Below are 53,314 nucleotides of genomic sequence, written 5' to 3'. Positions count from 1 at the left end.
CCGGTGGAGATTTCTTCCGCGCTCGCGCCGCGCAGCTTCAGCGAAAATCCCATATTGTCGGCGACCGTCATATGCGGATAGAGCGCATAATTCTGGAACACCATCGCGATGTCGCGCTCTTTGGGCTGCACATTGTTGACGACCTTGTCGCCGATCGAAATCGTGCCGGAGGTGATATTTTCGAGTCCGGCAAGCATCCGCAGCAAGGTCGACTTGCCGCAGCCGGAGGGACCGACCAGCACCACGAAGGCGCCGTCCTCGATCGGAATCGATACGCCGTGCAGGACCTCAAAGCCCCCAAACGACTTGCGCACGTCGCGAATCTGCACCGACGACATATACTTCCCTCCACGTTTCACGGCACCGTACGGCGAAGCCGTCGCTGCTCTGTTTCTCAACCCCGTCGTTCCGAAGTTGAACTTGTCTGGGCATTGTCCGCAATTCGACGATCATTAGCAATCCGGTGGTAGCGCTGTCAATGTTTGTTCAACTGCCGGAATTGTTGTGATATGACCGCCTCATGGAACGGAAGCGAGCGAAGTCTGGCGAAATCCGGCTCACGGAAGTCGCCAAATTGGCGGGGGTGAGCCCCATCACCGCATCGCGTTTTTTTCGAAATCCGGAAGCGCTGTCGCCAAGCAAACGGGAACGGGTGGCGAGTGCGGCGAAAGAACTGGGCTATGTTCCGAACCTGGCGGCGCGCGCGCTGGCCTCGCAGCGCACCGAGGTGATCGGCGTCCTCATTCCCTCGCTGACCAACAACGTGTTCTCCGACGTGCTGCGCGGGATCTACGATGCCTCGGAGGGCAGCCGCTACAGCATCCAGCTCGCCAACACGCGCTACTCGATCCTGCAGGAAGAGCAGCTGCTGCGCCTGTTCCAGGCCCAGAAGCCGGCCGGACTGATCGTGACCGGCATCGATCAGACCGCGGAATCCCGCGCGGTGATGGAGGCGATGAATTGCCCGATCGCCCAGATCATGGAAGTCGGCCCCGACCCGGTCGACATGATGGTGGGGTTTTCGCACTATGACGCTGCATTTGCAGCAGTTTCCCACCTGATCCCACAAGGTTATCAGCGCATCGGGTTTGTCGGCGCGCAAATGGATCCGCGGGTGCAGCGACGGTTCGGGGGCTACCGCGATGCCATGAAGGCCGCCTCGCTATTCGATCCGCGCCTGATCGTGACGACCCCGGTACCGACCTCCATCACGCTCGGCGGATCGCTGCTGGCCGACCTGTTGTCGAAAGCCCCCGATACCGACGCGGTGTTCTGCGGCAACGACGACCTTGCCCTCGGCGTGCTGTTCGAATGCCAGCGCCGGCATTTGTCCGTGCCTGAGGATATGGCGATCGTCGGCTTCAATGATCTGGAGTTCATGGCTTCCGCCGTCCCTCCTTTGACCAGCGTGCGGACCAACCGCTACGAAATGGGCCGCAGTGCCGTCACCATGGTGTTGGCGGCGATCGACGGTAATCGCCCACCGGAACCGGTCGTCGACCTCGGTTTCCAGCTCATGGTCCGCGAAAGCTCCTTGCCGCGGCGCGCCTGATCGCCTGACGGCATCGATCAAATCATCGTAGTAAAAAATGGTAGCGCTACCTTTTGCGCGGGGCTAATACTGGATCACCAGACCAGCGACCCGGGACCAGCCCGGGTTTGCAGAACACGCATTTCGCGCGTTAGGCTCACGCGACAAGAAGTGCCAAAGAAGTTGAATGCGGGGAAACAACAATGAACAAGCCGCTTACCGGCGTCACCAGGCGCAAGCTTCGCTCCAGCGAATGGTTCAACAACCCGCATAATCCGGGGATGACCGCGCTCTATCTCGAGCGCTATCTCAATTACGGCCTGACCCGGCACGAGCTGCAATCCGGCAAGCCGATCATCGGCATCGCCCAGACCGGCAACGATTTGTCGCCGTGCAACCGCCATCATCTGGAACTGGCGCACCGGGTCCGCGAGGGCATCCGCGCCGCCGGCGGCATCGCGATGGAATTCCCGGTGCATCCGATCCAGGAAACCGGCAAGCGCCCGACCGCCGCACTGGACCGCAACCTCGCCTATCTCGGGCTGGTCGAACTCTTGTTCGGCTATCCGCTCGACGGCGTGGTGCTGACCACCGGCTGCGACAAGACCACCCCCGCCTGCCTGATGGCGGCGGCCACCGTCAACATGCCGGCGATCGTGCTGTCGGGCGGCCCGATGCTGAACGGCTGGCACAAGGGCCTGCGCACCGGCTCCGGCACCGTGGTCTGGAAGGCCCGCGAGGAGCTGGCCGCAGGCGATATCGACTACGGGGAGTTCATGAACATCGTGGCCTCGTCGGCGCCGTCGGTCGGCCATTGCAACACCATGGGCACCGCCTCGACCATGAATTCGCTGGCGGAAGCGCTCGGCATGTCGCTGCCGGGTTGTGCCGCGATCCCCGCCCCCTACCGCGAGCGCGGCCAGATCGCCTACGAGACCGGCGTGCGCATCGTCGGCATGGTCTGGGAAGATCTGAAGCCGTCCGACATCTTGACCCGCAAGGCGTTCGAAAACTGCATCGTGGTCAATTCGGCGATCGGCGGTTCGACCAACGCGCCGATCCATATCAATGCGCTGGCCCGCCATATCGGCGTCGACCTGTCGATCGACGACTGGCAGAAATACGGCCATGACGTACCGCTGCTGGTGAACATGCAGCCGGCCGGCTTCTATCTCGGCGAGGAATATCACCGCGCCGGCGGCGTGCCCTCGGTGGTGCGCGAATTGATGGCGCACAAGCGCATCCACGAAGACGCGCTCACCGTCAACGGCCACACCATGGGCGACAATTGCCGCGAGGCGCCGAAGCCCGATGGCGACGTGATCTGGACCTACGACAAGCCGCTGGTGAAGGACGCCGGATTCCTGGTCTTGCGCGGCAATCTGTTTGATTCCGCGATCATGAAGACCAGCGTCATCTCGAAGGAGTTCCGCGACCGCTATCTGATCAACCCGAAAGACCTCAACGCCTTCGAGGGCCGCGCCATCGTGTTCGAGGGCCCGGAGGATTATCATCACCGCATCGACGACGCCTCGCTCAACATCGACGAGCACTGCATCCTGTTCGTGCGCGGCACCGGGCCGATCGGCTATCCCGGCGGCGCCGAGGTGGTGAACATGCAGCCACCGGCGGCCTTGATCAAACGCGGCATCCTGTCCCTGCCCTGCATCGGCGACGGCCGGCAGTCCGGCACCTCGGGCTCGCCGTCGATCCTCAACGCCACGCCGGAAGCCGCCGCCAATGGCGGGCTTGCGATCCTCAAGACCGGCGACAGGGTGCGCATCGACCTCAACAAGGGCAGCGCCAATATCCTGATCTCCGATGAGGAAGTGAAAGCGCGCCACGCCAAGCTGAAAGCCGATGGCGGTTTCAAATATCCCGCCAACCAGACGCCGTGGCAGGAACTTTATCGCAGCACGGTCGGCCAGCAATCCACCGGCGCCTGCATGGAGCTCGCGACCCGCTACCACGACATCGCCGGCACCATCGGCACGGCGCGGGATAATCATTAGAAATCGTCGTCCCTGCCTAGTGCGCAATTGCGCACGGGCGCAGGGACCCATAGCCACCGGCCTCGCAGATGAAAAAGGCCTCTAACAACACTGCCCAAACGAGACGCCGCGGCGTATGGGTCCCCGCGTTCGCGGGGACGACTCGTTGAAGGCGCAGAGAAAACCGCCACAGGAGAAAAGATGTCAGACCGCCTGAAGGGAAAGCGCGCCGTTGTCACCGCAGCGGCCGCGGGCATCGGACGCGCCTGCGCCATCGCATTCGCGCGCGAGGGCGCCACGGTGATCGCCACCGATATCGACGAGAAAGGCCTCGCCACGCTGGCCCGGGAAGGCATCGCCGAAACCACGCGGCTCGACGTTCGCAACACCGCCGATGTCAACGCATTTGCCAAACGGATCGGCAAGATCGACGTCCTGCTCAATGCCGCCGGCTTCGTGCACCACGGCACCATCCTCGACTGCTCGGACGAAGACTGGGACTTTTCGTTCGACCTCAACGTCAAGTCGATGCACCGGACCATCAAGGCGTTCCTGCCGGCGATGATCGCGGGTGGCGGCGGCAGCATCGTCAACATCTCGTCCTGCGCGGCGCTGCGGCCGCCGGCCAACCGCTATGTCTACAGTGCATCCAAGGCCGCGGTCTCGCTGCTGACGCGCGCGGTGGCGTCCGACTTCATCACCCAGGGCATCCGCTGCAACAGCATCTGCCCCGGTACCGTCGAAACGCCCTCGATGCTGCAACGCGCCGCCGCGGCCGGCCCGGACGGCCGGGAAAAATTCGTTGCCCGCCAGAAGATGGGCCGGCTCGGCACCGCGGAAGAAATCGCCGCCACCGCCGTGTATCTGGCCAGCGACGAAAGCGCCTTCACCACCGGCGTCGACCTCGTCGTCGACGGCGGCTACATGCTTTGAACCTCATCCCCGGACAAGCGCATTCGCGCTTGCTCGGGAGGAGCGGCCTCTTCGGCCGCGTCTCGAAGGATGAGAGAGCCGGGCTTTCATGGTTCGAGACGCGCGCAAGCAAGGGCGCGCTCCTCACCATGAGGATCAACAGTGAAAGGACACTTCCATGAACAAGATCGATCTCAACGGCCGCACCGCCGTCGTCACCGGCGGCGCGCAGGGTTTTGGCCGCGCCATCACCGAACGGTTTGTCGCCTCCGGCGCCAGGGTCGCGATCTGGGACCATGACCTGCCGTTTGCCGAGAAGACCGCAAAGGAAATCGGCCCGGCCGTCATTGCGATCAAGGTCGACGTCTCCGATCTCGCCGCGGTCGAAACGGCGCGCGACGCCACGCTGGCGGCGCTCGGCAAGATCGACATCCTCGTCAACAATGCCGGCATCGCCGGCATCAACAAGACGGTATGGGACACCGACCTCGAGGAATGGCGCAAGGTGCTGCGCATCAATCTCGACGGCCCGTTCATCTGCTGCAAGGCGATCGCGCCTGTCATGATCAAGCAAGGCTATGGCCGCATCGTCAACATCGCCTCGATCGCCGGCAAGGAAGGCAACCCCAACGCCGCGCACTACTCGGCTTCCAAGGCCGGCCTGATCGCATTGACAAAATCGCTCGGCAAGGAACTGGCGCAGCATGACATCCTGGTCAACGCGGTGACCCCGGCGGCGGCCAGGACCGCGATCTTTGACCAGATGACGCAGCAGCACATCGACTTCATGCTGTCGAAGATTCCGAAGGGACGCTTTGTGCTGGTGGAAGAACTCGCGGCAATGGTGGCGTGGCTGGCCTCGGAAGATTGCGCATTCTCGACGGGCGCAGTGTTCGATATTTCCGGCGGCCGCGCGACGTATTAGTTTGATGGGTCCTCATGGTGAGGAGCCGCGCATCTTCGCGCGGCGTCTCGAACCATGAGAGCCCGTATGTCTCATCCTTCGAGACGCGGCGAAGACGCCGCTCCTCAGGATGAGGTCGGTGAGGATGCGATGACACACGAAGGCGGCTGCCTGTGCGGCGCGGTCAGGTTCCGGTGCGAGGGCGAGCCGCTCAACGTCCGGATCTGCCACTGCCGCAACTGCCAGAAGGCGATGGGCTCGCCGTTCTATGCCCGCGCGCTGTTTCCGCAAGGCGCGCTGTCGGTGACAGGCGAGACCGCGCGCTATGCCTCGTCGGAAGCGATCGACCGGGTGTTCTGCGGGGTCTGCGGCACGAGGCTGTTTACCCGGCGCCGCAACGGAACGGCGGACGGCGTCGCGCTCGCGACGTTCGACAACCCCGACGCCTTTGCACCGACCGAACACATCTGGGTTTCGGAAAAAATCGGCTGGGTGAAACTTGACGACGGGCTGCCGCAACATCAGCGGACCGTGCCGCCATAAACGGGTGCTCCGTTCTAAGGTTGCTGCGTTGCGGGTCGCGGCCATCGGCCTGACGTGGTCGCGATCCAGATGCCGGCGAAGACCGTCACGATGCCGCCGACCAGGTTCCAGCTCAGCGGTTCGTCCAGCAATAGCGCGCCGACCAGAGACGCGGCGACCGGATTGACGGTGACGGATATCGCGACGCGGGTCGGCGTCGTGCGCGCCAGCGCGAACGCCCATAGATAGAAGGTGAGCGCGCTGCCGAAGGCGCCGAGATAGCCCGCCGCCAGCCATTGCGGCATTCCGAAATCGGCAACCGGCGCGAAACTGCCGCGCCAGCATGCCAACACGATCAGGCAAACCGCGCCCACGCCCATCGCCATCGTGGTGAAGCGAATCGGACCGGAGCGGGCGATAAATGGCTTGGACCAGATGCTGTAGAACGCCATGCAGAGGGCGGCGCCGACCATCAAGAGATCGCCGCGCCACGCGCCCGCTGGCGCCGAGGTCAGCCCCGACAGCAGCGCGAGCGCGACGCCGAGCATCGCGATCACGACGCCGAGGGTCTTGCGCGCCGTCAGCGCTTCGCTGCCGAGCGCAGCACCAACCACCATCGTCAGCAGCGGAAGGGTCGACAGAGCGAGCGCCCCGCGCGCTGCCGTGGTGAAGATCAGGGAGGCGTTGAAAAGCAACGGGAACACGGTGAAGAACAGCACACCCAGACCGGCCACCGCGGGCCACTCCCGGCGCGCGGGCCAGCGGCCTGCCTGCAGAACGGCCACCGGGAACAACAAGACGAAACCGATGCCGAACCGGAAGGAGCCGATGGCAAGCGAATCCATCGCATTGACCAGATAGCGGGTGGCCCCGATCGAGGTCCCGCCAAGCGCGCTCGACAGCACCGCCGCCAGCACACCCCACCCCTCGCCCATACGATCCTCACTTTTCCGGCTTGCGCGCGAGGATACCGCAGGTCTACATATCAACATATGGAATTTATATGATGCTAAATATAACGGATCGTGATGAACGAAATTGACCTCGATCCCGACCTGTTGCGGGCGTTCGTCGCGGTGGCGGACCACCGTTCCTTCACCCGTGCGGCCGCCATGCTGAACCGGACCCAATCGGCCGTGAGCATGCAGATCAGGCGCCTGGAAGATCGCCTCGGCGCCGAGTTGTTCAACCGCAGCAAGGCGAGTGTTGATTTGAGCGCGGCGGGAGAAGGTCTGCTGGGATATGCGCGGCGGATTCTCGCCCTCAACGAAGAAGCCGTTGGCAAGCTCGCCGAGCGCAAGGTCGAAGGCGTGGTGCGACTGGGCGTGATGGACGATTACGGCACCTGCGTCGTCCCGCCGTTGCTGGCAAGTTTCCTCGCAGCCTATCCGCACATCCATGTCGAGATGGAAACCGGCCTCACCTCCTCCATGCCGGCGAGGCTCGGTGAGGCTTACGACCTCGTCATCGCCATGCATCCTGAAGGACGCGGCGATGGCGAATTCCTGCGCCGCGAACAGGCGGTATGGGCGACCGGCGCGTCGCACGCGGTCGAACGGCAGGAGCCGCTGCCGGTGGCGCTTTATCCGCAGGGCTGTCTATTCCGGAAATGGGCGATCGACGCGCTCGACGCCGCCAGGCGTCCCTGGCGGCTGGCTTTCGTCAGCCACAGCCTTGCCGCCGTGGAGGCGGTCGCGGCGCAGGGGCTGGCGGTGACTGTGGTGAAGGCCGGTACCTTTCCGGCGAAATTGCGCCTGCTGTCGGATCATGAGGGCATGCCGCAACTGCCGGCCGCCGACATTTGCCTGCATCGCGCCACTCACCTATCACCCGCAGGCGCGCTCCTCGCCGATCATTTGCGCACCGGCATCTCGAAGCGTCGCGACGAGGTGTCGTTGAGACGAACAACTGGTAGCGTCGCTGGCGTTGCTTGAACCGGGTGGACAGATCATTGTTTTCAAACATCTCGCTTTACGACATCTCGGTCTGGGTCCTGCCGCTGATCATCGCCATCACCTTTCACGAGGCCGCGCACGCCTTTGCCGCGCGCCGGCTCGGCGACAATACCGCGTATGACCTCGGCCGCGTCAGCTTCAATCCCTTCAGGCACATCGATCCCTTCGGCACCGTGCTGCTGCCGGGGATCCTGCTGTTGTCCCACGCCCCGTTCCTGTTCGGCTATGCCAGGCCGGTGCCGGTGAATTTCCGCAATCTGAACAACCCCCGGCTCGGCATGGTCTGGGTGGCGCTGGCAGGCCCCGCCGTCAATATCGCTCTGGCCCTGCTGGCGGCGCTGGCGTTCCATGCCCTGCCTTTGGCCCCCGCCGACGCCGCCAAATGGCTGGCCGACAACCTCAAAAACGCGCTGATCATCAATGTGCTGCTGGCGGTCTTCAATATGCTGCCGATTCCGCCGCTGGACGGCGGCCGGGTCGCGGTCGGGCTGCTGCCGAACGTGCTGGCCTACCCGCTGTCCCGGCTGGAACCCTGGGGCATGCTGATTTTGATCGGGATTCTGATCGTTCTGCCGCTCGCCGGTTCCCAGTTCGGTCTAAATCTTGATGTTATTTCGGCGCTAGTGCGGACATCGACCGGGTATGTGATCCGTTTACTTCTCGTATTGACCGGCAATATGTAGTCTAAGCCCGATAGATGCCGACGAGGCCTGAGGCCAATTTGATTAAAGCTGCCGATATGCTGATTGCGCGACGTGCCGACACCAGGGCGCGCGCGGACTTTGCGACCTGGAAGATGCTGGCCAAGTTGAACGGCACCTCTTCCCTGCCCGCGGAAGCCCAGAACTTCCTGGCCGGCTATAAAACCCTGCTCGAGAAGATGGCGGAACCCGAAGCCTCGGAGGCTACCATCCACCTGATTTACCGCAGCTACTATGGCGAAATGGGCGGGGCTGGTGCTGCGCCCGACGTCAAGGCCCAATTGAACGGATCGGGCCCGGTGGCGGACAACGTCACCGCCTTCAAGCGGCCGGCGCCGAAGCCGGCCAAAACCGCCGGCGGTCCACCTTCCAAGCCCCGGCTTCCCGTGGCGCTGATTTTCATCTGCCTCGTCATCGTCTATGTCGGCGTCCGCTATTTCTGGCGCTGAGGCGGCAGGTTGACGGCGCCAATTCTCCGCGACACGAAATATTCGCAAGGCGCGCGGCGCTGTTTTCGCACGCCGCTATGCGGCCGGCGAAATGCGCGCCATAATGCGCGCTCGCGCTGATCATCTCGCGTGAATTTCAAAACATCTTTTGGAGGAATAATGAAGAAACGATCGATGGCCGCCCTGGTGCTGACCACGAGCCTGGTGTTGTCAGGCAGTGCGTTCGCGCAAGCCAAGCTCGATAAGGTCGTCAAGGTCGGCAGCCTCGGCGACCAGTCCGGCCTCTACGCCGATATCGGCGGTCCCGGCTCCTCGGCCGCAGCCCAGATGGCGATCGAGGATTCCGGGCTGCTGGCCAAGGGCTGGAAGATCGACCTGATCTCGGCCGACCATCAGAACAAGCCCGACGTCGGCGTCAACATCGGCAAGCAGTGGATCGATGTCGACAAGGTCGACGTGTTCGTCGATCTCGCCAGTTCCGGCGTCGGCCTTGCGATCTCCAACCTCGCCAAGGACAAGAACGTCGTCAACCTGAACTCCGGTTCGGCCTCGTCGGACCTCACCGGCGCGCAGTGTTCGCCGAACACGGTGCACTGGGTCTACGACACCTGGATGCTCGCCAACGGCACCGGCAAGGCGCTGGTGAAATCCGGCGGCGACAGCTGGTTCTTCCTGACCGCGGATTACGCCTTCGGTCACGCGCTGGAGCGCGATACCGCGGCGGTGGTCACCGCCAATGGAGGCAAGGTGCTCGGCACCGTCCGGCATCCGCTCAACAACGCCGACTTCTCCTCCTTCCTGCTGCAGGCGCAAAGCACCAAGGCCAAGATCATCGGTCTCGCCAATGCCGGCGGCGACACCACCAACTCGATCAAGCAGGCGGCGGAATTCGGCATCGTCGCCGGCGGCCAGAAGCTCGCGGGCATGCTGCTGTTCATCACCGACGTTCACGCGCTCGGCCTCAAGGTGGCGCAGGGCCTGAACTTCACCGAGACGTTCTACTGGGACGCCAACGACAAGACCCGCGCGTTTACAAAACGCTTCAACGAGAAGCACAAGAAGGGTCCGCCGACCATGGTGCAGGCCGGCGTCTATTCCTCGCTGATCCATTACTTCAAGGCGCTGGAAGCGCTCGGCGGCAACCCGCATGACGGCCGCGCCGTGGTCGCCAAGATGAAGGAAATGCCGACCGACGACGATCTGTTCGGCAAGGGCTCGATCCGCGCCGACGGCCGCAAGATCCACCCGGCCTATCTGTTCGAGGTCAAGAAGCCCTCGGAATCGAAGGCGCCCTGGGACTACTACAAGCTGGTCGCCACCATCCCGGCGGAAGAAGCGTTCATTCCGCTCGACAAGAGCGTCTGTCCGCTGGTGAAGAAGTAAACGACTGACGCTGCGGCGTTAAGCGCACAGGATGCCCGGCGAGCAATCGCCGGGCATCTTTGTTTTGGGGTTGCGCAGACCGTAGGGCGGATTAGCGTAGCGTAATCCGCCATCTTGCCGCCATCGGCGGGTTACGCTGCGCTAACCCGCCCTACGGGCTCGATGGGTTTCGCTCGCACGTTCGCCGGATTGGGCTTCGGCGGATGCGGTCGCTCAACCCATCCTACGAGTCGTCGAGTCGATTCCGGAGCCTCCATCCACGTCCTTCCCAAAACATTTTTTGATGAACAAGCCTGCGCTAAAAGACGAATTTGTTGAACCAATTCAACAAATCCACCCGACGGGCAAATCACTTCTGCTTATCGGAAATACAAAGTCAAGCCCCTCGCGTAAAAATATTTCTGTTTTCCAGAAGTGGAAGCCGGTCTATAAGCTTAGCCATCCCGCCCCATCAAGAGGGGCGTTTCGCGAACGTCACGAACGCGGGGCGGGGATGCGGTGGACGCAGAGGGTGCTCCTGACGAGGGCGCCTGATGCGGATGGCGAAGTCGTGTGGTCCCGACACCTCGGTGCTGGTGTCAAGCCTGCGGTCAGTCCCGCAGGTGACGGTGGCAAGAAAGCCGATCGCCGGGGAGATCACGTATAAGCCGTAAACCATTGCGCAGGGAAAGCCGGATGCCTCCGCTGGACCTGTATGCTCGTGTGCGTTTTTTACTCGTGCATTTGCACACGAGACCGCGGGTGCAGCGCGCACCCGGCTTTCCCTGCGCCCTCTTTGTTTCGGAGGGTGGCAATCGACGCAAAGCTCGGACGCATCGCGCCGCGAGATCGCGAACACGTATCTTTAGTTTGAAAACGAAATCCCTCATCCGTCGTCCCTGCGAACGCAGGGTCCCATACGCCGCGGCGTATCGGTGAGGCGCCGTTGTTAGATACCTTCTGCAATAACAGACGACCGGGCTTATGGGTCCCTGCGTTCGCAGGGACGACGCTCGGAGAGCCCGTCCCCCATCCCTCACGGCCCGCCAGTCGTAAATCCAGTCCTGCCGCGCCGGCATGCGCTGTGGGCCGATGGTGCGTATTGCCACCCTGCCCGTCAGCTCTTGCCCTTGACCCGGAAAATCACCGGCAGGGTGAAATTCAGGCCCTCGTCGGCGACCAGCGGTGGCGGCTGCGGCACCGGGTCGGAGCGCTTCAGCATCGCCAGCGCCGCTTCGTCGAAGGCGGCATCGCCCGATCCCTTGACGATGCTGGCCGAGAGCACACGGCCCATGCGGTCGAGCGCGAACGAGACCATGATCTCCGCGCTCTTCTGCGCGCGCTGCGCCGGATAGCGCTTGTGCTTGTCGAGATGGGCGACCAGCTGCTTCTGCCAGGTCGCGCGCATCCGCCGCGCGGTCTCGCCGCTGCCGAGCGCGGGCGCGACCGAGCGCGGTCCTTCCGGGATCGCTTCGGAACTCGGCGTCGCCGTGGCCTCCGAGGCCACCGACTCGGTGGAGGCCTGGGTCTGCACCGCGGCGATCTTGGTGTCCTCTTCCTTCGGCTTGTTCGACTCGTTCGGCGTCACCAGCCGGTCGGCCTCCTCCGGCTCGGTCGGGATGTCCTTCGGCAGCTCGGTCTCCTTGACCTCGGCTTGCTGCTCGGCCAGCGCCGGCGATGCCACCGACGCATCGGCGTCCGGCCCCGGCGGCAGGTCGGTGACCTCGCGGCGCACCGACGCGAATTCGATGCCGACCTCGATCGCATTGGCGCCGAGCGCATCGTCGGATTCCGCTTCCCGCAAATGCGCGATCGCCAGCGCGCCGCAGCCGAGATGCAGCGCGAGCGCCGCCGCTGCGGCGAAGGCCCACAGCCGTCTCGAGGGTTTCGGTTCGGTTTCGAGGTCGGACATCTCGACGTCGTCCCCGCGTCAGGGTTTCGGGTTGCCGGGAGCAGCGTTGTCGGGAGCAGCGGCGTTGCCGGGAACGCCCTCCAGCGCCACCAGCTTGATCCTGGAATAGCCGCCGGCGCGCAGCAGTTCCAGCACATCCATCAGCTCGCCATAGGGCACCGCGCGATCGGCGCGCAAAAAGATGAAACGATCCTTGCTCGCATCCGCCATCGCATCGAGCGAGCGCACCAGATCTACCCGCTTGACCAGGGTCTCGCCGATCGCCACCGCGAGGTCGGGCTTGATGCTGACATAGGTCGGCTTGTCCGGCTTCTTCTGCGGCGTCGCGGTCGAGGTCGGCAGATCGATCGGCAGGTCGACGGTCGACAGCGGCGCCGCCACCATGAAGATGATCAGCAGAACCAGGATGACGTCGATGAAGGGCGTGACGTTGATCTCGTGGCTTTCCGCGAAATCATTGTCGTCGTCGAGGTCGGTGTCGGAGAGCGAGACCGCCATTGGCTACTCCGCCGCGCGGGAGTGGCTGGTGCCGTGGGTGCGGTCGAGATCGCGCGACAACAAGCGCGCCGAGGCGCCCGAGGCACGGCTGACCAGTTCGAGGTAGCCCTTGGTCACGCGCGCGAAGTGATTGTAGATGATCACCGCGGGGATCGCCGCGACCAGGCCGAGCGCGGTGGCGAGCAGCGCCTCGGCGATCCCTGGGGCGACCACCGCGAGATTGGTGGTCTGCGATTTCGAGATGCCGATAAAACTGTTCATGATTCCCCAGACGGTGCCGAACAGCCCGACGAACGGCGAGGTGGCGCCGATGGTGGCGAGCAGTCCCATGCCGAGCCGGATCCGGCGGGCTTCAGCGCGCACGATCTCGGCGAAACTGGATGCCGCCCGCTCCTTGATGCCGGCGTCGCTGGAAATTCCCGCCGACAACCGCGCCTCGCGCATGGCGGCTCCCAGCAGCGACGGCAACACGCCGTCCTTGGCGCCGAGCGCAAACTGCGCCTCGGCCAGCGACCGCGCTTCGCCGATCTTGCCGAGCGCCCTGCGCAGCCTGCGCCGGGCCAGCGACATCTCGATCATCTTGGCGATGAAGATGGTCCAGGTGACAAGCGAGGCGAAAGCCAGCCCGATCATGACGGCCTTGACCAGCACATCCGCCGACTGGAACATCGACCACGGCGACATATCGGGCGCCGCGGCAATCGGCTTCAGCAATTTGCTCTCGGCGGGAATGGCGTCGGCCACAGCGGGCGCGGATGGAGCGGCCGCGGCGGGCGTGGGCGCTTGCGCTGGAGGCGTGGCCTGCGCCGGAGCAACCGGCGGCTGCGACAGCGCGGGCGCCTGTGGAGCCGAAGGCGCCGCCTTCTGCTGCGCCTGACAGAGCGACGGCAGCGACGCCATCGCCAGTGCGAAGGTCACGACCCATGCCGTTCGAGAGGGGAACATCTTCATACTTCAGCCCAGTGGCGAATAAGGTTGTGATAGATACCGGTCAATTTGACCGTTTCAGGGTCGTCTCGCCCAAGTCGCTCGCAAAGGCTCTGAATTGCGCAGTCGAGGTCGAAGATCAGGCTGCGGGCATGGGCATCTCGTACCATGCTCTGCAGCCAGAAAAAAGACGCAACCCGCCTACCCCGTGTGACCGGCGTGACCATGTGCAGGCTGGAAGCCGGATAGAGCACGAGATCGCCGGCCGGCAGCTTGACCTCGTGGGAACCGTAGAGGTCTTCCACCACCAGTTCGCCACCGTCATACTCGTCCGGTTCGGCGAGAAACAGCGTCACCGACAGATCGGTCCGGATCCGCAGGCCGGTCAGGCGATCGCCGCGCACGGCGTTGTCGACGTGAATGCCGAAATGATGCCCGTCGGCGGCGGCGTAGCGGTTGAACAGCGGCGGAAAGATCTGCAGCGGAATCGCGGCCGAGATGAAGCGCGGGTTGGCGGTCAGGACCGAGAGGATGCGGTTGCCGAGTTTTCGGGAAACCTCGCCGTCGGGCGGCAGCTGCTCGTTGCTCTTCACCAGCGCCGATTGCGCGCCGGCGGTGGAGCGGCCGTCTTCCCATGCGCAGCCGTCCATGATGCGGCGAAACTCCGCCACATCATCCTTGCTCAGCACTCCGGGAACGCAAATCAGCATCTCGACTCACAGCGTGCCGGTGAGAGTCATCCATACCGACCGGCCGGGCGCGATGAAGACGAAGGGCGTGTTGCTGCGATAGAACGCGTCGTAATAGACGGTGTCGAAGATGTTGTTGACGGAAAGCTTGGCCTTGATGTTGCTGTTGAGCTTGTATTCGGTGAAGGCATCGAAACGCCAGTGCGACGGCAGCACATTGCCGTTGATGGCGCCGAAGGTCCCGCCATAGATCTTCGATGCATAGGTCGCCTGGCCGCCGATTTCCCAGGGGTCGGTGACCTTGTACTTGGTGAGCAGGTTGAACGACTGATGCGCGATGTTGGCCAGTTGCGCCCCGATCTGGGCCGCCTCGATCGATTGCAGGACCCGCGACTCCATCAGGACCAGGCCGCCGAAGATGCTCCATTTGTCGGTGATCTTGCCGGCGACCTCGAGGTCGATGCCGCGGACGCGATACGATGCGCCGGCGATGATATTGGCGCCCTGGGTCTCCCGGGCATTGGTCTTGACCGTCTCGAACAACGCGCCGGTCACCAACAGATGACGGTCGAACAGTTCCCACTTGGTCCCGACCTCGCTGGCCTTGTTCTGCTCCGGAGACAACGCCTGGAACGGCAGCGAGTTGAAGACCGACCCGCCATAGGCGGCGCTGCCGGCGTCGAGCTCCGCACCGGCGGGGTTCGAGGAAGTCGCATAGGCGGCATAGAGGCTCGCATAGGGCAGCGGCTTCACGACGCCGCCGACATTGTAGTTGAACATGCCCGAGTGATTGGCCGTGGTGCCGCCGGTCGCGTTGGAGCCGCCGATGTTGTAATCGTCGAAACGCGCGCCGCCGTTCAGGATGACGATGTCCTGAAAATTCGCGGTCTCGATCAGATAAACCGCCTTGGTGTCCACCGTGATGTTGGTCGCATTGTTGGCGCGTTGCGGCTTGACCGCGAACGGCTGAAAATTGGGCGGCGCAAGCAGCGGCACCACGATGCTGTTGCCCTGCTGGAAGCCGAAAAGTTCGGCGGTCAGGCCCGCATAGGTATCGCGCATGACCTTTTCCTGGGAGAACTCGGCGCCGGCAACCAGCGTGTGCTTGACCGGTCCGGTGTCGAATTTGAAGGTCGCGTCGCTGACATTGGCCAGCACGTCGGTGACCTGGTAGCGGCTTTGCGATGCGAGGTTGACGGTCGTCGCGGTCGGATTGCTCGGCAGCGTGCCTATATAGTCGAGAACCGAGCGTTCCGCGCGCGACCTGTTGGTCAGCGTCAGGAACGGAGCGATCTGGACTTCGGTGGTGATCGTGCCGAAATCCTGCTTCGCCTTCTGGAAGTCGCGGTTGAGAAACCCGTAATAGGTTTCCCTGGGGACGTTGACGTCGGTCGACGGCGCGCGCAGCGCGCGGTTATAGGGCACGCCGAAATCCGGCAGCCCGTTGAGATCGGTGTGCACGTAATTGGCCGTGACCTTGATGGCGTCGATGGGCGTCCACTTGACGGCGGCGAGTCCTCCCCAGCGATCGTCGGTCACATAATTGCGCCCGGCAACGTTGGCGTCCTGATAGAGGCCGCCAAAGCGCATCGCCAGGGTCGGGCTGATGACCTGGTTGACATCGAGCGTCACCCGCTTGGTCGCATCGGTCCCGAAAGTGGTCTCGGCCTTGCTGAAATTCCGGTCGGTGGCCTGCTTGGTGACGATGTTGATGGCGCCGCCCGCGGTGCCGCGTCCGGCGAAGGACGATGCTGGCCCACGCAGGATTTCGATCTGTTCGGTGAAGAAATTTTCGCGAATGCTGACGGCGGGATCCCGGATGCCGTCGATGAACACGTCGTTACGGGCGTCGAAACCGCGGATGAAGAACCGGTCCCCGAACGCATTGCCGCCCTCGCCAGTACCCAGCTTGATGCCAGCCGTCGAGCGCGCGACGTCCCGCAGCGAGGTCGCATTCTTGTCGTCGAGAATCTCCTTGCTGAGAACCGTGATGGTCTTGGGCGTGTTCAACAGCGGTTCGGTGAACCGTGTGCCCGACAGCCGGTCGACCTTGTACGGCGCCGCCGCGTCGGCATAGGGATTGCGGTCGGCCGCCAGACCGCCGGCGTTGGGAAAGGGCACCGCCGTCACCTGCGCCGGCTGCGCGCGCCGCGCGGCGCGGCGCAGCGCGGTACGGGCGCGCAGCGCATCGGGCGACGGCCTCGTCGCCGCCGGACGCGGGCGAGCAACCGGGGCATCGACCGTCACCGGCGGGAGGTTGGACTGCTGCGCTTCGGCGCCGGAGAACGAGGCCACCGCCATCAGGCCGGCGACCGCGGAAACCTTCCTCGCGGAATTGTTGTCGTTTCGATCACCGACCGAGTTGACTGCTGCGATCGAACGCAACGATCTCGGTGCTTTTGCTCTGTTCATCCCACGCCCCTGACTGAATTTCAGTTCGTTCGCATCGCCCCTGATGCGACGAACTGTCCCGGATGTGTGGTATCGATCGAAAAATTTGGGGTCAATGCGATTACGGCAGCCGGATGGTTGAATGCTTCCAGATCAAAACGATTCTAAATCACGGGTTTCAAACGGTTCTAAACTGTAGTTCGAAGCGTTCTAAAGTGAATGACGAAAATGCCTGCAAATAAAGCATTTCTGCGCTCATTAACTGGCGCGCTCAATCGACGCTCGGCGGCTTCATCAGCGAAAACAATTCGTCGACGGTCTGCTGCGCGACGAGCCGCACGCGATCGCTGTTGTCCATTCCTGCAATATTGACGCCCCGCACCACCGCTCTGATTTCGTCGCGAAAGTCGGTGAGAAACCGCAACGGATCGGGCGTGGTGTTGGCGACGCGTGCGATCAAGCCCGTGATCAGGATCTGGCAAGCCATCATGCGTCCGTTCAATTCGTCCATCATGAAACTCCGGTTGGCTGCGCTGCTCGCGACCCGAAGTCACGACGATGGTGCATATGAACGATCTGCCACGCGGTGACAACGTCTCGGGACGACCAGGAACCGCATGAGCTGTGTTGCAGATTGACCGCGAACAGAACGATGGGCCCCGAGCGCTCCATTGCCGGGGTCGCGCTACCGGCCGGGAAGGCCGCCGAGTGACTTGACTTTGGGCGTCCGAGGGCACATCGGATGGGTATTCCTCCTGGAGCCGGTTCAGTGAAAATTTTCATTAAGACTGCAATCTGCATCGCCATCATGGCTCTCGGATCGATCGAGATCGGCCACGCGCAGCAGGCCCAAAAGTCAAAGGCTGCACCGCCAGCACCAGCGGCGACACCGACGGCGCCCCAGGCGGAGCCTGCCCCTGCTGCACAGCCGGGCTGGAACGCGCGATGCACCAGCGCCAGCCGCACCGCGCCGCTCGAATGTGCGATGGAGCAGACCGCGGTCCTCAGCAAGACCGGGCAATTGATCGTCCTCGTCAACATCCGCGTGCCCGCCGACACCAAGGCGCCGGTCGCGCTGGTGCAACTGCCGCTCGGGCTTCATTTGCCGGGCGGCGCGAAACTTCAGGTCGATGACGGCAAGGCGACCGACCTGCAGATCCAGACCTGCGAGAACCGGGGCTGCTACGCCGGCTCCGCGATCGCGCCCGACCTGCTGGCCGCGCTCAGATCGGGCAAGCAGCTGAAGGTCTCGTTCCAGAACCTCGGCAAGGAAAACATCACCATCCCGATCCCGCTGACCGATTTCGCCGCGGCTTACGACAGGATCAAGTAGCGGCGTCTGACGCCCGCTTCACTGCCGCGCCATTTCGGCGGCGCCGATGCCATCGCCGTCGAGCTTCTGGTCGTTGTGCATGGCGACCGTCACCCGCAGCAGCTGGCCGCTGAATTCGAACGGCGCCTCGTAATGCGACACCGGGCTGGAACGGTCGCGGCCGATGTCGAGGCCGGACCACGAGATGAAGTTATGGAATCCCTGCTGCGTCTGCAGCGAGCCCACGGGCTCGCCATCGATCAACAGCGTATAGGCGCTGACCCCGGTACGCGAACCCTTGGCCGGCGGAGCTTCCCGCACCAGGCGCTCGACATGAACGCCGAGCCGGTGCGCGCCCGATGGCACCTGGCGGTTCGAACGGACGATCTCGTGCCCTCCCCCGATATTGAGGTCATGAACCAGAAAGCCGTCCTTGATGTAGAGGCTGTAGCCGGAGGTGGCGTCGCCATGCGCGATCAGCACGCCCTCGGTGCCGGCGGCGCCGATCTCGACATGCGCCTCGATGGTGTAGCTGCGGCTGCGCACGTCGGGGGCGACGTCGGTCGGCACGTGCCCCATGCCGGCGTGAAACACGAAATTGTTGCGCGCCCCCTGGAAGCGCGCGGCGTTCTCGGCAAAGCGCGCGGCGAAGCGGTCGTCAAGCGGCAGCACATTGTGCTTCTCCGCCTCGCTCCACCACAGCTTGATCATCTCAGCCAGCCGCTCCGGCTGCTTCGCCGCGAGGTCCTCCACCTCGGAAAAATCGCCATCGAGGTGAAACAGCTCCCATTTGTCGTTCTCGAACGGCGTGCCCGGCGGATGAAAGGAGACCGCCTTCCAGCCGCCGTGCCAGAGGCCGCGATGCCCGAACATCTCGAAATATTGCGATGATGATTTCGACGGCGCCGATGCGTCTGCAATCGAGCGCGCAAAACTTTCACCCTCGATCGGCATTTGCGCAACTCCGCCGATGACCGGCGGCGCAGCGATCCCGACCAGGTCGAGCAAGGTCGGCACCAGATCGCTGGCGTGCACGAACTGATGACGCAGCTCGCCCCTGGCCGCGATGCGCCCGGGCCATGACATGATGAAGGGGTCGCGGATGCCGCCGCCATGGGTGTTCTGCTTGTAGCGGCGCAGCGGCGTGTTGGACGCCATCGCCCAGCCGTGCGGAAAATTGTTGTGCGAATCCGGGCCGCCGATGTCGTCGATCCGCCGCACTTTCTCGGCGATCGGCTCGGGACGGAAATTGTACGGTCCCATCGCGTTGACAAAACCGAACGGCCCGCCCTCCTGGCTCGCGCCATTGTCGGACAGTACGACGATCAGCGTGTTGTCGCGAATTCCGGCGGTGTCGAGAAACCCGATCAGTCGCGCCAGATGCCGGTCGGCATGATCGAGCATGCCGGCAAATGCCGATTGCAGCCGCGTGAACAGGCGTCGCTCGTCCACGCTGTGATCATCCCACGCCTTCACGCCGTCATTGCGCGCCGGCATTCGCGTTCCCTGCGGCACGATCCCCATCGCCATCTGCCGCGCCATGCGCTGCTCGCGCTCGGTGTCCCAGCCGTGCGCGAAGGTCGCGTCATAGCCCTTTATGATATCGATGGGCGCCTGATGCGGCGCGTGACAGGCGCCGAGCGCGACCCAGGTCAGCCACGGCAGATCGGGCCGGTCGGCGATATGATCGGCGATGAAGCGGATCGACTGGTCGACCAGATCCGAGGTCAGGTGATAGCCGTCGGCGTAGCTGCCGGGCGGATCGATGTGGGTGTTGTCGGAGACCAGCTCCGGCGCGAACTGATCGGTCTCGGCGTCGAGGAAGCCGTAGAAGCGGTCGAAGCCGCGGCCCAGCGGCCAGCCGTCGAACGGCCCGGTGGCGCCGCTTTCGGTCAGCGGCGTGACATGCCATTTGCCCACCATGTAGTTGCGATAGGCGTGCGTCCTCAGCATTTCCGCCAGCGTCCCCGCCTCACGCGCGATCTTGCCGCGATAGCCAGGGTAGCCGGAGTCGAAATTGGCGAGGCAGCCGACGCCGACGGAATGGTGGTTGCGTCCGGTCAGCAGGGCTGCGCGCGTGGTCGAGCACATCGCGGTGGTGTGGAAGCCGGAGTAACGCAGGCCTTCGGCCGCGAGGTTGTCGATGGTCGGCGTCCTGATCGGCGAGCCGTAGCAGCCGAAATCGGAAAAGCCGACGTCGTCGAACAGCACCACCAGGATGTTGGGTGCGCCGGCCGGCGGTTTTGGTGCTGCCGGCCACCAGGGTTTCGAGCCCGCGATGGTCTTGCCGATGGTGCCGCCAAAGGACTTGTCGCTGCCTGCGCTCATGCGTCTCTCCCTGTCGCCGCGACGGCGGTTGATCCGCCGTTCGCCCCTTGCGGCCACCGCCGCTGGCCATCCGAAGATTGCCAAAAACCATAATCCGAATTATCATTATGGATAATCCGGACGGAGATGCAATATCCGATGCAGCCTGAATCGGCAGATTTCGACCTTCCCGGCGTCACGCCGTCACGGCAGAAGCGCAGCCGCGAGACGACGGCGGCGCTGCTCGAGACGGGCGCGGAGATGCTGCGCACGCGCAGCCTGGCCGAACTGTCGATCGAGGCGCTGTGCACGAAAGTCGGCGCCACCGTCGGCGCCTTCTACAGCCGGTTCGAGAGCAAGGAAGCCTATTTCAATGCCCTGATCGAACTCGCCGCGCGCGACGGCGCGCGCGGGCTGTCGCGGCTGATCGAGAACGAACCGACGGCCGGCGGCTCGCTGGCCGGGCTTTGCCGCCTCTTGATCCACGGGCTGATCGGCTGGATGAGAAACCATGAAGGCGTGTTGCGCGCAGCCCTCCAGCACGACGATACACGGCCGAGCCGGTGGACCCCGTTCAAGGGCCTGGCGCGCGCGGCCACTGGACATGCCACACCGCCCCTGCTCCGCATCATGGGCAAAGGACGCGAGGCCGCCAAGACGCGGGCGATCGCCTTTGGTTTTCAGGTGGTGCTGGGAACGCTGGTCAACGCCATCCTCAACAATCCCGGACCGCTATCCATTCACGACGACGAGATGGAGGCGCGCCTCAGCGGCTGCCTGCTGCTGCTGCTCGAGGCCGAGATGAAGGCGCCGCCGCGTAAGGCACGCGGCTCACGGGGCCGCACGAAGTAGACCCGCCTTGATGCCGATATAGACGGTGTTGCTGGCGTCGTGGTCTCCGAACGAATTGTCAAAACTCACGACATGCGCGTCCGACGTTGCAAAGACGTCCGCGAGCGCCGCGCTGAACGCCGCATCCGGAGGGTCGTTCGACCACAGCGCGAACACGCCGCCCGGATTGAGATGGTTGGCCAGGCTAGCAAGCCCCTCGCGCTCATATAGCGCCGCGTGCCGCGGATGCAGCAGGTTTCGCGGCGAGTGATCGATGTCCACCAGCACCGCGTCGAAGCGGCGGCGCGGCCTCTCGGGGTCGAAGCCCTCGGCCGACCCCGACATCGCAAAGAAGTCGCCATTGACCAGGCGGCAGCGCGGATCGCTGGTCAACTGCCTGCCGAGCGGCAGCAGCCCCTGTTCGTGCCATTCGATCACCTCGGCCAACGCGTCGACCACGAGCAGCGATCGCACCGCCGGGTTTTCCAGCACGGCTTGCGCGGCGTAGCCGAGCCCGAGGCCGCCGACGACGACGTCGAGATTTCCGCGCGGCAGCGCCGCCAGGCCGAGCCGCGCCAGTTCGATCTCGGCGACGGTGAACCGGCTCGACATCAAATACTCGTCGCCGAGCTTGATTTCGTAGATGTCAGTTTCCGTGCCGGGCAGCCGGCGGCGGCGCAGGCTGAGCACCCCCATCGGCGTCGGGCGGAAATCCAGCTCTTCGAAATTGACGCTCATGGGCTGACCGACCTGACTGCGGCGCGGGCCGCGCCTGAAAATGGCCGGATGAGCCCGGCCGCCCCCCCGCAACAAGCGCATCGCCGCGCGCTTGCCAAGGCCGGGACCTAGCGGGTAGAAGGACGCACGCTTCGGACGGTTCGCCCTGATCCGTCGCCGGAACTGCAGGACTTCGCGCTAAGTATCTGAAGTTATTGGGGAATGGTGTAACGGTAGCACAACAGACTCTGACTCTGTTTGTCTAGGTTCGAATCCTAGTTCCCCAGCCAGACCGTTAATCCGTATCAATGCCTTGATCTAGTTCGTCTTTTCACCTGCTGCGGCGGTCCAATCATCGCAATGTGGACCACACTTGTGGACCACGCAAGCGCACGATTCAGGGTACGACACTAGGACGCTCCAGTTTCGACAAACTGGCCGCGAAGCGTCACCTCCCTCGCCGCGCATTCACCCCCGTCAGGCGAGCCCCGGGCGCCTCCACAGGGCCAAGTCCGGATCGGATTGAGTCCGCCCCCGCACGTGACCGGCGTATAACCTGTAACTAGGAGTTGAATTAACTGGTGACGACATGGATACTTTGACAAAGGCGCAGCGCAGCGAGCGCATGTCACGCATCCGGAGCAAGAACACCCGCCCGGAACTGGCCGTGCGGCGAATATTATTTGGCCTCGGCTATAGGTACCAACTCCACCGCAGCGACTTGCCTGGCAAGCCCGACCTAGTTTTTCCCTCCAGGAAGAAGGCATTGTTCGTACACGGCTGTTTCTGGCATGCGCATCAAGGCTGCAAAGTTGCGAATATACCAAAAAGCCGTACTGAATTTTGGCAGGCCAAGTTCCAAAGGAACATAGAGCGTGACAAACTCAACAAGCGCGCGTTGCGCCGACTGGGTTGGAGCACGCTGACGGTCTGGAAGTGCCAGATCAAGCGCGAAGACCGCCTCTTGCGGAGGATAATCAGCTACTTGGGGCCCGCCCAACCCAAGGTGAAAAAGGAAAGATCGTCTTAATGGCGAGCGACACGTCCACCGCCAGGCCAAAAAAAGCTTCTGCCAAGGAAACACTCACGTTCGACGTGAGCACCGGTCTTAAGCGCGTGCTTGGCAGCGAACTCATCACGGATGACGAGGTCGCGATCTTCGAATTGGTCAAGAATTCGTTCGATGCGGGCGCCACCAAGGTCCACATCTTCTTTGGGGCGAGCAGCGTCATCGTTGCCGATAATGGTCGCGGCATGTCCACGCGTCATGCTGTGAAAATTCAGCACAGACCGGAAAGAGTCCAGCGGCCTCCGTCGCCGGCTATCACTTCTTTGCCGGCGGGGGCGTCTTCTTCCTAGAAGCCTTTTTCCTCATCTCCCGCTCTGCGAGCGCGACATAGCGCGCGATCTCACGGTCGCGCCCCGGCGCGGGCTCGTCGCGGGGGCCGGCGTATCTGAGATGGCTGAGGTCGGCGTTGATGCGGATCGTGTTGACACAGCGCTGAAGGATCGGGAGCAGGATGGCTTTCGTGTAGCGCGAACCTTCGCTCCGCCGGATGGGCGATTCATGGCCGATCAATTCGTCGATCCAGTTTTCGTTAATGCCGGCGGTGTTCTTGAGCGTGGTCTCGACGTTTCCTCTGAACGAATGGTAATCAACCTTGGGAAGATAACACCCAGAATTCATACGCAGGGTAGTGAATTTCCCACTGAAGGCCGCCGATCTACGGGACCCTGGACCTTGCTCGATCAATTCCGGGAACAGCGGTTCGTCGGGATTTCGACCCAGAACCCTATACTCAAGAAATCCCGCTTCGAGAAGAAAATCCGGGATAGGGACGTTGCGCTCAGAGCCGGAATCCTTGCCGTCGATGATTTCGAGGTAGGGAATTCGGGCGCCGTCGGTCTCTTCAAATTTGATGGCTCCAACGAGAGCATCGGCGATTTCATTCTCCCGAACACCGGTCAGCCGTCCCCAGAGCGTCACCCAGAACATGCCGTCGCGGTGAATCTCGTTGCCCGGAATTGCACGCCGATAAATCGACTTGCAGCCGCATGCCCAAGGGGCTGAGAAAAACTTGTTCTCCAGCGCCAAAGGCCAATTGTTTCGCTCGTTGCGCGCACCACGGCCTTTTTTCTTCGCAGTGTGGAAACCCTCGAATGGATTGGTGATTTCTGCCGCAACGAGCTTCTTTTCGACGAGATAATCCCAGTATTCGCCGAGGTTCGCGAAGTGCTTATTGACCGTTCCGATAGCCATCGTCGGAATCAGCTTCTTCGGATGCTTCGGACTCGCAGTGGCCAGCCGCTTCGCTTTCGCGATCATCTCGGGAATCGACATGACGGCCCAGCCGCCGCGCGAATAGTCCTTGGGCATCGAAAGGAGCGTAGTCTTTAAGTCCGAGGCGAGCGCCGTGACGCAAATCAGGCGGATCGTGGCGTCCGGGAACAAGCGGTTAAAGACGTTGTGAGAGCCCCGCGCGTTGGCCGCCGTGTCCGTTTTCCAAGCGAGATTAGCCACTTTGTGGGCTTCGAAGGCATCCCAATGCATCAGAAATTTGAAGCTCGGGTACACGGGCTCGTCGTTCGGAGCGACGTACTTCGGAATTGCTGCGACGGTTTCTCGTATTTCGTCGAGGAATGTGGCGAAGCCGCGCAGGATCGTTCGCGCCCAGACCTTTCCCTCGACGGTTGAGCGATCAACCGACTTTTCCATCGATTTCGATGCCGCCTGGATGATCGGCTCAAATCGCGCTCCGTCGCGCTCTCCGCGCAATACCGATGCGATTTCGCCTTTCTGCTGTCCCGCGAAACGGAGATCGGCGAACCTGAGTAAACCCTCCAGTTCGCGCGCCGCATCCTTATCGACCTCGTTCAGAGTTTCGATCTCATCCGGCTCAAGAAAATCGAAGCCATTGGTCTCGGCGCGGCGTATTTCGTGTGCCCAAACGCGATCATCGATCCAAGCTCTGACGCTGCTCTCGACCTGGCTTCTCGACGGGAGTGGCTGCTGCATCAACAGGGTTTCTATTTTGACGGCCAAGATACGGGCCCGCCAAAGGGCGATCCGCCGGTCGGTGGTCCGAAGTGACCTGATAAGCTCACCCGAACCCCCGCGGCCCGCAAGCCGGACCGGCCAGCGGTAGCGAAAAAACCATGTATAGCCGCGCTGGCGGAGATGGTGGCCGAGTCTCAACGGTCACTCCTGTGGACCATATCTGTGGACCACCGCGCGGAACCAGGGACGAAAAGGCGCGTAAGCATCTGGAATACATCAGATATTGTGCCGACTGCGGAGAGCTCCTAGTTCCCCAGCCAAATCTCACTTTTCGACGATGCGGCTCCATTGCCCGCACCAACAAGGCCGCCGGTATTTGCGGTTTCCGCAAGCATGTCAAATGGTTGGCGAAAGGTGGCGACCACCTCGCCATCCTCCCAGGTGCAGTTCGATAGCAGAAAGTTGAGAAGGCGGCGTTTTTCACGCGGCTCCTGCTTTGCGAACAGCCGCTGGGCATTGCGGGCCAGTTCGAGAAGCTGCACGCCCTCTTCCAGATAGGATTCGTCGGCTTTCTGGTGCCGGTCGATCTCGCGCTGGCAGCGAGTCTGTTCCTCGCGCCACTGGTTCGACATTTTCTCGAAAAAGGCCGTCTCGACCAGTCCATCGAGCTTGTCGACATACATGGCGTGAATGCGATCGGTCAGTCGCTTGTATTCGGCCTGATGGCGCCTGATGGCGCCTGATTGCTTCTTCGTGCTCTCGGCGCTCGTCGGCATGGCTGGCGTGGAGGGCCTCCCGCACCCATTCAAGCACCTCGTCGTCGAACTTCAGTAGCCCGAGCAATTCCGCGAACTGCGCTTCGAGCGCTTCCTCCCGCACGTACTTGCGACGGCAGGAGGCCGGGTTGCCCTGGCACTTATCGGCGTAGCCAGTGCAATGGTAATAAACGTAGCGTTCCTTCTTTACCTCGCCGACCACGGCGCAACCGCAAGCATGGCAGCCTATCAAACCGGAAAAGGCAAAGTCGTGCTTGCCGCGTTTGGCCCTCTTGGCGGAGCGGCCATCGAGCACGCCCTGCACGCGCTCCCATAGCTCAACTGGCACCAGCGCCTCGTGCTTGCCCTGGATGAGCTTGCCGTTCCATTCGAACCAGCCGGTATAGAGTCGGTTGTGCAGGATGGTGTGAACCGTGCTCACGGGCACCTTCGCGCCACTCTTAGGGTACAGCAGGCCCGCCGCATGTGCCTTTCGCGCCGCTTCTTTCAGCGAAATGTCGCCGCGTCCATACCAATCGAACAGCTTCGCAATTAGCGGCGCAATCGCCGGATCGGTGACAATGATCTTTTTGCCATCCAGGCCGGTGATGTTGCGATAGCCGAGCGGCGCCTTGGTCGGCCAGATGCCCTGCTCGGCTTTCTCCTGCATGCCCTTGCGGGCTTCCTCCGACAGGTTGTCGATGTAGTTTTTCGCCATCAGCACCTTGATGCCGTGCATAAACTTTTCCGACGAACGCGACTCGCGCGACAGCACCACACCTTCCTTCGGGAAGTGCATCTCCACGTTCAGTTCATCGATCGTCACCCAATCCTTGAGGTTGCGATAGAGACGGTCAGTCTTCTCGACCAGCATCGCGCGGATAGACGGATGGGCTTTCAGGTACGCCACCATCTCGCCGAAGGCGGTGCGGCCGGTCTGTTTGGCGGTTTCGACGTCGATGTATTCCTCGGCCACCGCGAAACCGTTTGCTGAAGCATATTCTTTCAGCAGCTTCAATTGCGCCGGGATCGAGAAGCCCTCCTTCTCCTGCTCCTTGGAGGAAACGCGGGCGTAGATCACCGCCTGCTTGCGGACAGGATCGGAGGCGGGTGTGGACTTCGAGGCCTTGACCATGTTGTTTAGTGTAAACTGGACATGGGCGAATTGCAAGCGGCGGATGCCGGATCCTCGTCCTACCCGCCGGCTCGGATCGAGCCCGGCGGAGTCCGCTTTGCCATTCATAGCGACCAAATTTCGCAATGCAGCGAAATGACGCTAAGTGCCATGTGTGGACGGCTCCGTGTTGGCAAGTGCTTTTTTCACGTTTTGCAGCATTGGTCGGTGCAGCCATGTGTTCGGCCTTTAGATGCGGTTCACATGACCGCTGGCCATAATGCCCTCCGCGGATCAGGTCCCGGTCAACAAGACGCATTCGATAGTAATGCGATGGCACAAGTGGGTTGTCCTGATCGCCGGATCGACCGGCTCTGCATTACGTGCTGTTCGCCCTCCCAACCTACACATCACGCCGGTTGTCCGGCGCGATCTCGTTCACCGCGCAAGCACGATGGGTTCCCTGTATCGTTCGCCTCTGGCCATCATGGCCCAGGCCATTCGCGCAATCTTGCTGGCAAGCGCGATGGCCGCAACCTTGGTCGGCTTTCGCGCCAACAGCGCTGTGAGCCAGGGCCGATGCCCTGTGCCATGGATCTTGGCATAGCGGATGACAGCCAGTGCTCCGGCCACGAACAGGCTGCGTAAATAGCGATCACCCTGTTTGCTAATACTGCCGAGCCGCTCCTTGCCTCCGCTTGAGTACTGCTTCGGAACCAGCCCGATCCAGGCCGAGAAGTTACGCGCTGACCGGAAGGTACTGGGGTCAGCAACACTGGCGACCAGAGCGGTCGCCAGCATCGGGCCTACCCCGGGAATGTAATGGAGGCGTTTACTCGTCTGGTTAGACCTATGCCAAGCCAGGATCATGCGATCGAACTCCACAATCCGTTGCTTGAGGCTGAGTAGCTGACCGCCGAGCGCAGCAAGACACGCGCGGGCTACCTCTGACACCCGCTTGTCGTTCGGGTCGGCAACAATATGTAGCTGCTCGGTCACACCTTTGCGACCGACCGGCGCAACGATCCCAAATTCGGCAAGATGCGCCCGGATCGAATTGATTACCGCGGTCTGCTGGCGGATGAAGAGATGACGGGTGCGGTGAAGCATCAAGCAGCTCTGCTGCTCAGGTGTCTTGGTCGGCACGAACCGCAGGTTGGCTCCGGCGACCGCCTCGCCGATAGCCTCTGCGTCAGCCCTGTCGTTCTTCTGACGCTTTACCTTGGGCGTCACGTAGGCTGGCGGCATCAGCCGCACAGTATGCCCAAGCGCCTGAAGTTCGCGCGACCAATGGTGAGACGATGCGCAAGCCTCTATGCCAACCAGGCATGATGGCAGCTTCTGAAAGAACGCCAGCACAGACCGCCGCTTCAACTGGCGGCGGATGACCACTTGGCCCGCGGCATCAACGCCGTGAACCTGAAAAACCGACTTGGCGATATCTAAACCGATTGTCGTTATCGTCTGCATGGCCCGCTCCTCTGAATCGTGGGAGCCCTAACAGCGCCCACATTCGTGGCACTCTCGTGCCAGTGGAGGAGCCGTCCACAGCATCATGAAGAGACTCATGCACCGCAGTATTTCAAGACTTCATTCGTCGTTGCTCAGCGTCGGCGTGGCGGATTCCGGCCGGGCCTGAAGCGCGAGCATCCCGTAACTCAGGCAATCAAATCGCCGGGCTCTTCGGGCGTGAGTGAAACCAGGTGCAAGACGCCGCTCGCGGCCAGTTTACTCTCGTCGGTGACACCATCTCTCGCCATTCTTACGAGGTGGTTCGCGAGCGCCGGCCGGGCGATGTCAGGGGAAATCGTTAGTCGCCCCGGTAGATAGTAGCGAGCCCAAGCCCGGTCAAAGGCTCTCGCTAGCAGAAACTTTAGTTCATCGGATTGCGCCATGTCCGAGATGTGCCATTAAACGTTATTATCGATCTTTGGTTTGGCAAGCGTAGCCAGCACCTCCCTCGTTTCGCTTTGCGTCGCGGAAAATAAGATTGCCGTATCCGACAACCGTCGCCACGCTTCAGCAGATGCTAAATGCTTTTCACGATTGGCGGGTTCAATATCGGCTTGCTTCCGATATCGTGCTTCCATGTCAATGTAATGCTGCAATTTACCCATAGCGCAGCCACAACCCATTAAGCTTCTCTGAGTACGTCGTCATCATTTGGACCGAAGTCGCTTGTGAGTTTCCCGCCAACTCTCATAAGACTAAGCGACAACCGACGATATGACATGGATCAATTCTGAGCGGCGGTGAGCCGCAGGCTTCGATACCGACCAGACATGGCGGCAGCTTCTGGAAAAACGTCAGGACATAGCGACGCTTCAATTGCCGGCGAACAATCACCTGGCCGCCAGCGTCAACGCCGTGAACCTGGAAAACTGACTTGGCAATGTCTAAACCGATTATCGTTACCGTCTGCATGGCTCGCTCCTCTGAATCGTGGGAGCCTTAACAGCGCCCACATCCATGGCACCGATGTGCCGGTGGAGGAGCCGTCCACAGCATCAAATTCGGAAGTCACCGCACTCACCACTGGCATCTTGCGACGCCCTTGCCGGCATGGCTGCGCCTGACGTTCGAGAATTCACCCTCGAAGGGACCGGCGAGCGAGAAGCCGTTGCGCCATTTCACCTCGGCGGACACCGTCGTCAGCGCGGCGTCGCGGGCGGCGGATGCGCCATTCGCAACGAAGGACGTGCCCGGCAGGATCTGGAAGGTCGCGGCCACGCTGGCGGTAGGACTGTAGTCATCCGCCCAGGCAAACGACTGCTCGGCGTCAGGATCGAGCCGCTGTTGCAACAATATCTGCAAATAATAGAGGTCGCCAGGCTTCAAGCTCTTGTATAAAATAGAAAAATAGGACCTGTTAGTGGGCTGATTTGGTTAGTTGATTTTGTTGGAGTTCGCAGTGAACAGTGATTTGAATCGCCGGGAAGTCGTGAAGAATATCGCGATCGTCGTCGGTGGCGTCGTCACGGTGATGGCATTGCCGTCCCGGTGGACAAAACCTGTCGTGGAGTCGATTGTCGCACCGGCGCACGCTGCGCTTTCCGGACCAACGGCCACAACGGCCGCACCGACCACAACGGCTGCGCCCACCACAACGGCTGCGCCGACCACAACGGCCGCACCGACCACAACGACCACAACGACCACAACGCCCGCGCCCAGATAAAGTCTGCTGGTTGACGTCGTTGACGATTGAACGGCGCCGGTTCGTGAATGAGAGGGCCGGCAGCTTGCTGTTGTAGCACCACGACGAAACATGAAGATCATTATTGTTTCGCTCAAGGATAAATCGGTCGAGCTGCGGCTGCCAACGGACTGGGAACAGGATGTTCGGTTGCTGTTCGGGTCGTGCGTTCCGTCAACAATTCCTCCCTGCACGATCCTGACCGTCATCGCTGAGGCGAGCGACCGCTACACCCTCCAAGAAAATGGTACGCTGCTCCCGCCGATGAGCGGTCTCAGTCGCCCCGATGCGCTTATCCAATTGTCTGAAATAGTCGCCAGCAGGCTCGCGGCTCATATCAGGACCGGTACCGCATTACATGCTGGAGCGGTCGGATGGAACGGGCGCTCGATACTGATTCCTGGCCTGTCCGGCGCTGGCAAATCGTCGCTAACGGCCTGGCTTGTCGACAAGGGCTTTAGCTATCTAACCGACGAGCTTGTCATTCTGACCGCTCACGGTGCACTCGTCGGCCTTCCACGCGCACTCATGCTCAAGCCTGATGCAGACATTATCATCTCCAGGCTGCCGCGATTCGCGGACTCGCCGAGCCTTCGCGTCGGCCAAAACTTCGTTCTGCGGCCGGATGCGCCAGCCGACGCCGATCTGCTATGCGGGTTGATTATCTTTCCGGCATTCATCACGGATGCCGGGCTGACAATTGAACCGCTGACCGCCGCCAAGGCCTGCTTTCGGTTGATGGGCTGCAATGTCAACGCGCGCAACCTCGCGGACGGAGGGTTCGCCGCCATCAGCGAGCTTGCCCGCAGGGTGCCTGCCATCGAACTCCGCTACGGAGCGTTCGAACAACTTGACGGTGTTGTCGACACGCTTGCCAGCTTGATGCTCGATGCCGGTATCTCTGGAGATAGCGGCCGACGGTTCATGACGGCCTTCGCCGGCGTATCCGTGCCATCAACGATCGCACCGGCGCAAACCACCACCGCACCGGCGGTCCGCCATCCGATTCCCGCGCCCACGCCGCGTCGCGGTTCGGCGAAACTGACTATCGGCATGGCGACCTATGACGACTATGACGGTGTCTATTTTTCGCTGCAGGCAATCAGGATGTACCATCCGGAGATTGTCGCCGAAGCGGAGTTCATTGTTGTCGACAATCATCCGGATGGCGCGTGCGCTGGACCGCTGAAGGCCCTCGAACTTCAAATCCCCAACTATCGCTACATCCCGGAAGCGACACGCTCCGGAACTGCAGTGAAAGGCCGGGTCTTCGACGAGGCTTCGGGTGAGTTGGTGTTATGCATGGATTGTCATGTCTTCGTGCTGCCGGGAGCACTTAAGAAGCTGCTTGGCTATTTCGCCGACAACGCGGCCACGTCAGACCTGCTGCAGGGGCCGCTGCTGTATGACGACCTCAAGAGCCTCGCGACGCATTTCCGACCGGAGTGGCGCGGCGGAATGTACGGCGTTTGGGACAATAACGGTCTGGCTGCCGATCCGAACGCAGCGCCATTCGACATCCCGATGCAAGGCATGGGGTTGTTTGCCTGCCGCCGGGCCGCATGGCCTGGCTTCAACGGTGCTTTTCGCGGCTTTGGCGGCGAAGAGGGTTACATCCATGAGAAATTCCGGCAGGCCGGCGGTCGTACACTCTGCCTGCCATTCCTGCGCTGGATCCACCGCTTCCACCGCCCCATGGGCGTGCCTTACCGAAACGTCTGGGAAGATCGAATCTGGAACTACTTGGTCGGATTCCGCGAACTTGGTTTGCCAACAGTCGAGATGGAAGCGCATTTTTGCGATTTGTTGGGGCAGGCCAATGCCAGCCAGATCATCGAGCGCCTGAAGCAGGAACCCGATGAGGCCTGAGCGCTGGCAAGGTCAGGCCTTGGCGGAACTGCCGTTCTGCCCCGATTGCGTCTGACCCGGATGGTCTGTCATCCGCAATGCGCCCTCTCGAACCAGATTGTCGAGCGCCTCGTGGACGTCGGCCGCAACAATGTCGGCGGCCTCCGGATAGGCGCCGACAAGAATCTCTATGATTTCTTGCACGGTCCGTTGTCCGTCACACAGACCCCAAACGGCATCGGCACTCTGGTTGAGATAGATCAGCTTCTTGACCGAGTGGCGGTAAAGCAATGTTTCTCCGTCCAGCTTTTCCAACTGGAATCCACGGCGCTGGATCGGGGTCTGGTCGGAACGAGGCATGGCAACACTCGCCGCTGAAACAAACACTTGAATGACAAAACAACTTGGCAAATCGCACTGGACGGTAGATGCCGCACCTCAATTCAGTCAAGCCGCAAGTGCGGCGCCCTGCTTGATCAGCCATCGAAATGCCTGTCGGCGCCAACCGTGGCTCGCTCGCCGAGCATCCATAGTTGACATAACGACGGTTTGGTCAAGCAATAGGCCGGCTAGGCGTTGGTGAGGCACCGGCCCAAGCGCACGGGCGATCTCCCGACAACGCGGCTCGCGGAAAATACGATGCGCGAGCGCAAGGCCTGCGACAGCGACAAACCGGGCATTTGCAGCCTGTACCAGATCTTCGAAGCGTCGCTCCTCGGCGTCTCCCTGCAGGGCGCGCGCCGCCTGACAAATGTCAACCACATGCTGTAACCGCTCATACTGATGTCCGCCGCCATGCACGAGCGCAACCAATAGCGAGGCCGCCGGTCCGTCCGGACCATCGGCGATGACGCTGAAGGGCAACGACATTACGTTGTGCAAACTGTCGGCGTGGATCAGATCCGTTTGCACCTCCACCATTACCCTGTCGTTGTCGCGGTGCAGCCATTTCCATTCCCGCGGGCCGGAAGCAGGATTGCTCTCTGCCATCCGAAATCCCCGATCGGCAAGCGCTTCATCCATGCGCGGGAGCGCTTCTGGCGCGATCAGGATGTCAATATCCGTAAAGCAACGGAGTGAGGCTTTTGGATAGATCGTCCGGGCAAACACCGGACCCTTGACGATCGCCGCAGCCAGATCTCGGACGCACGCCATCAAGACGTCGGCCTCACGGGTAAGCATCAAGGAGAAAGCCGCATTTGCTCGGTGTCGATGCTGCGCCGCATTGCGGCCAGGCGCGAAGGCAGCGTCAGTCGCAAATAATGGAAAGTTTTGCAGCAGCGCCCCCAGAACGCCATGGGCATCTGCTTGTTCGATCAACTCATCGACACGTTCCGGGAGCAAGCGTCGGCGCGGCTGCCGGGCGGGTGACCCAAACGGATCAGCACAGTGAACAACCCAATCGACGAGACAGGACAATGCAAACCCCGAACCGTAAGCCAGACTTGATCCGTAGCATCTCTTTGGCAGAAGGCCTAACCGACTGCGATGCACGACTATTCAGGATCGCAGCGGTAACTTCGACCGTCATCATGTTGCCTTTTGATCGATGCTGTCGATAGGTTGAAAAATGAGCGGCAGTTGTCGACCAACCTGGAACCCGCCTTCTGAAGTGGGTCATTAGCGTCGATACCGCGATGCACCCAAAGAGTCCGATGCACCCCCGATAGCAGACATTGCGCAACGCGGTCGGGATGTCGGTTAAGTGCCAATAGCGACCATCACCTATTGCGGCTGTTTCAGCGGTGGCGCGGTCCACTTGCCGTCAAGTGCTTCTTCTTTCGGCCAGTAGAGGCGCAAGGCCATCACAAACGGTCCCTTCGGCGCTGGCAGCCAGTTGGCCTCCTTATCCTTGCCCGGTGATTCGTTTTGGATAAGTAACGTAAGCCCGCCGTCGGCATCTCGCTGTAACTGCGGTAGCATCGGCGAGTTGATCAGGTAGCGGTTGATGGGATTGGCCACAAGCAGGCTCTGCGGCATTTCGTACATCGTCACCGACCAGAAGGCGTTGACGGGCGGTAGCTTGCCCGGTGCAAAGCGCAAAGTGTAGCGGTTGGTCCCAACCAGCGGCCGTTTGTCGGAATCGATGGAATAGAACGGATACATCGCTTCCCGCTTCGAATTGCCATAGATGCCGATCACGGCACCGGCCATGCGGTAGAGGTAGTTATTCTTCAAATACTTCCGCGTACCGAAAGCATCGCCTGAGGTCACTTGTCCCGTATCAAATCGTTTTTTCTTGAAGTCCGCAAATTCAGCCCATGCGTCCGCGATGCCCTGTTCAACAGCCGTCTTCATTTCAGGCGAGAGTTTGCTCGCGCCAAAGGTTTTTCCCGCGCCGACGCCAATCTTGGCGAAACGCTCCATGAGGTTTTTCTCTGACGGATTCGTTGGGCAGAATTGCAGAACGAAGTTCAGGATGTTGAAAAACTCGGGCGACGTCTTCTGTGTATCGGGCGTAAGCGGCTTGATGAAATCAATCGCTGGCGCAGCCTTAGGTGCAGGTTGGCCGAGATATTCCGACAATGGCTGCGCTTTGTAACCGGCTTGGATTTTCTTCACATTGTCTAGGTCGCCTGGGTTGAAAAGCTGCGTGCGATAGATGGCGAACGTCAACTCGGTCTCAGACCGGATCACCTTCTTCACGCCCTTGGGCGTCGCGCCTTTCCAGCCCGGCCCAGCGATGAGAAAATTGCCCCCATCGTTGCCGGTGGTGCGGCTCCCGATGTAGTCGTAGTTGAAGGTGTAGAGGTCAACGAGTTGGATACTGAAATAGCGCCCCTTCTCGATTGTCGGCACGGTCAGCACTATGGGTTCGGCGCGTACATCCATGCCGATCATGGAGTAGGGTGTGTCCGAGTTGGGCGTCTGCACCGCCTTGTCGTCGGGCGTGTAGACGCGGGGGATGTTGCGGAGCTGGTTCCATGGCGCTTTGAATTCAGGATTCCCGCGATCCACGAAGTAGGCGTATTGGATGCGGTAGCCGTCCACAATCGGGAAGCCGTAGATATAGGCTTCCTTAGCGATGGCGCGGGCCTCTGCGGGTGCAATGCTGGTTTGGGCGCACGCCGATGAAAAGGATGACACTGTGAGCAACGCCATCGCACAAGCGAGGGCTTTCAAGGTTGCGGTTTTCATGAGACGTGGCTCCTCACTTAGGACTGCGCACAAAGCACAAACCGAATAAGCCACCTGTGCTGCGCGACATTGAGATGGATCAACTAAAAGCTGCTCACCGGAAACAGCCCGACTACTTCCGCTCTGGGTCATTCGCGTCGTTTTGGCCCCCAGCCGGCCACTTCCGGTCTTATCCCGAAAGCCGACATAGATTTGTAACCGGGGCAACCGAACCTGGGACCCATAAACTGATGAGCAGGCCCGCCGCCGCCCTCGCCCTCCCGCCCACGATACCGGCAAGGATTGCCCCCGTGCACCCGGCCTGCTTTTTGCCAAACGGATCAACCCTCGACGACAGAACGCCGGAGGTCCTTGAGCCGCAGCAGCATGGTAAGCATCCGTTCGAGCTTGCGGTCGAGGTGTACCTCGTAGCGTCCAAGCCGCTCCAGCTTGTTAGGATCGAGCGCGTCGCCGAACGCCTGCTCGCGGATCAACGGCCGGTTGGCCAATTCCTTTTGCCGGTTTTCGAACCACGGCAGCACCTCGGCTTCGAGGAAGCGGCGCAGGCCCTCGACATCGGCGGTGGCTGGCTCTTTGCCTGCGCCAAGTTCCTCTGGATCGTTGGCGAGCGTATCCGCCCACCAAACTTGTGTATCCTCGCGCAACGCCGCCAAGGCGGCCTCGTAGGCGTCGTTTCGCTTGGAACCAAGCAGCTGGAGAGCATCGCGGGTCATGGCCTCGTCCGCTGCCATGTCCGTCATATCCTCCTGGGTATCCGCCACCGTGGCCCGTATGGCGTCCACCACGCGCTCGGACTGGCCAGAGGTATCGAGATGGACCAGTGCCATCTTTACCGTCTCGCGGTAGGACGCCAGGGTGCCCTCCAACCCGCGCCGATGGGCAGCGGCCTCAGCAAGGCGAAGCCTCCGCTTGCGCCAGAGGATGCCGGCGATCTCCTCGACCAGGTGCTCCTCTGTCGGGCCCTGCGGACGATGTTCGGCCACCAGCGCCTCCACAACGGCCTGGTATTCGTCGGCACTCTCCCAGGGCAGGATCGTATAGCGCGACAGCACCCCGTGACGCAGTGCGTTGAACCGCGTGATGTCAGTGCCGCCGGCCTCGGCCGGCAATGTCTGTACCGTTTTTGTCATCGTCAATTTCCTCGTTCAATTTTAGGCGCGCCCGGATGTCCGGCGGCCCAGCCGTTCTACGAAGCCCATCAGGCCCCTGTTCGATCGCTCTTCGGCTACGTCATGGACGCGACGCCAACGCTCGTAGGTCCGCCAGTGCATGCCCTTTGGCTTGTCGGGAAACTCCTCAAGCATGCTCGCGCTGCCGTCCAGCCGCATCCGGATCTTTTGGGATTTCCCTAGCCCGCGCTGATGGGCCGATTCCTGCTGGCTTGCATAGGCAAGCCGATAGCAGTGACGGCAGGCAAACAGGCGTCCGGCTCCGTACAGCTTCGTGACCCGGCGACCGCAATACACTCCGTTTGCAGCGACCGAACACGCAAACCAAGGCCGTTCGCCACCGAACCGGCACGGCGTCCACGCGATGGTGATCCGCTGCTCGACGTCGTTCCAACCCTCGCCATACGAACGGCTTCGGTATTTCAGCGAAACGGAATGGCGTTGGGTTTCGACGTTAATGGACGCCACCCGCTCGCCGTCCCTGGTCCAGGCCCATGAGAACCACCGGGGCGTTCGGAGATAGCCACGCCGATGCCATTCCAGCACGTCGATCGATCGGCAACCCTCGACGGTGTTCTTGCCGCCGCCCGCGTAACGCGCCATCTATTGCTCCATTTTTTCGTCGAGGAATAATCGAAATCGCTTGGGAAATCTGACACTGTCGCCTGAAGGCAAATAACTTTCTCATGCAGTCGCCCTATCAGTTCCGGTTTCGAATTACCCTCCCGGTGATGATGTTCGACATGGATCAGCCTCCGTTGATTTGCCGCTGCGAGGCAAATTGGTTTTTCGAGGTGCGTGTCTCTCTGGTCGCATCCGACGGCAGATGTTTAAACTGCTCCTCCCGCTTAATACGGCGAACGACTGGCACACTGATTCCCATTGCCTTCAGCGCGGATACAGCCTTGGCTTGCCGGGCCTCGTACCAGGCGGACCAGCAGCGGGAGTGCAGCCAGGCGTGGCCGCTGGGTTCGGCGCCGTAAGGTAGCAGCGGATTGTGGGCGTGTTCACGATCGCCGCATGCGAGACAGCGCCCGGCCGGCGAGCGTTCAGGATTCCGGTTCAGCCAATCGACAATGCAACAGGCAAAGGCCTGGACATCGGCCTGCGGACGCGACTGCCCGCCATCGAACTCGACGATGCCCGCCCGTTCGTCAAAGAGAACCTGCCAGTCTTCGGCCGACCATCCGTCCGGGCCGTGCCGGAGCAGCGTGACGATCTCGGCCTTGTACCGGGAGAGCGCATCGAGCACCGCCGCCGCCGGCGGTACAGGCGCCTCCAGCACCAGGTCATTGTCGTCGACGCCTAGCTGGATGCCAGCGGCGCGGGCCTCCTTGACGACGTTGGCCGCGCTCATATCCTCCCACTCCAGACCGTGACAGTTTCCTCAACCAGGGGAGCGGAAGGCGGCGAAGGCGTTAAAGGCGGTGTTTTGACTGCCACAACACGCCATGCCGTGCGCCCGTCGGCTTCTGCCTGCTGGAACTCAAAGCCACCGACGATCCGGTTAACGTTCTTCTTCAGGAGCCAGCCGAGTTTCGAGCGATTGATTTCCCCACGCTCGTCAACCGGGAATTCGCGCATCGCATCGAGCAGATTTGAATGGTTATAAAGCGCTGCCTCGACCGCCTTGCGCACCGTGGTTGGGGCCGAGCCGAATGCGGCATGCCATTCGGTCATCAACCCACTAAGTGCATCGCCGTCGGGATCATGGCGGACCTGTTCCAGCAGTGCTGTCGCAGGATCGGGGTGCCCGAGCCACATCAGTGGATATCGGCAATAGTCTGACCACGCGCCACCGAACGTGACGATGCTGTCCACCTCAGCACGCGGCGAACCGGCCCTCCGCCATGCCAGAATTATCGTCAGCACTGCAGCAACGTAGGCGCCGCGCCGCTGGCGCACCTTATCGACCGGAAAACCTTTGTAGGAGATCGTTGCCGGTGTCGCACAGCGTGGGTCAATATGAATTGTCAGCACGCGGCGCAGCAGATCGCGGATCGGGCCGACGTTGTTCCCCGAACCCAGAAACAGGGTGCGGGTACTGACTGTCGCGGTCTTGCTGACGCCTAAAATTCGGTCGGTGATGTGCTCCGCCGTCAGCATCCGCTTGATGGTGCCGTGCGGTATCCAGTCCGTGTCCATGTCATCAAATTCGATGACCGCAGGGCTGGTCAGCAGCAAGGACAGAATGACCTTGGTGGCTTCCTCCGAGGTCGTCGGATAGCTCACCTTGGCGTTCCCGCCCGGACCCGCGAATGCGCCAATCAGTTCGCACAGGTAGGTCTTGCCGCTACCGAATACCGGCGCTCTGACGTGAAATGCCGGTGCATAAGCCAGCGTGGGACGCACGACTGCGGTGAAAATAGCCGCTATGGCCGCCGCCCTATCGGTGTCATCCACGAAGTGAAACTCAATAAGCAAGTCTTCGAGCAAGGTTAGCGCCAACCGCGCCGCTTCGAGGGTCGGTTCGGGGACAACAAATTGCCGCGCATCGAACACACCGAAACGCTGTGCCATCTTGTCGTAGCCCGGCTGCTTGATGAGTTCGCCATCAGACTCCCGAAAGTATGGTTGACGAGCGACGCCAGCCAATGGCGGCAAGTAGCGGAAGTTTTGCGCGTCAAAAAGGATCCCTGCGTGCCGCGCCGGCGGATCACAGCGGACCCAGTCTTCCGCGCGCCCGTCGTATTTTTCCCAGGTGGCCGCAACTGAAAGTTCACGAGTCAGTGCCGGTGCGCTGGTCGGCACAATCGAAGGATCGCCGCAAGTTGGGTCGGTTGAAACGGAAACAATCAAGCCACCGGCCTGATAATGTCGCCCACGGTTTGCCAGTTCCTTTTCCGCCGCATCAACAACGCGATGCAGGTCGCCTGACACAACTCGGATGAGCGGCTTGTGCCGTGCCTGAGCGTTGCACACGCCGAGGAATTCAAGGAGAGCCCGAATGTGGAACCTGTCGCGATGGGAGTGCTGGCAGCAAAAGCCGCCCACAGGATATAGCTCGTCGGGCTCAAAATACGCCGCACCGGTGTCCAACTCGTCGGTGTGCTCATGCCGCCACGGACAGGTTATATCGTGCTTCCCGGAGCCCAGGGGCGTTTTGTACAGCCCACGTGCTTTGAGGGCCGCAACGACCGGATTCTCCGCCGCTTTAGGCGTCAGCACATCGTCGATATCATTGCCAATGCCGTGCGATGCGCCGTCAGGCGACACTGATGGTTTCGCGGTTTTCTTGGGCCTACCAGCCGGCGCAAGTTCCAATTGCAGCCGCTCGACGATCTCTTGCGGCGTGTAGCGGTTGTCGGGTCGCCATTCGAGCAGGCGGCACTGAAACGGCGCGCCGTCTTCGCCGGCATATTTCGGCTTGCCGTTAATCGCCACCGGCAGACGCGCCCAGCGGCTCAATGGCCCTGTTGCGCCCGCATCACATAGACCCGCGTCAATCACCGCATCGAGTAAACGCACGGCCACCGCGCCGTCGGTGATCGGCTCAGCGAGAATGATCCCGCCTTGATGATTTCCGGGACTCGTCTCGATCAACCATGACAACTCAAATCCGTCCAGCCGATTTAGCGGAACCTTGGTCCCCAAATCATCGAGCATCAGAAAATGGCAGGCGGCAAATTGGGCTTTGCGCGCCTTAAACGAGCCGTCATCGCCGGGGTAGAAGCTCGAACAGCCGAAGTAGTTGTTGGTCTCTGCCGAAAGGGTGTCTGTGGGAAGATTAAAACGGTGGGCAGGCCAGCCGCCAATACTGGGGTCGCCGCTCTTTGAGGAGACGGCCACAAAGGCTCCTTCGGGCAGGCGCGGAAACACCGCAGTGACGAATTCGGCATTCGTGATCTGGGAATCACCGCCTTCGCCGCCTTTACCGGCTTCCACCGGTTCGGTTGGAGAAACTGTCCGCGCGTCTAGCGGCGTTGCCGCCTCAATATTCTCAAGGGTCATGGCGCACCTCCTCGTCATCGGAGGCGACTGGCATGCCGGTGTCATTCGCTGGTGTGGGCACCTCCGCCCGTGACCATTCGGCCAGGACAGAGAAGAAACCCGTGATGTTTGTGGCGATCTGCCGGGCGTCCTCGGGACTGAGATCGCGACCATGGCGTGGCCGCCAGACCTCCCGGGTGCGCCAGATCAGTTCATCTTTCAGGTTGTCGTTTGCTGCGTGCGAAGTTTTCACCGAAGACCTCACGGGCGGTTGCTCGCCGCTCCGTGCTCCTGGCCTCCGGTCTCGGAATCCCACCGATGACACTGGCCCTACGTGATTTGCATCTTCGAGCGTCCCAATCACAGGGATCGCCGTTTTCTTTGCCGCGTCAGCGCGGCAGTTCTTCCTCAGGGATTGTGAACTTGTGCGACTTGCCGGCCTCGATCACGAGTTCGCGCCGGTTACCCTTCCCGATGCCGCCCGAAATCGCACACCGAAAATGACCATGCCGGAGCCCATCGAGGACGATCTGCACGAGGCGATCGAATGCCTCGCGGAATTGCGGTCCGCCGGACTGTTCGGCGTCCGCTTGGTTTGGTTCGTTATGCATTGTGCAACAGAGCCTTCATGTCCTTGATGGTTGTGGAGAACGCCAGTGGTGGGACAGCGGCGCCCTGGCCGTAAAAGGCCAGCACGTCGTTGCGGCGCGTCGGTCGATCGCGGAAGACAAAAACCTTGCGACGGCCTTCGGCGCGCAGGTCGATAAGGTCGTAGCCTGTGCATCGCAGAAAGCAGGCGAGGTAGAAGTCGCGTGTCTCGAACCCGGCTCTGCCCCCCGCCATTTTTATTCCCTGTCCAGTTGACACTTTACGATCTCCTCAAAAAAGGGGAGCCTATGCCCCGCCGACAAGGACGCGCTGGAGCGGAACCACGCGATGCAGCAGGCCGAGCTTCTCCAGTCGGATGCGCATGGCAATCGGCGAAACCATGAACTGCTCGGCAAAAGGTCGAGCAAAATTCTCCAGAACATAGTCATCCGCAGCACCGATCGGATTTCCAAACTCATCCGTCATCCGCTCAATTTCAACATATGGGTGCATTATAGGCATCTCAGATCGTAGCACTCTGGGCTTGCGATCCGGGAAAATCTCATCCCATGCGGCCATGACCAGCTTGCGCGGCATCAGCAGGCACGAAGCATAGAAATCCGCCTGCCATTCGATGGGTTCTTTCGCTTGGCTCGAACGGCAAACGACCGATGGCGGGGCCGGCTCGTTGAACAAGGAGACCTGTGCCGGGTCCTTGGTGAACAGGTGACGGTGCAGCCGCCAATGTCCGCCACCCTCGTGCGCCAGCGTGAAGCGATAACGGCCCTCTTTCGCCGGGTTCTCCTCGGGATCGAGGCTCTCGTCGATGACGATGCGACGATCATCGAACCAAATCAACCCGAGGATGTCGGGATCAAGACCGAGGCCGGAGCGCGGCACGCGGAGCAACCGGTGCATGTCGTCGAACTCGATGCCGAGCCTCAAATGCTTCTCGACTATGTCCTCGATGGGGATCGGCGGCGCGATCACCACGTTGCGCGCCTCCGCATATTCAGCCAAGAGCGCCGCAGCATCGCGCTCAATCTGTTCTTCTTCAAGGTATGGCACTTTCTTGGGCATCAGGTTGTCATCCTCTCATCTGCATCGGCCAAGCTGTCGCCTACGCCATCACTCGTCCTGCGTCTTCCGTGCATGTCGGGCGAGCCGGGCGATGGCATCGGCCGTTAGGCCTTTGGTGGTCCGCAAGAGCGCTGCCAGTTCAATCGGATGGCGTTTGATGATGTCCGAGATGTCGGTAGACACCCTACCGGCCCGCGCCAGCAGATCGTCGGTGTCGCACCCGATAATCTTGGCGATCGCCTTCACCTTGTCCTCAGCAGGCGGCGGGAACTCATCCCGTTCGACCTTCGAAAGGTAGGTCGGACTGACCCCGATGATCTTCGCCATTTCGCGCAAACCGATCTCCTTGCCTTCCCGCTCGCGGCGAATAAATGCCCCGAATTTTTCCCTCCCGCTGACCATGCTGACCTCTTTCGTCAATTGTTTAGTTGTCTATTTACACGCGATTCGCGCGACTGTCAACAATCCACTAAACAGTGTACAGAGTGACCTCGGAGGCTGTCGCGACGCGCTCTAATGCGAGGGACATCGGCGCCGCCCTCAGCAACAGGCGACCGCCCGTCGACTTCCGCTATCCCCCGTTAGCGACCGCAATCGTTTGGCGGTGCAATATGTCGCTAAGTGCCAGAAGGAGACATCAAGGCGCATCCCTTGGCTTCCCAAGCCCTGCTTTTTTTGCAGAATGTCATCTGCCAAGGATCGTCATTGGGGTGGGAAATCAAATGGCAGAACAGCAAATTCGCTTCGACGATGGAGCCAGCTACGAGCAAATGATGGGAATTTGGAGCCGGTCCGCTGGAGAGATATTCCTTGATTGGTTAGCGCCTCCCTTAGGTTTGCGGTGGATCGACATCGGTTGCGGCAACGGGGCCTTCACTGAACTGTTGGTCGAGCGATGTAGCCCCGCGGAGGTCCAGGGGATCGATCCATCCGAAGAGCAGCTCGCGTTTGCACGTACCCGACCTGCGTCGCGCCTGGCAAAGTTTCACCAGGGCGATGCCATGGCCCTGCCTTTCGCCGACAGCAGCTTCGATGCGGCTGTGATGGCATTGGTCCTTGTGTTCGTTCCGGATCCCGCGAAGGGCGTCAGCGAAATGGTTCGGGTAGTTGTCCCCGGCGGGGCAGTTGTGACCTACATGTGGGACATGGCGGGTGGCAGATCTCCGCTCGATCCAATCCACTCCGAGATACAGGCAATGGGCATTGTACCAACGCGCCCACCACGAATGGATGCGTCCCGAATGGAAGCATTACGAGACTTGTGGATCGGCGCAGGTCTTGAGGACGTGCAAACCCGAGAAATTACAGTGAACCGGACTTTTGCAAATTTCGACGATTTCTGGACGACAAATCTTAAGTCTCCTGCGCTTCGGCCTACAGTTGCAACTATGACATCCGCAGATGTCGAGATGCTCATCTCGCGGGTACGTGCACGTCTACCGGCGGATGCCGATGGTCGCATCACCTATAGTGCGCACGCTCATGCGATAAGGGGACGTCGGCCCAGGTAGCAGATGTCTGCTTCGGGTCATTCGCGTCGCGGCCAGCGCTCGCTAAAATCTTGAAATGGTCGCTATTCCCTGAAAGCGGACACTATTTCAAAGGCTTCTGGTATCCAAGGCAAGGTCATCCTCCCCTACAACCAGAGGAGTGCGACCATGCAAGACAACGCCAATTTTTCGCTGCCCACCCCCAGGCGGATACCTTGGAACAAAGGAAAGCTGATTGGGGCCAAGCCGCCACTGCGGCAGAAACACGTATGGTCGATCCGGACCAAGCTCCAGATCGACCAGAGAATCCGTGATCTGGCCATGTTCAATCTGGCCATCGACAGCAAGTTGCGGGGTTGTGATGTCGTCGCCCTAAGGGTGGAGGACGTTGCGCCAAATGGCTATTCCGTCGATCGGGCAACCGTTCGGCAGAAAAAGACCGGGCGACCCGTCCGGTTTGAATTGACGGAACATACCCGCATGGCCGTGGACGAATACATAAGAACGGTCGGCAAGAAGCCCGGCGAGTTTCTGTTCACATCGTCGCGTGGTGTGGGGCAATGCATGACCACAAGGCAGTATGCCCGGCTGTTATCTGAATGGATTGTCAGTATAGGGCTGGACCCACACCTTTTCGGCACTCATTCCCTCAGGCGGACAAAGGCGACACTAATTTATCGCCGTACCGGAAACCTGCGCGCCGTACAGCTATTGCTTGGCCATACGAAGATTGAGAGCACCGTCCGATATCTCGGCATTGAGGTCGATGACGCACTTTCAATCTCGGAACAAGTTGACCTCTGAAATCGGCCGGGGCGGAGCGGACACGTTCCGCCCAACGCCGACCCATATCCCTCTATTGCTATGCGGCAAAACTTATCTCCCGCATAGCCTCCAAAATCTGCCGAAAAGCCGGCTCGGGAGCGTGGCACATGGTTCGATATGTATCCAGAAAGGGCAGCCAGACTCCGAAATAACTGAGCCGCAGTAACGCATTAGATCGACCGCTCTCAACTCCGGCAGCCGATGGTCCACCATGATGGTCCACGGGAGCCTGAAATTCCAATACCTTCCTATCTGCGGCTCCGCGGCCATACATGGTTTTTGCGGTGGAAATGGCCCAAGCGTCTTGCCGCTTGCGGGCTCTCGGGCGAGCTTATTCGCAGCCTTCGGACCAGCGACTTTCGCGTCGCTCGCCGGCGGGCGCTCACGCTTGTCTTGCAAATCGAAACCATGACCGAGGCCACCCAGCTTCCGAAGCGAGCCGAGTTGGAAAGCGCGATCCGGCGCTGGATCGACGATTCGGTTTGGCGCCGAGATCAAGCGAGCGGAAACCGGCGGCCTGGATTTTTTGGAGCGCCACGAAATCGAAAAGATGGGCCGCGAGGACGCAAGGGAACTCGACGGCCTCTTTCGGTATGCCTCGAACATGTTCGCGCCGCAGCGTTTGGTGAATTCCATCCGGATTAATGCCGATCTGTGTCGTCTTCGCTATGCTGGGGCAACGGGCGTTGCGGCAGCGAACCGCTATCATGAGCTTGCGCGTTTCGTCGCGCTTGCCGAAAGGGAAATGCAGAAGAAAGTAAAACTCGCTAACTAGCAATCATTACGAGTACAATCACCTCTCGGCGCGTTGCGCACAAAATTTCGCGTAACAAGCCTTAAACGAAATCACTGCAGCATTCGAGAAATGTGCCGCGCCCATATGTCCTACACGCTAGATTTTGGCACTGGCGAGTAATGACCTTGTTTACATAGTCATGGAAAATTTCTCTACCGCATTTTATGGGTATTGTCCCTTGTCGGCGCGGTCATCCATACTGTCGCCAGTGTGATCGGCGTCGTCCGCTGTCTACGGCAAGTTCAGCCGCGCGTGCTCATGAGAGGCACGGTCGGATTCTCTACATTCCCATCAACGACATAGTGCGTAACAATCGCTCCCGCCCACATGGCGGCCAGCGCGATCCATGCTGTCAAAGCAAAGATGGCCCCTCCCGTGACTCCCGCTCCAACGGCACATCCTCCGGCGAGCATACCGCCAAAGCCCATCAGTGACGCACCAAACAAATAACGCCACATACTCGGACCGTCGTGAAATCCCTGCACCCTCCATTCGCGCAATATTAGGGCCGCCAGCATTGCACCAGCAAAGACACCTGGCACCAGGCCGGTGTCAAAGCCCAACGGCATGGAGGGTGAATTGATCAGGCCCATCAGCGTATCGGCCGACGGTCCGGTGAAGCTGATGCTCTTGACCTGGGGCCCGGAGAACGAAACCTGGGATGTGCGGAACGTGAACAACCAGCCTGCGGCGACCGTCAGCCCCACGCCGATCGCGCTTGTCGCGACGACAAGGCCGAGGCGCGCGCGCCGCGCCAGCCACAGCGCCCAACCCAGCCCCAGCGCGCCGAGAACCGCCCCCGTCACCGGTCCCGCACTCAGCACCGACAGCAGATTGCGCGACGCCCCGCCCTCGACGGTCCACAATGCCGAGAGCGTTTCCCTGGCAGGCGACAGCACACCCCTCAGCGAAGCCTGCGCCACCACCGTCAGCACGAGTCCGGATACCAGCGCGCGCAGATTTCCCGTCGCCGACAACACCAGGAGCCGGCTCGCGCAGCCGCGCGCCAGAATCATTCCGGCCCCGAACAGCAGACCTCCGATGATGCTGCCCGAAAGACTGCCGCGCGCGGCAAGCTGGCGGGCCCCGTCAACGTCAAGCAGGCCCATGCCGATCAAGGCCTGGGTCGCCGTTACCGCCGCCGAAAACGTCAACAGCCAGATGGCAACCTTCGATCCGAACAAGCCGCTCGAGAACTCGATCACCGCGGAGCGCAGGCAGAATCGACTGGTCTGCGCAAAGGCGCCGAACAGCATTCCGATCAGCAATCCGCCAGCAGACAGAACCGCTGCCTCGCCGACAAGCTCCATCAACGATTCCAGATTCAAGGAAGTCCGTCCCCCACGGCGATCTCGGAACCAGGCAATACGCAATACCGGAACGTCGCGAATATCTGGTCGACCGAAGTCGCTCCGTCATTGATCTCGCGCAAGCGCGTCCTGTCGGGCGCAGGTTTGGCTGCGGACAAGCCCGGCCCCCCTGCGCCGCCGGCCGCGGATCAATTGCCCTTCTTGCCGTCGTTGCCGAACTGCTTCAGGAACGCCGTGAGATCCTTGATCTCCTGCTCGTTCTTGATGCCCGCGAACGTCATTTTCGTGCCGGGAATTTTCGCCTTGGGATCCTTGATGTAATCGGCGAACACCGCCTCGTCCCATGTGATGCCGGAGTTCTTGTTGGCATCCGAGTAATTGTAGCCCGCGACCATTCCGGATTTGCGGCCGAACAGCCCATTGAGGACGGGACCGACGACGTTCTTCGCCGTCTCACCCACTTGATGACAGGCGCGGCATTTGTTGAACGATTTCTCTCCCGCCGCTGCGTCCTGCGCGCTGGCGCTTGCCGTCATTGCCACAAGCGACGTTGCCACCAGTATCGAACGAACGATCATATTTCCTCATCCCCGGAGTCGGTACTATTTCAGGTCTGGGGTGACGCTGGAAACGGCGATGGCCTTGATCGACGCTTCCGGCGGCCCCTGTGGTCTTGAATGGATGACGATTCGCCGGTGTCCTATCCGAACATGTCGGCTGTGATTCCGGCATACCATCCCATATTCTCGGCCTGCTGTTGCTTGCGCATTTCTGCTGTTTCGCCGGTCTTCGAAACGAAGGTCGAGGATGCCGCAATCTTGCCGTCCTTGGCCTCGTAGGCGCCGCCGACTTTCACGCAATCGTCGGTGTCGATCAGGCTCCAGCAGGTATTGGTGTAGCGGGCCGGGAAGGTCCGCGCGGCGACGAGCTCGCCCCGGATCATCATAGCCGCGACCTTGGCCTGGCTGTTGGCGGAAAATGCCGATTTCGGCATGTCGCCCGCGATACTGGCGTCGCCCAGCACGTAGATATTGGCGTCGACCGCGGACTTCATGCTGGCGGGATCGATCGCGCAGAATCCGCTGGCGTTCGCCAGCCCCGAATCCCGCGCGATCGCGCCCGCCATTTGCGCCGGTATCACGTTGACCAGTGAGGCATTCTTGTAGGTCTCGAAACCGGTCACGACGGTTCCGCTCGCCGGATCGACCGATTTGACGCCGTCATGGACCTTCGGCCCGAGCCATTCGACCATGCCCTTGTAGTGCTTTTCCCATCCCTCCTGAAACAGGCCTTGCTTGGAAAAGGTTTCCTTCGGGTCGATCACGAAGATCTTGCAGCGGTCCTTGCCGGCAGCCTTCAGCGAATGAGCCATCATCGAGACACGTTCATAGGGTCCGGGCGGACAGCGATAGGGATTGGGCGGGGCGATCATCACGATCACGCCGCCATTCGGGACGGCATCGAGGCGCTTGCGCAGCAGCAGCGTCTGGGCGCCCGGCTTCCAGGCATGCGGCATCGCTTCTTCGGCCGCCTGAGACCATCCCGGAACGGAATCGTATTTCAGATCGATGCCCGGAGACACCACGAGGCGGTCATACGGCAGCCGGCGGCCGCCGGCGAGAACCACTTCCTTCTTGTCGCGGTCGATCATCTTGGCGCTGTCGCGCACCATCTCGATTCCGTTGGTCTTGGCCAATGCGGTGTATTCGTGGGTGATGGAGGCATAGTCGCGCACCCCGCCGAGATAGAGGTTGCTGTGGAAGCAGGTTTGATATTTTTCATTGGGCTCGATCAGGGTCACCGCGATGGCGCCGGCGCTGTCCTTGGCGATGTATTTCGCCGCCGTCGCGCCACCCGCGCCGCCGCCAATCACCACGACCCGCGGTTTGGCCTGGGCGAGAATCGCGGGTGCCCCCAGTATCATCGCGCCAGTGAGCGCCGCAGTTCCCGTCAGCAATTGCCTTCGATTGAAGTCCATCTATCCCTCCCGCTGGTTTTGACTTTCCGACTTTAGGTCCGGGCGCTGGCCGCCTTCTGCCGGGCGGATGCGCTCGCTTTCACCGAACTGATCGCTTCTCGAATTTGCGGCCGGACAAGGCTCCCTTGAATGCGCGCATCACTTCGCGCTGGATTGTGACGTCACCGCCCCGAAATAGGCCGCGAGCGCGGCGATCTCGTCGTCCGCAAGCCGGCCGGCAATGGTCTGCATGATAGGATTCTCCCGGTGCTTGTCCTTGTATGAGTTCATCACTGCGACAAAATTTTCTTCGGGCCACCCGGTGATCCGTGGAACCCCTCCCGTCACATGGCCTGAAATCTGATGGCAGGCCACGCACTCGTTGGACAAGTACGCGCCAAGCTCACGGTCTCCGGCATAGGCGCTAGCGAACGAGCTTGCCGCCAGGAAACCAACCGATGCTGCCAAGCGCCGGGACATAGCCATCAATCCACCTTAGGGCCGGCTTTGCTGTCAGGCGTGACGTCCACCGAAACGGCGCGACCGATCACCTTGGTGGTGGCAGCGCGGCAATCCTTCATACAAGGGTCCTTCTTCCAGAAGTGCTTTTCGGCGGTCTCGCGATCATCTGGATAGAATGCCGCGGCGTTTGGCATTTTGATAGACGTGAAATTCTTCTCGTTGAGCTCGAAGTTCTCGTCCTTGACGATGTCGTTCATGCTGAGAACATATGCCGTGAGCGCATAGACCTCGTCGTTCGTCAGGGATTGCGCGTTGCCAAAGGGCATGGCGCGCTTAACATAGTCGAAGAACGTCGATGCGTCCGGCCAAAACGAGCCGACGGTCTTGTCGGGCCGGTCGGCCTTCAGCGTGCCTATTCCTCCGGCAATCACGGGGTATCGACCGACGCCCTGGCCGAACTCGCCGTGGCAAGACGCACATTTCTCCTGAAAGATGACGTCCCCCTGCTTTACCGTGCCCTTTCCGACCGGAAGGCCCTTCCCGTCCGGCCGAACGTCTGTGTCCCAGGCACTGACTTCCTCCGGCAAGGCCAAGCGCCCAAGACCGAGCTTTGCGGAAGACTTTGCGGCAACCTGCTGCGCCGAAACTTCAACGATCGGCGTCGCGGCCAAGCTCCCGCCAAGGACGCCAGCGAAAAGGAGTTTAGCCAATCTCGACATTTTCAGTCTCCCCACCTGCACGCACCAGCCAGGTCTGAATGCCGTTGTTGTGATAGATCGAGTTGACGCCCCGGACCTTGCGCAGTTCGTCCTTGGCCGGCTGAACGTAGCCGGTCGAATCGATGGCGCGCGACTGGATCATCATCTCCTGGCCGTTCCAGTCGAAGTCGACGTAGAAGCGCGTCAACGACTTGTCGAGCACCGGGCCGTCGATACGCGCGGACTGCCAGTTGCGGCCGCCGTCGAGTGTCACATCGACCCGCTTGATCGTTCCGCGACCGGACCAGGCGATGCCGGTCAGGACGTTGCGCCCCTTGTACTTGAGCGGCGCCTGCGGCGACGGATTCGTCACCACCGATTTCGCATCCATGGCGAAGGTAAGTTTGCGCGAGCGGCCGTCGGCCATCAGGTCAGTATATTTCGACGTCTCTTCGCGGGTCTGCCACGGCTGGTCGCCGGCCTCGATCCGGCGCAGCCACTTCACCCAGAGATTGCCCTCCCAGCCCGGGATCACCGCCCGCAGCGGGTAACCCTGCTCCGGACGAAGGGCTTCTCCGTTCATGGCAAATGCGATCAGGACGTCGTTCAGCGCCTTTTCGATCGGCAAGGACCGATTCATGCCAGCCGCGTCGGCGCCTTCAAGCATCAGCCATTTGGCATTCGGCTTGAGGCCCGCTTCATCCAGCAAGACCTTGAGCGGCACACCGGTGTACATGACGTTGTGGACCATGCCGTGGGTGAACTGACATCCGTTGAGCTGGGCCCCGCGCCACTCCATGCCGGAATTCGCCGCGCATTCGAGAAAGAAGATCTTGTTCACCCGCGGCATGCGCTTGATGTCTTCCATCGTGAAGACGAGCGGCTTTTCCACGAGTCCGTTGATCATCAGCCGGTGGTCGGCCGGGTTGATCTCGGCAACGCCGCCATGGTGGCGCTCGAAGCAGAGTCCGGACGGCGTGATGATTCCGTCCAGCCGATGAAGCGGCGTGAAGTTCACCGACGATTCCGGTGAGGCCGTCAGCCACGCAACATCGCGCCGCACCACATCCTTTTCGAACTTCGATGGAGAACCGTAGGGCCGCGACTGGACCCCGTCGCCAAGATAGCGATTCCAGTCCTGGACTTCCGTGATCAAGGGATCGGGCTTGCCGCCCTCGCCGGCGAACGCCGATACCGCGGAAAGAGCCGCGCCGGTGCCCGCGAGCCCCGCGGCTCCGAGAAATCGACGGCGATTGAGAATAGCCGCTGAAGGCTTGTCACTCATGCGGGCACCCCTTGTCTCTATTTATCCCAATACGTGAATATGTTGGACGCAACGCCGCACCGGCATCGCGAGTTTCAGGTCCCCGTGACCTTGACTGCCGTGTTCGGCTCGATCTTCACCGAACCGAGTTTTGAAACGTGGGCGGCAACGACGTCCCAGATCGGGGGGCCCTGGGTGTTTTCGTTGATGCTTGCCCAACCTGCGACTGTATAGGTCTTCGATTCCTCGATCGGCTTGCCCGATTTCAGATGAGTGAGTTTGGAGATCCGCGAGCCCGCGGGCCTGGAGATGTCGATCGCATAGCCCATCCCGCCGATCCGGACCATGTCGCCGCCGCCCTGGAAATATGGATCGGGGTGGAAGATGTTGTCCGCGATGTCTTCCAGAATTTCTTTCAGCTGGCCGCCGGTCATCTGGTTGCGATAGCAGTTCGGATAGGTGATCGCGGTCGCATTGGTCACATGTTCCCAGGTGATCGTGTCTCCCGGAAGCAGGGTACCGCCCCAGCGGAAGCCGGGCGACAATGCAATTTCGACATCGCGTTCCGCGAGCATCGCGTTGCAGATCAAATCGTCGAAGGTGCCGTTGAAGTTGCCACGGCGGTAGAGCAAGGAATCGGTCTTGCCGATCGTGCGCGCGAGATCCTTGGCAAAAGGCGCCCTCACCTTCTCGACCAGCGCGGTCATCGCCGGGTCGGGCGCGATGGCGTCGGCGAAAACAGGCATCAGCTTGAAACGGACGCCGGCCACCTTCTTGTCCTTCACCTCGATGTCGAGACGCGAGACGAACTTGCCGTGCGAACCGGAGGCGACCAGAACGGTATCGCCGACGCGAATGAGGCCGGGCATCGCGTCATGCGTATGCGCGGTCAGGATGACGTCGAGCCCTTTCACGCGGCTTGCGAGCTTGCGATCGACGTCGAAGCCGTTGTGCGAAAGAAGGACGACGATCGAGGCCCCCTCGGCCCGCGCCTCGTTGACCTGCTTTTGCATATCCTCTTCGCGAATACCGAATTCCCACTTCGGGAACATCCAGCGAGGGTTGGCTACAGCCGTGCGCGGCAAGGCCTGGCCGATGACGGCAATCTTGGCGCCACCCCGCTCGAACATCTTGCGGCCTTCAAAGACGGGCTCCTGCCATTCATTGTCGCGGATATTCTGGGCCAGAAACGCGAACGGCGCCTTGTCGACGATTTCCTTGACGCGGTCGGCGCCATAGGTGAACTCCCAATGGCCGACCATGGCATCGACCTTCAGCGCAGACATGATCTCGACCATGTCCTGGGCTTTGGTCTGCAATGACGTCCAGCTTCCCTGCCAGGTGTCGCCGCCGTCGAGCAACAGCACCTTGTCTGCGCCGCGCTCGGCTCGCACGGCGCCGATCAATGCAGCGATGCGATCCATGCCGCCCATCCGGCCGTAGTTGCGGGCCAGCGACACAAAATCGTCCGACGTCAGGGCGAACGCATCCGGCGAGCCGGTCGCAATGTTGAAGTATTTGCGGAATTCGGCATCGGAAATATGCGGCGGAAGTCCCTTTGCCTCACCTGCGCCGAGATTGATGGACGGCTCACGGAAATGCAGCGGCATCAACTGGGCGTGGATGTCCGTCACATGCAGAATCGTGACGGTACCCAACGGGTCGAAGCGCGTGATGTCGGCCTGCGACAGACGCTGCTGGGCGGCTGCTCTTCCGAGATTGCCGAGTCCGCTGCCGATCAGCAATGCCGACGCAGCCGAGGTCGCCTGCAGGAATTCCCGCCTCGATATCATCGATCCACCCTTATTTGCCTGTAATCGGGCACAGAGAACAGCCGGGAGGCTCTATTGGCCTCCCTGGATGCAGGCGCATTTCAGAATGCGCCTGCAGATCATGCCGCGACGGTCAACTTGTTCTTGGAGACGTAGTTCGAACCGTCATCGTCCTTCCAGGTGAAGGTGAATTCACCGCTTTCGGCGGCCTTGTAGAAAAACGACTGGTAGGGATTCGCCGAAATCGCTGGATTCCACTCGGCTTCGAACACCGTCTTGCCGTTGAATTCCGCAACGAACTTGTTGATGATCTTGCGCGGGATGACTTTTCCGGCGGAGTCCTTGCGCTGGCCCGATTCCATCTCGTGCGAGATCAGAGTCTTGATTTCGAAGATTTCACCCGGCTTGACCTGGGCCGGAACGCGAACGCGCGGGGTTGGCTTTGTGGACATGATGAATTCCTGTCAATTTCGATTTCTTCGGGATTGGCCGATCAGCCGCCGCAGCCGCCAATGGTCACCTTCACATTGGCCTTCGCCATGTGGAGCTTTCCGTTCGACATTTCCGCGATGCAAATGATGTTCTGGGTTTGCGCCAACCGCATGCGCGTCGACGCGGAAGCCTTGCCGCAGGCAGGCGAGAACTTGTAGCTGACGATACCCGGCAGGGGATTGCCGTCGGCAAAGACATGCACCGCCTTGACGTGATCTGCATCGGTCATCGGGCTTTCGACCTCAACGTTGATCGGCACTACGAGACCGTTTTCTGCGATCTCAGGCACATCAAGCTTGATCTTGCCGCTCTCGAATTTCTTGTCGCCGTAAAGTTTCTTTATTTCCGCGGCGACGGCCGGCTCATCCGCAAAGGACATCTTCGGAGCAAGCAGGGCAGCAAATCCGAGGATTGATGCGAGCGCGAGCGCTTCGCGGCGAGTCGTTTCAACCGAATTCCAAACCATATGGGTATCCTCCCGCGGGATCTCTTTGCTGCGTCCCTAGATGATGAAATCTCTT

At 61.2% G+C, this 53,314-nt stretch carries 55 protein-coding genes, 1 tRNA gene and 1 pseudogene; 19 read left to right on the top strand and 38 right to left on the bottom strand.

The features are described from left to right. Positions 1 to 338: ABC transporter ATP-binding protein (locus Q7T45_RS22210; RefSeq protein WP_304873605.1), on the bottom strand; the 338-nt coding region annotated here is incomplete at its 3' end. 182 nt (positions 339 to 520) lie between these two features. Here Q7T45_RS22210 and Q7T45_RS22205 point away from each other — a divergent pair. From Q7T45_RS22205 to Q7T45_RS22185, 5 genes are all read left to right on the top strand, one after another. Beyond that, positions 521 to 1,552 carry a LacI family DNA-binding transcriptional regulator gene (locus Q7T45_RS22205; protein ID WP_304873603.1) on the top strand — a complete coding sequence of 344 codons (1,032 nt, stop codon included), beginning with the start codon at positions 521 to 523 and terminating at the stop codon, positions 1,550 to 1,552. A gap of 182 nt (positions 1,553 to 1,734) precedes the next feature. Next, positions 1,735 to 3,543: an IlvD/Edd family dehydratase gene (locus tag Q7T45_RS22200; protein ID WP_304873602.1), complete on the top strand. Its 1,809-nt coding sequence runs from the start codon at positions 1,735 to 1,737 to the stop codon at positions 3,541 to 3,543. 180 nt (positions 3,544 to 3,723) lie between these two features. Next, the gene (locus Q7T45_RS22195) at positions 3,724 to 4,455 is read left to right on the top strand and encodes an SDR family oxidoreductase (protein ID WP_304873601.1); all 732 of its coding nucleotides are present in this window, start codon (positions 3,724 to 3,726) and stop codon (positions 4,453 to 4,455) included. Between the two features lie 157 nt (positions 4,456 to 4,612). Further along, a complete protein-coding gene (locus tag Q7T45_RS22190) occupies positions 4,613 to 5,359 on the top strand; it encodes an SDR family NAD(P)-dependent oxidoreductase (RefSeq protein ID WP_304873600.1) in 747 nt (248 codons plus the stop codon). 129 nt (positions 5,360 to 5,488) lie between these two features. Next, on the top strand, positions 5,489 to 5,881 hold the full coding sequence (locus tag Q7T45_RS22185) for a GFA family protein (RefSeq protein WP_304873599.1): 393 nt from the start codon (positions 5,489 to 5,491) through the stop codon (positions 5,879 to 5,881). Positions 5,882 to 5,895: 14 nt separating this feature from the next. On the opposite strand, the gene Q7T45_RS22180 is transcribed toward Q7T45_RS22185, so the two are convergent. Next, on the bottom strand, positions 5,896 to 6,795 hold the full coding sequence (locus tag Q7T45_RS22180) for a DMT family transporter (protein WP_304873598.1): 900 nt from the start codon (positions 6,793 to 6,795) through the stop codon (positions 5,896 to 5,898). Positions 6,796 to 6,888: 93 nt separating this feature from the next. Here Q7T45_RS22180 and Q7T45_RS22175 point away from each other — a divergent pair, with 93 nt between their 5' ends. The 4 genes from Q7T45_RS22175 to Q7T45_RS22160 all read left to right on the top strand — a co-directional run bounded on the left by Q7T45_RS22175 (position 6,889) and on the right by Q7T45_RS22160 (position 10,348). Beyond that, complete coding sequence (locus Q7T45_RS22175; protein ID WP_304873597.1) at positions 6,889 to 7,794, top strand: LysR family transcriptional regulator; 906 nt, start codon at positions 6,889 to 6,891, stop codon at positions 7,792 to 7,794. A 17-nt stretch (positions 7,795 to 7,811) separates the two neighbouring features. Further along, on the top strand, positions 7,812 to 8,498 hold the full coding sequence (locus Q7T45_RS22170; RefSeq protein WP_304873596.1) for a site-2 protease family protein: 687 nt from the start codon (positions 7,812 to 7,814) through the stop codon (positions 8,496 to 8,498). Between the two features lie 56 nt (positions 8,499 to 8,554). Continuing rightward, positions 8,555 to 8,965, top strand: coding sequence for a hypothetical protein (locus tag Q7T45_RS22165; RefSeq protein WP_304873594.1), 411 nt, complete (start codon positions 8,555 to 8,557; stop codon positions 8,963 to 8,965). A 159-nt stretch (positions 8,966 to 9,124) separates the two neighbouring features. Beyond that, complete coding sequence (locus Q7T45_RS22160) at positions 9,125 to 10,348, top strand: ABC transporter substrate-binding protein (RefSeq protein ID WP_304873593.1); 1,224 nt, start codon at positions 9,125 to 9,127, stop codon at positions 10,346 to 10,348. 1,096 nt (positions 10,349 to 11,444) lie between these two features. On the opposite strand, the gene Q7T45_RS22155 is transcribed toward Q7T45_RS22160, so the two are convergent. The 6 genes from Q7T45_RS22155 to Q7T45_RS22130 all read right to left on the bottom strand — a co-directional run bounded on the left by Q7T45_RS22155 (position 11,445) and on the right by Q7T45_RS22130 (position 17,255). After that, positions 11,445 to 12,239, bottom strand: coding sequence for an energy transducer TonB (locus Q7T45_RS22155; RefSeq protein WP_304873592.1), 795 nt, complete (start codon positions 12,237 to 12,239; stop codon positions 11,445 to 11,447). Between the two features lie 18 nt (positions 12,240 to 12,257). Then, complete coding sequence (gene exbD / locus Q7T45_RS22150) at positions 12,258 to 12,737, bottom strand: TonB system transport protein ExbD (RefSeq protein ID WP_304873591.1); 480 nt, start codon at positions 12,735 to 12,737, stop codon at positions 12,258 to 12,260. Between the two features lie 3 nt (positions 12,738 to 12,740). Continuing rightward, positions 12,741 to 13,688 carry a tonB-system energizer ExbB gene (exbB, locus tag Q7T45_RS22145; RefSeq protein ID WP_370691338.1) on the bottom strand — a complete coding sequence of 316 codons (948 nt, stop codon included), beginning with the start codon at positions 13,686 to 13,688 and terminating at the stop codon, positions 12,741 to 12,743. Next, complete coding sequence (locus Q7T45_RS22140; protein WP_304873590.1) at positions 13,685 to 14,374, bottom strand: Fe2+-dependent dioxygenase; 690 nt, start codon at positions 14,372 to 14,374, stop codon at positions 13,685 to 13,687. Before Q7T45_RS22140 ends, exbB begins: the two co-directional genes overlap by 4 nt. A gap of 6 nt (positions 14,375 to 14,380) precedes the next feature. Beyond that, positions 14,381 to 16,765: a TonB-dependent siderophore receptor gene (locus Q7T45_RS22135; RefSeq protein WP_304873588.1), complete on the bottom strand. Its 2,385-nt coding sequence runs from the start codon at positions 16,763 to 16,765 to the stop codon at positions 14,381 to 14,383. 250 nt (positions 16,766 to 17,015) lie between these two features. Then, positions 17,016 to 17,255 (bottom strand): hypothetical protein, encoded by a 240-nt coding sequence (locus Q7T45_RS22130; protein WP_304873609.1) that lies wholly within the window; start codon positions 17,253 to 17,255, stop codon positions 17,016 to 17,018. A 297-nt stretch (positions 17,256 to 17,552) separates the two neighbouring features. Here Q7T45_RS22130 and Q7T45_RS22125 point away from each other — a divergent pair, with 297 nt between their 5' ends. Continuing rightward, a complete protein-coding gene (locus tag Q7T45_RS22125) occupies positions 17,553 to 18,077 on the top strand; it encodes an invasion associated locus B family protein (RefSeq protein ID WP_304873608.1) in 525 nt (174 codons plus the stop codon). An 18-nt stretch (positions 18,078 to 18,095) separates the two neighbouring features. Here Q7T45_RS22125 and Q7T45_RS22120 read toward each other — a convergent pair whose 3' ends face one another. Next, positions 18,096 to 20,384: an arylsulfatase gene (locus tag Q7T45_RS22120; RefSeq protein ID WP_304873586.1), complete on the bottom strand. Its 2,289-nt coding sequence runs from the start codon at positions 20,382 to 20,384 to the stop codon at positions 18,096 to 18,098. A 138-nt stretch (positions 20,385 to 20,522) separates the two neighbouring features. On the opposite strand from Q7T45_RS22120, the gene Q7T45_RS22115 reads away from it, so the two are divergent. Continuing rightward, complete coding sequence (locus Q7T45_RS22115) at positions 20,523 to 21,215, top strand: TetR/AcrR family transcriptional regulator (protein WP_304873584.1); 693 nt, start codon at positions 20,523 to 20,525, stop codon at positions 21,213 to 21,215. Here the strand turns inward: Q7T45_RS22115 and Q7T45_RS22110 are convergent. Further along, positions 21,195 to 21,932 carry a spermidine synthase gene (locus Q7T45_RS22110; protein WP_304873582.1) on the bottom strand — a complete coding sequence of 246 codons (738 nt, stop codon included), beginning with the start codon at positions 21,930 to 21,932 and terminating at the stop codon, positions 21,195 to 21,197. The two genes, Q7T45_RS22115 and Q7T45_RS22110, sit on opposite strands and share 21 nt — an antisense overlap. A gap of 195 nt (positions 21,933 to 22,127) precedes the next feature. On the opposite strand from Q7T45_RS22110, the gene Q7T45_RS22105 reads away from it, so the two are divergent. The 3 genes from Q7T45_RS22105 to Q7T45_RS22095 all read left to right on the top strand — a co-directional run bounded on the left by Q7T45_RS22105 (position 22,128) and on the right by Q7T45_RS22095 (position 23,270). Beyond that, positions 22,128 to 22,201 (top strand) — tRNA-Gln (locus Q7T45_RS22105). A gap of 299 nt (positions 22,202 to 22,500) precedes the next feature. Beyond that, positions 22,501 to 22,941 carry a very short patch repair endonuclease gene (locus Q7T45_RS22100; RefSeq protein ID WP_304873580.1) on the top strand — a complete coding sequence of 147 codons (441 nt, stop codon included), beginning with the start codon at positions 22,501 to 22,503 and terminating at the stop codon, positions 22,939 to 22,941. Further along, positions 22,941 to 23,270 (top strand): ATP-binding protein, encoded by a 330-nt coding sequence (locus tag Q7T45_RS22095; protein WP_304873579.1) that lies wholly within the window; start codon positions 22,941 to 22,943, stop codon positions 23,268 to 23,270. The genes Q7T45_RS22100 and Q7T45_RS22095 overlap by 1 nt, the downstream gene beginning before the upstream one ends. Here Q7T45_RS22095 and Q7T45_RS22090 read toward each other — a convergent pair. The 7 genes and pseudogenes from Q7T45_RS22090 to Q7T45_RS22060 form a co-directional block, all read right to left on the bottom strand. Continuing rightward, on the bottom strand, positions 23,236 to 25,107 hold the full coding sequence (locus tag Q7T45_RS22090; RefSeq protein WP_304873577.1) for a DUF6538 domain-containing protein: 1,872 nt from the start codon (positions 25,105 to 25,107) through the stop codon (positions 23,236 to 23,238). The two genes, Q7T45_RS22095 and Q7T45_RS22090, sit on opposite strands and share 35 nt — an antisense overlap. A 107-nt stretch (positions 25,108 to 25,214) precedes the next feature. Next, positions 25,215 to 25,451, bottom strand: coding sequence for a hypothetical protein (locus Q7T45_RS22085; protein ID WP_304873576.1), 237 nt, complete (start codon positions 25,449 to 25,451; stop codon positions 25,215 to 25,217). Further along, complete coding sequence (locus tag Q7T45_RS22080; RefSeq protein ID WP_304873575.1) at positions 25,390 to 26,907, bottom strand: recombinase family protein; 1,518 nt, start codon at positions 26,905 to 26,907, stop codon at positions 25,390 to 25,392. Before Q7T45_RS22080 ends, Q7T45_RS22085 begins: the two co-directional genes overlap by 62 nt. A gap of 309 nt (positions 26,908 to 27,216) precedes the next feature. Beyond that, positions 27,217 to 28,248 carry an IS110 family transposase gene (locus Q7T45_RS22075; RefSeq protein ID WP_304873574.1) on the bottom strand — a complete coding sequence of 344 codons (1,032 nt, stop codon included), beginning with the start codon at positions 28,246 to 28,248 and terminating at the stop codon, positions 27,217 to 27,219. Between the two features lie 783 nt (positions 28,249 to 29,031). After that, positions 29,032 to 29,202: pseudogene (locus Q7T45_RS22070) on the bottom strand (IS110 family transposase); the annotation flags it as partial. Between the two features lie 105 nt (positions 29,203 to 29,307). After that, positions 29,308 to 29,580, bottom strand: a complete 273-nt coding sequence (locus Q7T45_RS22065) for a hypothetical protein (RefSeq protein ID WP_370691337.1) — start codon at positions 29,578 to 29,580, stop codon at positions 29,308 to 29,310. Positions 29,581 to 29,664: 84 nt separating this feature from the next. Then, positions 29,665 to 30,057: a hypothetical protein gene (locus Q7T45_RS22060; RefSeq protein ID WP_304873573.1), complete on the bottom strand. Its 393-nt coding sequence runs from the start codon at positions 30,055 to 30,057 to the stop codon at positions 29,665 to 29,667. On the opposite strand from Q7T45_RS22060, the gene Q7T45_RS22055 reads away from it, so the two are divergent. After that, positions 30,047 to 31,843: a glycosyltransferase gene (locus Q7T45_RS22055; protein WP_304873571.1), complete on the top strand. Its 1,797-nt coding sequence runs from the start codon at positions 30,047 to 30,049 to the stop codon at positions 31,841 to 31,843. The genes Q7T45_RS22060 and Q7T45_RS22055 overlap by 11 nt on opposite strands. A 12-nt stretch (positions 31,844 to 31,855) precedes the next feature. Here the strand turns inward: Q7T45_RS22055 and Q7T45_RS22050 are convergent, their stop codons facing one another. The 12 genes from Q7T45_RS22050 to Q7T45_RS21995 all read right to left on the bottom strand — a co-directional run bounded on the left by Q7T45_RS22050 (position 31,856) and on the right by Q7T45_RS21995 (position 42,147). Then, positions 31,856 to 32,182: a PqqD family protein gene (locus Q7T45_RS22050; RefSeq protein WP_304873570.1), complete on the bottom strand. Its 327-nt coding sequence runs from the start codon at positions 32,180 to 32,182 to the stop codon at positions 31,856 to 31,858. Positions 32,183 to 32,269: 87 nt separating this feature from the next. Beyond that, positions 32,270 to 33,142 carry a nucleotidyltransferase family protein gene (locus Q7T45_RS22045; protein ID WP_304873569.1) on the bottom strand — a complete coding sequence of 291 codons (873 nt, stop codon included), beginning with the start codon at positions 33,140 to 33,142 and terminating at the stop codon, positions 32,270 to 32,272. Between the two features lie 405 nt (positions 33,143 to 33,547). Beyond that, a complete protein-coding gene (locus tag Q7T45_RS22040; RefSeq protein ID WP_304873607.1) occupies positions 33,548 to 34,924 on the bottom strand; it encodes a DUF1254 domain-containing protein in 1,377 nt (458 codons plus the stop codon). A 356-nt stretch (positions 34,925 to 35,280) separates the two neighbouring features. Then, positions 35,281 to 36,090, bottom strand: a complete 810-nt coding sequence (locus Q7T45_RS22035; protein WP_304873568.1) for a hypothetical protein — start codon at positions 36,088 to 36,090, stop codon at positions 35,281 to 35,283. A gap of 21 nt (positions 36,091 to 36,111) precedes the next feature. Continuing rightward, positions 36,112 to 36,732, bottom strand: a complete 621-nt coding sequence (locus Q7T45_RS22030) for a hypothetical protein (RefSeq protein ID WP_304873565.1) — start codon at positions 36,730 to 36,732, stop codon at positions 36,112 to 36,114. 145 nt (positions 36,733 to 36,877) lie between these two features. Continuing rightward, positions 36,878 to 37,486, bottom strand: a complete 609-nt coding sequence (locus Q7T45_RS22025; RefSeq protein ID WP_304873563.1) for a hypothetical protein — start codon at positions 37,484 to 37,486, stop codon at positions 36,878 to 36,880. Beyond that, complete coding sequence (locus Q7T45_RS22020) at positions 37,483 to 40,080, bottom strand: DNA-primase RepB domain-containing protein (protein ID WP_304873561.1); 2,598 nt, start codon at positions 40,078 to 40,080, stop codon at positions 37,483 to 37,485. Before Q7T45_RS22020 ends, Q7T45_RS22025 begins: the two co-directional genes overlap by 4 nt. Continuing rightward, positions 40,070 to 40,312 carry a hypothetical protein gene (locus Q7T45_RS22015; protein ID WP_304873559.1) on the bottom strand — a complete coding sequence of 81 codons (243 nt, stop codon included), beginning with the start codon at positions 40,310 to 40,312 and terminating at the stop codon, positions 40,070 to 40,072. The genes Q7T45_RS22020 and Q7T45_RS22015 overlap by 11 nt, the downstream gene beginning before the upstream one ends. Before the next feature lie 136 nt (positions 40,313 to 40,448). Further along, the gene (locus Q7T45_RS22010) at positions 40,449 to 40,595 is read right to left on the bottom strand and encodes a hypothetical protein (protein ID WP_304873557.1); all 147 of its coding nucleotides are present in this window, start codon (positions 40,593 to 40,595) and stop codon (positions 40,449 to 40,451) included. Between the two features lie 67 nt (positions 40,596 to 40,662). After that, positions 40,663 to 40,926 (bottom strand): DUF5659 domain-containing protein, encoded by a 264-nt coding sequence (locus Q7T45_RS22005; RefSeq protein ID WP_304873555.1) that lies wholly within the window; start codon positions 40,924 to 40,926, stop codon positions 40,663 to 40,665. A 27-nt stretch (positions 40,927 to 40,953) separates the two neighbouring features. Beyond that, entirely contained in the window at positions 40,954 to 41,727 is a 774-nt protein-coding gene (locus tag Q7T45_RS22000) for an ImmA/IrrE family metallo-endopeptidase (protein ID WP_304873554.1), read from the bottom strand. 48 nt (positions 41,728 to 41,775) lie between these two features. Further along, positions 41,776 to 42,147, bottom strand: a complete 372-nt coding sequence (locus tag Q7T45_RS21995; protein ID WP_304873552.1) for a helix-turn-helix domain-containing protein — start codon at positions 42,145 to 42,147, stop codon at positions 41,776 to 41,778. Positions 42,148 to 42,449: 302 nt separating this feature from the next. Between Q7T45_RS21995 and Q7T45_RS21990 the strand changes: the two genes are divergently transcribed. The 4 genes from Q7T45_RS21990 to Q7T45_RS21980 all read left to right on the top strand — a co-directional run bounded on the left by Q7T45_RS21990 (position 42,450) and on the right by Q7T45_RS21980 (position 44,817). Further along, positions 42,450 to 43,238: a class I SAM-dependent methyltransferase gene (locus tag Q7T45_RS21990; RefSeq protein ID WP_304873551.1), complete on the top strand. Its 789-nt coding sequence runs from the start codon at positions 42,450 to 42,452 to the stop codon at positions 43,236 to 43,238. A gap of 147 nt (positions 43,239 to 43,385) precedes the next feature. Then, positions 43,386 to 44,021, top strand: a complete 636-nt coding sequence (locus tag Q7T45_RS21985) for a tyrosine-type recombinase/integrase (protein ID WP_304873550.1) — start codon at positions 43,386 to 43,388, stop codon at positions 44,019 to 44,021. Positions 44,022 to 44,243: 222 nt separating this feature from the next. Further along, positions 44,244 to 44,687 (top strand): DUF6538 domain-containing protein, encoded by a 444-nt coding sequence (locus Q7T45_RS29060; protein ID WP_370691336.1) that lies wholly within the window; start codon positions 44,244 to 44,246, stop codon positions 44,685 to 44,687. After that, the gene (locus Q7T45_RS21980) at positions 44,593 to 44,817 is read left to right on the top strand and encodes a hypothetical protein (RefSeq protein ID WP_304873549.1); all 225 of its coding nucleotides are present in this window, start codon (positions 44,593 to 44,595) and stop codon (positions 44,815 to 44,817) included. Before Q7T45_RS29060 ends, Q7T45_RS21980 begins: the two co-directional genes overlap by 95 nt. Positions 44,818 to 45,080: 263 nt before the next feature. On the opposite strand, the gene Q7T45_RS21975 is transcribed toward Q7T45_RS21980, so the two are convergent. The 9 genes from Q7T45_RS21975 to soxY form a co-directional block, all read right to left on the bottom strand. Continuing rightward, positions 45,081 to 46,166, bottom strand: coding sequence for a YeeE/YedE family protein (locus Q7T45_RS21975; RefSeq protein WP_304873547.1), 1,086 nt, complete (start codon positions 46,164 to 46,166; stop codon positions 45,081 to 45,083). A 170-nt stretch (positions 46,167 to 46,336) separates the two neighbouring features. Next, on the bottom strand, positions 46,337 to 46,726 hold the full coding sequence (locus Q7T45_RS21970) for a cytochrome c family protein (RefSeq protein WP_304873546.1): 390 nt from the start codon (positions 46,724 to 46,726) through the stop codon (positions 46,337 to 46,339). Between the two features lie 122 nt (positions 46,727 to 46,848). Beyond that, entirely contained in the window at positions 46,849 to 48,126 is a 1,278-nt protein-coding gene (locus Q7T45_RS21965; protein WP_304873545.1) for an NAD(P)/FAD-dependent oxidoreductase, read from the bottom strand. A gap of 138 nt (positions 48,127 to 48,264) precedes the next feature. Then, a complete protein-coding gene (locus Q7T45_RS21960) occupies positions 48,265 to 48,585 on the bottom strand; it encodes a c-type cytochrome (RefSeq protein WP_304873543.1) in 321 nt (106 codons plus the stop codon). A 5-nt stretch (positions 48,586 to 48,590) separates the two neighbouring features. Further along, the gene (locus Q7T45_RS21955) at positions 48,591 to 49,286 is read right to left on the bottom strand and encodes a c-type cytochrome (protein WP_304873542.1); all 696 of its coding nucleotides are present in this window, start codon (positions 49,284 to 49,286) and stop codon (positions 48,591 to 48,593) included. Continuing rightward, the gene (gene soxC / locus Q7T45_RS21950; protein ID WP_304873541.1) at positions 49,270 to 50,550 is read right to left on the bottom strand and encodes a sulfite dehydrogenase; all 1,281 of its coding nucleotides are present in this window, start codon (positions 50,548 to 50,550) and stop codon (positions 49,270 to 49,272) included. The genes Q7T45_RS21955 and soxC overlap by 17 nt, the downstream gene beginning before the upstream one ends. 74 nt (positions 50,551 to 50,624) lie before the next feature. Then, positions 50,625 to 52,322 (bottom strand): thiosulfohydrolase SoxB, encoded by a 1,698-nt coding sequence (gene soxB, locus Q7T45_RS21945; protein WP_304873539.1) that lies wholly within the window; start codon positions 52,320 to 52,322, stop codon positions 50,625 to 50,627. A 98-nt stretch (positions 52,323 to 52,420) separates the two neighbouring features. After that, positions 52,421 to 52,753 carry a thiosulfate oxidation carrier complex protein SoxZ gene (gene soxZ, locus Q7T45_RS21940; protein WP_304873537.1) on the bottom strand — a complete coding sequence of 111 codons (333 nt, stop codon included), beginning with the start codon at positions 52,751 to 52,753 and terminating at the stop codon, positions 52,421 to 52,423. Between the two features lie 41 nt (positions 52,754 to 52,794). Further along, positions 52,795 to 53,259: a thiosulfate oxidation carrier protein SoxY gene (gene soxY / locus Q7T45_RS21935; RefSeq protein WP_304873535.1), complete on the bottom strand. Its 465-nt coding sequence runs from the start codon at positions 53,257 to 53,259 to the stop codon at positions 52,795 to 52,797. Between the last annotated feature and the right edge of the window lie 55 nt (positions 53,260 to 53,314).

The sequence above is a fragment of the Bradyrhizobium sp. genome, from assembly GCF_030646015.1.
GTDB lineage: Bacteria > Pseudomonadota > Alphaproteobacteria > Rhizobiales > Xanthobacteraceae > Bradyrhizobium.
The sequence above is the reverse complement of the archived record's forward strand: the minus strand, read 5'-3'. Positions and strand labels throughout refer to the sequence as shown.

Coding starts and splice junctions, on each gene's coding strand:
- Q7T45_RS22075 (WP_304873574.1), bottom strand. CDS start 28,248: ATGCAGACGATAACGACAATCGGTTTAGATATCGCCAAGTCGGTTTTT.
- Q7T45_RS22175 (WP_304873597.1), top strand. CDS start 6,889: ATGAACGAAATTGACCTCGATCCCGACCTGTTGCGGGCGTTCGTCGCG.
- Q7T45_RS21965 (WP_304873545.1), bottom strand. CDS start 48,126: ATGGACTTCAATCGAAGGCAATTGCTGACGGGAACTGCGGCGCTCACT.
- exbD (WP_304873591.1), bottom strand. CDS start 12,737: ATGGCGGTCTCGCTCTCCGACACCGACCTCGACGACGACAATGATTTC.
- Q7T45_RS22030 (WP_304873565.1), bottom strand. CDS start 36,732: ATGGCGCGTTACGCGGGCGGCGGCAAGAACACCGTCGAGGGTTGCCGA.
- Q7T45_RS22000 (WP_304873554.1), bottom strand. CDS start 41,727: ATGCCCAAGAAAGTGCCATACCTTGAAGAAGAACAGATTGAGCGCGAT.
- Q7T45_RS29060 (WP_370691336.1), top strand. CDS start 44,244: ATGGTCCACCATGATGGTCCACGGGAGCCTGAAATTCCAATACCTTCC.
- Q7T45_RS22190 (WP_304873600.1), top strand. CDS start 4,613: ATGAACAAGATCGATCTCAACGGCCGCACCGCCGTCGTCACCGGCGGC.
- Q7T45_RS21970 (WP_304873546.1), bottom strand. CDS start 46,726: ATGATCGTTCGTTCGATACTGGTGGCAACGTCGCTTGTGGCAATGACG.
- Q7T45_RS22160 (WP_304873593.1), top strand. CDS start 9,125: ATGAAGAAACGATCGATGGCCGCCCTGGTGCTGACCACGAGCCTGGTG.
- Q7T45_RS22040 (WP_304873607.1), bottom strand. CDS start 34,924: ATGGCGTTGCTCACAGTGTCATCCTTTTCATCGGCGTGCGCCCAAACC.
- Q7T45_RS22195 (WP_304873601.1), top strand. CDS start 3,724: ATGTCAGACCGCCTGAAGGGAAAGCGCGCCGTTGTCACCGCAGCGGCC.
- Q7T45_RS22080 (WP_304873575.1), bottom strand. CDS start 26,907: ATGAATGGCAAAGCGGACTCCGCCGGGCTCGATCCGAGCCGGCGGGTA.
- Q7T45_RS22155 (WP_304873592.1), bottom strand. CDS start 12,239: ATGTCCGACCTCGAAACCGAACCGAAACCCTCGAGACGGCTGTGGGCC.
- Q7T45_RS21990 (WP_304873551.1), top strand. CDS start 42,450: ATGGCAGAACAGCAAATTCGCTTCGACGATGGAGCCAGCTACGAGCAA.
- Q7T45_RS22180 (WP_304873598.1), bottom strand. CDS start 6,795: ATGGGCGAGGGGTGGGGTGTGCTGGCGGCGGTGCTGTCGAGCGCGCTT.
- Q7T45_RS22025 (WP_304873563.1), bottom strand. CDS start 37,486: ATGAGCGCGGCCAACGTCGTCAAGGAGGCCCGCGCCGCTGGCATCCAG.
- Q7T45_RS22165 (WP_304873594.1), top strand. CDS start 8,555: ATGCTGATTGCGCGACGTGCCGACACCAGGGCGCGCGCGGACTTTGCG.
- soxY (WP_304873535.1), bottom strand. CDS start 53,259: ATGGTTTGGAATTCGGTTGAAACGACTCGCCGCGAAGCGCTCGCGCTC.
- Q7T45_RS22140 (WP_304873590.1), bottom strand. CDS start 14,374: ATGCTGATTTGCGTTCCCGGAGTGCTGAGCAAGGATGATGTGGCGGAG.
- Q7T45_RS22050 (WP_304873570.1), bottom strand. CDS start 32,182: ATGCCTCGTTCCGACCAGACCCCGATCCAGCGCCGTGGATTCCAGTTG.
- Q7T45_RS22125 (WP_304873608.1), top strand. CDS start 17,553: ATGGCTCTCGGATCGATCGAGATCGGCCACGCGCAGCAGGCCCAAAAG.
- Q7T45_RS22110 (WP_304873582.1), bottom strand. CDS start 21,932: ATGAGCGTCAATTTCGAAGAGCTGGATTTCCGCCCGACGCCGATGGGG.
- Q7T45_RS21960 (WP_304873543.1), bottom strand. CDS start 48,585: ATGTCCCGGCGCTTGGCAGCATCGGTTGGTTTCCTGGCGGCAAGCTCG.
- exbB (WP_370691338.1), bottom strand. CDS start 13,688: ATGAAGATGTTCCCCTCTCGAACGGCATGGGTCGTGACCTTCGCACTG.
- Q7T45_RS22035 (WP_304873568.1), bottom strand. CDS start 36,090: ATGACAAAAACGGTACAGACATTGCCGGCCGAGGCCGGCGGCACTGAC.
- Q7T45_RS22095 (WP_304873579.1), top strand. CDS start 22,941: ATGGCGAGCGACACGTCCACCGCCAGGCCAAAAAAAGCTTCTGCCAAG.
- Q7T45_RS22060 (WP_304873573.1), bottom strand. CDS start 30,057: ATGATCTTCATGTTTCGTCGTGGTGCTACAACAGCAAGCTGCCGGCCC.
- Q7T45_RS21955 (WP_304873542.1), bottom strand. CDS start 49,286: ATGTCGAGATTGGCTAAACTCCTTTTCGCTGGCGTCCTTGGCGGGAGC.
- Q7T45_RS22185 (WP_304873599.1), top strand. CDS start 5,489: ATGACACACGAAGGCGGCTGCCTGTGCGGCGCGGTCAGGTTCCGGTGC.
- Q7T45_RS22135 (WP_304873588.1), bottom strand. CDS start 16,765: ATGAACAGAGCAAAAGCACCGAGATCGTTGCGTTCGATCGCAGCAGTC.
- Q7T45_RS22205 (WP_304873603.1), top strand. CDS start 521: ATGGAACGGAAGCGAGCGAAGTCTGGCGAAATCCGGCTCACGGAAGTC.
- Q7T45_RS21985 (WP_304873550.1), top strand. CDS start 43,386: ATGCAAGACAACGCCAATTTTTCGCTGCCCACCCCCAGGCGGATACCT.
- soxC (WP_304873541.1), bottom strand. CDS start 50,550: ATGAGTGACAAGCCTTCAGCGGCTATTCTCAATCGCCGTCGATTTCTC.
- soxZ (WP_304873537.1), bottom strand. CDS start 52,753: ATGTCCACAAAGCCAACCCCGCGCGTTCGCGTTCCGGCCCAGGTCAAG.
- Q7T45_RS21980 (WP_304873549.1), top strand. CDS start 44,593: ATGGGCCGCGAGGACGCAAGGGAACTCGACGGCCTCTTTCGGTATGCC.
- Q7T45_RS22130 (WP_304873609.1), bottom strand. CDS start 17,255: ATGGACGAATTGAACGGACGCATGATGGCTTGCCAGATCCTGATCACG.
- Q7T45_RS22200 (WP_304873602.1), top strand. CDS start 1,735: ATGAACAAGCCGCTTACCGGCGTCACCAGGCGCAAGCTTCGCTCCAGC.
- Q7T45_RS22120 (WP_304873586.1), bottom strand. CDS start 20,384: ATGAGCGCAGGCAGCGACAAGTCCTTTGGCGGCACCATCGGCAAGACC.
- Q7T45_RS22115 (WP_304873584.1), top strand. CDS start 20,523: ATGCAGCCTGAATCGGCAGATTTCGACCTTCCCGGCGTCACGCCGTCA.
- Q7T45_RS22020 (WP_304873561.1), bottom strand. CDS start 40,080: ATGACCCTTGAGAATATTGAGGCGGCAACGCCGCTAGACGCGCGGACA.
- soxB (WP_304873539.1), bottom strand. CDS start 52,322: ATGATATCGAGGCGGGAATTCCTGCAGGCGACCTCGGCTGCGTCGGCA.
- Q7T45_RS22100 (WP_304873580.1), top strand. CDS start 22,501: ATGGATACTTTGACAAAGGCGCAGCGCAGCGAGCGCATGTCACGCATC.
- Q7T45_RS22055 (WP_304873571.1), top strand. CDS start 30,047: ATGAAGATCATTATTGTTTCGCTCAAGGATAAATCGGTCGAGCTGCGG.